Raw genomic sequence first — 57671 nt, 5'->3', positions numbered from 1 at the left:
GCAGTGGACAGTGCCAAACAAATTATTGCGCAGGTAAATCCATTGATGCCCCGTACACATGGTGATGGTATGATACATACCGACCGGTTTACAAAAATGGTTTTTCATAAAGCAGACCTGCCTGAAGAAAGTTATGGCAGTAAGGTGGGCGAAAACGAAATGATCATTGGTAAAAATATCACCAACCTGATTGATGACGGCAGCACTTTGCAAATGGGCATTGGTACAATACCTGATGCTGTGTTACGGTATTTAACCAATCACAAAGACCTTGGCGTGCATACCGAAATGCTGAGCGACGGTATCATTGACCTGGTGGAAAAAGATGTGATCAACAATAAAAAGAAAGCGATTCACCCTAATAAAAGCGTGACTTCGTTTGCGCTGGGCAGCAGAAAATTATACGATTACCTTAACGATAATCCATCATTTGCTTTTTTGGATATTGACTATGTAAATGATCCGCATGTGATACGGCGTAATCCTAAAGTGATTGCCATCAACAGTGCCATTGAAGTGGATCTTACCGGCCAGGTATGTTCCGACAGTATCGGTAAATTACAATTCAGTGGTATCGGGGGGCAAATGGATTTTATGCGTGGGGCTGCATTAAGTAAAGGAGGCAAACCTATCATTGCATTAAACAGCCGAACCAATAAAGGCATTCCACGTATTGTACCTTATTTAAAAGAAGGGGCAGGTGTGGTTACTACAAGAGGCCATGTGCATTACGTGGTTACTGAATATGGCGTGGCCTATTTATTTGGCAAGAATTTACGGCAGCGTGCAAAAGCCTTGATTGATATTGCACATCCTGATGACAGGGAAATGCTCACACAACATTGTTTCGACCGCTTTAAAATATTCCTGAAAGACTAACAAAGAGTGCAGTAGACAGAGCGAAAATTAAAAGTATTTTCGCTCTGTCTTTTAATTTTTTATTCCTGCAATAGTAATTAATACAGATCGAAGAATGCCTTCTTGCTAATCAGCTTCATATAGCCTTTACCTTTTGCCGGATCAGCACAAGCGCAGGAATATTCATAGCCATTGTTACCGTCTGTTTTAGAGATGATCAGTTTTGTGGTACTGTATTTATATTTTCTTGCTGCTTTACTGTTGGTAAGTGTTTGAAAAATCTCATACGTACAATCGCCTGTCCAGGTAATCCTGAATTGGGTTTTAACCTTTGTTACCGTGTTCCTTTCGTACTGGTATTTATTTTTTCGTTGTACGATCACGGTATTGCCCAACGTATCGGTGTAAGAAAAAAATCCCCTGTGATAAATTTTACAACTGCTGCTATCGGCCTGTGCAGAAACCGGGTTACTTAATACCACTATTACCAGGAATAAGACTATTGATTTCATATTTATTAAATGAAGACTCCTTTGATCATTACCTTATCAATTAAATTATTACCAAAAGCATACGGTAAATAAGCCAATGAAGGTATGGGCTTTGTAAAGATCAGATTGGCATTTTTACCAATGGAGATGCTACCCACTTCGTGTTGTAATTCCATAGCATAAGCACCATTGAGGGTAGCTGCATTGATGGCCTCCTCCGGCAACATTTTCATTTGTATACAACTTAAAGCCACTACAAAATTCATATTGCCACTGGGGGATGAACCGGGATTATAATCGGATGCCAAAGCAATCGCACAATTATTGTCAATTAATATTCTTGCAGGTTGATAATTCATACGCAGAAAAAATGCAGCCGTAGGCAACAAAGTCCCGATCATGCCAGGTAACGCACCCTGGCCTGAAGTGCGGGGTGAACCGGCCTGTCTCAACAATGTAATATCGGTTTCTGTCATTGTTTCCAGGTGATCAACAGAAACTGCATTTAGTTTTATTGCCGCTTCCATGCCGCCGGTTGAATTGAGTTGATTGACATGCAGCTTTGGTTTTAAGCCATAGCTCATTCCTGCTTTACAGATCGTTTCTGTTTCTTCAGGCGAAAAGAAACCGGTTTCGCAAAACACATCAATATAATCAGCTAATTTTTCCCGGGCAATTACGGGCAGCATTTCATTAATGATAAGATCAATGTATCCCTGGTGATTTTCTTTATATGCCTGCGGATAGGTATGTGCACCTAAAAATGTTGCTTTAATGGAAAGATCAGATTGCGCTTTCAATTTTTTTATTACCCTCAGCATTTTTAATTCACCATCTACCGTTAAGCCATAACCGCTTTTAATTTCGATAGCCCCGGTACCTAACTGGCTCACTTCTTCCAGTCTTTTCCAGGCATGTAAAAACAAAGCCTCTTCGCCGGCCTCATTTAATTTATTGGCAGAGTTTAAAATGCCGCCGCCTTTGGCAGCAATACCGGCATAGCTCATTCCCTTTATCTTATCAATAAATTCTTCTTCCCTGCTTTTTGCAAAAACCAAATGTGTATGGCTATCGCACCAGCAGGGCAACACCAATTGACCTGCTGCATTAATTATAGCTGCGGGCAATTGCGGTACTTTTAATTCCAGTTCGTACATAGCACCATATTCAGCAATGATGCCATCCTCAATTAAAATAAAAGCATTTTCAATTGAAGGCAGGTTTGCTAATGCTGCACCACGAAGAAGTGTATGCGCTTCTCTTGTGCCAATAAGTTGTTGTATGTTGGTGATAAGCGTTGTCATTGTTTATCGTGCCGTTTACATCATGGTCAGACGGGGGCGTCAGACCATGTTGTAAACTGATTTACTGAATGTTTCTAACGAAGGGTCCCTGGCTCCCATCAATAATAAAACGGCATTGCCTGCTAAATGCGGCCTTACCATTTCTACAAAATTATTTCTGTCTTCTGCAAAAAATGCCTGTTTGCCCAGTGCCTTAATGTCGTTGATAAGATCGTTGGCAGAAATATCTTTTACCGCTGTACCGCCGGCATAAAAAATTTCACTCATCCATATTTCATCCTGTGGCCTTAGTACATGAGCTAATTCCTTTACAAAATCCTGGCGTAAAAATCTTGTGGGGCCATAACCATGCGGTTGAAACCAGGCGACCACTTTATCGGCCAAAGGTTGACAGGAGGCAATAGCTGCAGCGCATTTCACCGGGTTATGTGCATAATCATCAATCACCCATACGCCGTTTTTATTGCCTAGTATCTGGTTGCGGCGATAAATACCTTCATAATTTTTTAAAGCTGCTGCACAGGTTTTTAAAGCAACACCTAATTGATGCGCTACTGCTGTTGCCGCTAAAGCATTTTCCATATTGTGCCGGCCAATGGCGTGAATGGTGAATGGAGCCTGGTCGTGATTAGTGAGACCTTGGGCGTGGGTGGTGTATGCAATTTCAAATCCGGCTTGTTTAAAATCGCTGGCGATATACCCTGCGCCGGATTTTTCATCAGATGAAAAATCATGTTGTATATTCTGTGATAATTGTTTTGCCAATGCATTAGATTGATTGACAATAAAAATATCTTTTGTATTCTTTTTAAATGTGCCGAATATCTGCATCAGTTCATCGATCTCCTGGTGGTCTTTATCAATATTTAATAACAGGCCCACTTCCGGATAATATTGTACAATGCTGCCATCGCTTTCATCAGCTTCAATTACCAGCCACTCTCCTGCACCTACTTTTGCATTACCGATTTTGCCTTCTTTAATAATACTGGTTAACCCGGCGCCACTGATAATGCTGGGTTGCATACCGGCGTGTTGTAAAATATCAAACAGCATGGCGCTGGTAGTGCTCTTACCACTGGTGCCGCCTACTGCAATTGTTTTTTTACTTTTTGCAACCAGGGACAGCACTTCGCTTCTTCTTAAAATAGGAATATTTAATTGTTTTGCTTTTACCACTTCTGCCACGGTATCTTCAATAGCAGTGGATACTACTACCAGGTCTGTTTCGGTAGTGATACCATCCCCGTTTTGTACAAAACATCGTATCCCTTCTGCTTCTAATTTTTCTTTTATTTCGTTATACTCACCGTCTTTAAAATAACGATCGCTGCCACTTACATTTTTTTCTATACCGGCAAGGTATTGCGCAACAGCACTCATACCTACGCCTGCAATGCCAATAAAAAAAACGTTGTTGAAATTTTTTATATCGTTGATCATACTGTTAAACTGTTTTTCCGGGATGTAATGTTTTAAAAGCAATAATAGCGGCGGTTGCCATTAATATAGCACCTAAAAAAAACGGAGCACCGGGCAAATACATGGGCGCCTGGCTGTGTGTAAAATAAAAGAAAATCTGGTTCATCACCAGCGGCCCTGCAATGGCAGCAAGACTCATAATACTGGTAAGTGCGCCCTGCAATTCGCCTTGTTCATTCGGCGGTACTTTACCTGCCATTACAGCCTGTATAGCTGGCTGTGCCACACCACCTAAACAATACGGAACCAGGAACACAAACATCATCCAGCTCTGGTAAGCAATACCAAATAAGACCATACCAATGGCGTACAATGTTAAACCAAGGTAAATACTTTTTTCATTTCCAATCCTGGGATTGATCACACGTGTTAAGCCACCTTGTACCAACCCTACCAATACGCCCACTACGCCCAACGAAATACCTACTGTTTTTTTATCCCAGTTAAAACGGTGAATGGTAAAGTAATTCCAGTTACTCATCACTGCATGCGCAGCAATATAAACGCATAACATGCTCAAAATAAGTCCGCCAATAGCAGGAAACTTTTTAAGCTTCAATAATGAGCTTACAGGGTTGGCTTTCTTCCAGTTAAATTCCCGGCGGTTTTCTGTTTTTAAAGATTCGGGCAACACAAAAAAACCGTATGCGGCATTTACCAATGCTAAAGTGGCGGCGGCATAAAAAGGCATGCGTTCTCCTAGCTGTCCTATAAAACCTCCTAACACAGGGCCTATAATAAACCCAAGCCCGAATGCTGCCCCGATCATACCAAAATTTTTTGCTCTCGTTTCCACAGTACTTATATCTGCTATATAGGCAGCCGCTGTTGTAAAACTTGATCCTGTTATTCCTGCAATGATCCTTCCGATAAACAACCATCCATAAGAAGGTGCCAATGCCAGAAAAATATAATCAATACCAAAACCCAGCAGAGAAAATAACAACACCGGTCTCCTGCCATACTTATCGCTAAGATTTCCCAATACCGGGGCAAACAGAAATTGCGTGACCGCATACGCCACTGTAAGGTAACTGCCGTATTTAGCAGCAGTGCTGATATCCACATGCTTTAAGCCGGCAATCAATCCCGGCATTACGGGAATAATAATACCAAATCCGATCACGTCAATTAAAAGTGTGATAAAAATAAATCCTATTGCAGCGTTCTTGTTACTGGCCATAAAAGATGTCGATCTGGTTATAATTCTTATGCTAATTTATAGCTTAAATGCAATACTATAATTTGTTTATTTCACGCAGGTAATCATATTGCAGGTCTTCATGCAAACCAGCAATTGATTTGGTTATTTTTTTCAGCTGGTTGTTGTAGATGTTTGAAAGCACGGTATTATTACTGATGTAGATATTCGCCCCTTTCATCTTTGTGCAAAAATAAATCAGCAATTCTATTTCAACAGTAGCAAGGCCGCTGTAACGGATGTATTTACTGGTAGTGCGTAATATTTTGCGTAAGGTCTTCTTTACAAAATATACATTGCTCTTATTCATCTCTGCAAACTGAGCATCTATTTCAGCCTTTACACTTTCTATGTAAGCAGTAGTATCATGGGCTTCAAAAAGTAAATACGTCAGCAGTTCTTTATTCTCTTTTTTAAACCGGGCAAGCCTTACACAAAGTTCTATTACTTTGGCAGGTGGCGTTTCCGACAATTCCTGTTTTAGCTCATTGATTGTTGCTGCTTTCATACTGCTAAAATACAGCGTTTAATTTTTTTAGGTTTGGTTTTCCTCAAGTAGGTCAGCGCAATACAATAATGATACCGGCTTATTGCCACAACAATTGCACGAACAGATGAAATTAATGGAATGCAGCAGAGAGAATTTACGAGAGTATTTTATTTACTTTACCAATCAATACCCCATTATGATACACCTGCATGGTGTAATTTCCTTTGAGGTATTTATCTGCTGTTAAAGAAAAATTAAGTTGTTTTGCTTCGCCTTTTGCAGTTTCGCAACGTAGTTTACAGGAGTATATTTTTTTATTGCCTTCTGCCGTTTCAAAACTGCCCGATTCCCATGCAGATTTTTGTAACACCTGCCCGTCAGGCTGTACTACTACTATTACAATATCACATTTACTGCTCATGTTACTTTTAACAGTAAATGAACCTACCAGCTTTTCTGTTTGCCCGGCTTCATTGGTTTCCTGCTGATCATTATTGGCCAATGCCGAAAGGTTAAGGTTGGCCGCACTTAACGACATGGCATTTACTTTTGCTGCAAGCGTTTTATTCTCTTTCTCCATCAGCCTGGAATTATCTTCCATATTCTGTGTTTCTTTCGACATCTGCTCCAGCAATGCTTTTAATTTAGCATTCTCATTTTCAACATCTGTATTCCTGTACCGCAACTGGGTTACTTTTTGCTGCAATTCACCAATTTTTTTCCGGGCCATATCCAGGTCACCGGCATTGGGAGCCTTGGCTTGTAAAAGTGTGGCAATCTCATCCCTCAGCCTGTAAAATTCTTTCAGGTTGATATCCAGGTTTCCCTTTAAAGAATCTGCATAGTACCATGCCGTATCCAGGCGGTTATCTAATCCATTCAATGTTACCTGGTAAATTTTAAGCAGCGAATCCCGTGTGCTGTCGGGTATTGTTGGGGCAGCATTTTTTGCAACCTGTGTTTTAGTATTATCATCCTGTATCTGGTGATAATACTGGTAGCCCCATGTGCACAATAATATAATGGACAAAAGAAACAGAACCGATGATAACAATAAAAGTGATAATGATTTGGTATCTCTCATGAATTCCCGAATGTATTAAGGATGAAGGTTGATAATAACATACTGCGTACAGTGTTGTACAAAAAACAACTACTGTTTACCAATATGCTGATCCACGTATGCAGAAATCCAACCCACCTGGCCGTTTTTTACAAGAAAGAATTGTTTCTTTTCATAAATTCCTTCAAACTGCCTCATGATTTTTAGTAAAAGGCCTGTTCCTGCCATTAAGGATTTTTGATCAAACACCTGGTTTACTCTTTTTACTTCTTTGGCAATGGCCAGCTTATCCAGTGATTTATCAGTAATAGATTTTGTAATGGCCTCATCGGATATCGAGGGATAATTTTTATATAATCGTTCGCTGAATTTAAGTACATCGTCATAAGTAACAGGTACCACCGAATTACTGTTCAACTCCGGGTACAGTAAGGTAGCCACCGACCAGGCAATACCTCCGCTGAAAGCAATATAATCACTCATAGGGTAAGCACCGCTTTCATTAACCATATAAGTGATCTCGGAGTTTTCGGCTCCGGTAAGCACTCTCGTTAATTGTTTATTGAAATTGTCAATGGTCTTATCGTCCTCACATCTTTTTTCAGTTGCATTAGCTGTACTTTTTGTTCCCCAGCTTAATTGAAAAAGCTTAAGCATTTTTGTATCTCCGTTAGGGAAAAAACCACCCTTGGTATTACCACTTCCTATGTCAATTAAAAAAGTAGTGTACCTTCTTGATTCCGGCACAATACCCAGGTGAGATAACTTTGCTTCCTGTAATACATCCACTACTTCTACTTCACGCTGTGGCTCATTTACTTTTTGTTTAAACGAATCAATCAGGTTTTGAATAAAAACATTTTTATTATCTTTTTCAGCCTGGCTTTTTACACCACTGCTTACTACAGTAAAAATGCTTTCGGTAGAAATATTATATTCCTTCTTTGCAATAGCATACAGATTAGACAATGCGTTTAGCGTAGCCTGGAAACTTGAGGGAGAAAAAGTAATAAAATCAGAATTTATTGAAGTGTCTTTAAGCACATTAAATGCCCCTGTTTTTTGTGCATTTTTACCAATTTCCAATACACTCATCTTTACGCCCTTGGCGCCCACTTCAATTCCTGCATAAACAGCAGAATTATCGTATTTAAGTTTGAAACTATTTTGTGCCACTGCAATAGAACCGCCAGCCAATAAAATAAAAGCCGTAAAGGATAAACGTTTAATGTTGATAGGGAACATCTGGGTAAAATATTTTTTTAAAATTACTATAATATGTTAACCTGTTAAAGCTCAAAGCCTTATTGTGAAAAAAATGTGACTAAACTTTTAGGGGGGTGTACAATAAATTTTTAGCTGGATAAAAAGCGGGAATATGCATTTTAAAGCAATTTTTTGCGTTTTTTCTACCCCTTAAATATGGTTGGCTGTAATTAAAGAATTTTTACAAAACTCAATGCCAGCAAGGGTTTAAAGATTTTTTTAACTATTTTGGAGTAATAAAAACTGTGTAAAGTGGATTTAAACGGTCCAAAAACCCGCAGTATGTTTGCATCAGAATTAATCAGTGCTCTTACAAATACCACAGCCACACAAGAATTTTAAAATAAGCTGTAGTCACTGTTTCTTCCTTTATAAAAAGTTGCTTTAAGCACTTTATCCGTTGCCTGCCATATCGAAAAAATCTAACCATTCAGCCTGCTACATGAATAAGAGAGTAAACCCGTTGACTGTATACAGTTAACACCATTATAAAAAAAGAGTAACCTTTAAAAACGGTATTAATTAGTAACCTTTAAATTAAAACAAAATGAAAAATTTGAAAAACATCACCACGGCTTTTATCGCAGTTGTATTATTTGCTACTTCTGCTTCAGCCCAAACTGCTACAGCAAAAACTGCAAAAGCAGACGAACCATTTACCGTAAAATACATTGGTAATGAAGATGACTATCTTTATTTCCAGGTAGAGATCAACACCGGTAACAGCAACTTTTCTTTGCTGAAAATTAACGACAAATCAGAAGGCGAGCTATATTCTCAAAGCTGGAAATCAAACTTAAAATTGCAAACATTTAAGATTGAGAAAAAAGATGGCCAGGAATTAAACTTTAAATTGTTATCAGGCAGCAAAGTGTACAGTAAAACTTTCTCTGCTACAACAAGCCTTAAAGAAACTACTACTGTAAACGAAAATGATATGGTGGTACTGTAAGTTGTAAAGCAATTTACCGATACTGTATTTCCCTGGAAAAGCTAAACTAAAACTAAGCTTGTAAGTACTTTAAATAAAGTATTTGCAAGTTTTTTTATTTATCCCCGGTCGCTGTTCAGCAGGGTAATTACATTAAATAAACAATACTAAACCCGGGCCTTGGGTTACCTTTTCAAAAAAAAGGTATTAATCCATGAAGAAATTAATATCTGAATTATTTTGCAGCTATTACTTACGCTGCCGGACTTTACAATAAGATATTCGCTGAACGAAGCGCCTTCTCTGCATGCTATAATAAAAATTTTATTCTTTTTGTAAGCGTCACTATTGGCGCATACAATCAAATATTTTTAACTAAAAAGAAAACAAATGATCCAGAAAACGTATTTTAAAACCAAGGATTACTGCAAGGTAAAATTTGTGTTTACTGCTGAAAATGCCGAAACAGTAGAAGTACTTGGCTTAAACAGCGATTGGAAAAATTCAGTTATAATGAGTAAGAAGAAAGATGGCAGCTTTACCTGCGATGTTTCTTTACCCAAAAACTCTCAGCACCAGTTTAAATACAGGGTTAACGAAACTACCTGGGTTAACGAACCTGAAGCAGATAGCGAAGTACCTAACGAATTTGGTGGCAGTAACAGCCTGATTAATTTATAATAGTGTTTTTTTATAGTTAGTGATTGTTAATGAACAAGGCCGGTTATTTAAACCGGCCTGTTTTATTTTGTTATTCTCTGAAAGATGATCAGAGTAATATTACCTTTTCCATTACATCACCGCCTCTTATATCATCAATTACATCCACGCCTTCGATTATTTTTCCAAAACAGGTATGCACACCATCAAGATGTTTGGTATTGCTGCGGTTATGGCAAATAAAGAATTGTGAGCCCCCGGTATTCAGTCCCCGGTGTGCCATCGACATCACTCCCCTGTCGTGAATTTGTTTTACACCTTTGGTTTCACATTTTATCGTATAGCCCGGGCCGCCGGCACCAGTGCCATCCGGGCAACCACCCTGTATCATAAAATCAGGGATCACCCTGTGAAAGGTCAGTCCATTATAAAATCCTTCGGTAATTAATTTTTTAAAATTAGCTACGGCAATCGGGGCATCGTCATCGTATAATTCAAATTTTAAAACACCCTTTGCGGTATGTATTTCTCCTTTTGTAAATGCTATTTCGCTCATAGTTTTATTTTTTTGCTGTACGCAGCAATACCGTGCCGTATCCAGCTTAGTTAATACTAAATAAATTTGTGGGAACAGTTAAGCAGGCAGGTGCCCTTAATAACGGTTTCTGTCACGGTTAAAATTACCCCTGTCATTACCACCACTGTTTCCTCCGCCACGGTAACCTCCGCCGCCGCCTCCACCATTATAACCACCACCGCCACCGCGGTTGCCTGAAGGAGGTCCGCTACGCTCTTCAGCTTCTTTAATTACCAATGGTTTTTTTCCCAGTGATATTTCATTAAGACTATCCATCGCATCCTTTGCTTCGGTGCGGTCAGGCATATCAACAAAACCAAAGCCGCGGCTTTTTCCGGTTTCTTTATCAATAGCAACTTTGGCAGATGCTACCTTGCCAAATTTTTCAAATATTTCTTCCAGTTCGGCATCATCCAGATCATACGGTAAGCCAGCAACAAAAAGTTTCATATAGATATTTTTTGTAAAAGTAAGTAACTTATAGCTTCTTTCTTTTAATTACTGTTATTTTAAAAATATTTAAAAATACAGGGCTGTTTCTGAAATTTTGATTTAAATTAAATTCTCAAACAGGTATTCACTCAAACGCTCGTTAATATGAAAAAGAAAAAAAATGCTGCGGCAGAAAACAATTCACGCAGAAGCTTCCTTAAAAACAGTATCGCATTAGCAACCGGTTTTTACATTATTCCCCGGCATGTATTGGGGGGACGTGGATTCATCGCTCCCAGCGACAGGTTGATTGTTGCAGGTATTGGTGCAGGTGGTAAAGGCGAAAGCGATCTGAATGAATTTTTTAAAAGTGGCAAAGCCGATATTGCTTTTTTATGTGATGTTGACGACAGGCAGGCTGCCACCAGCAGAGGCCGTTTTCCTAAAGCAAAATATTATAAAGATTTCAGGGAGATGCTGGATAAAGAAAGTAAAAATTTTGATGCGGTTTCTGTTTCCACTCCTGATCATAATCACGCTATACAAGCCATGGCTGCCATGCAACTGGGTAAGCATGTGTATGTACAAAAACCGCTTACCCATGATATTTATGAAGCCAGGATGCTTACCCAGGCGGCATTAAAATATAAAGTGGTTACACAAATGGGTAACCAGGGCTCATCCGGTGATGGCGTAAGGCAATTGATGGAATGGTACAATGCCGACGTTATAGGGCATGTACACGATGTATATGTATGGACAGACAGGCCGGTGTGGCCGCAAGGCATTGCTTGGCCGGGCAAACCGTCTCCGGTTCCCGATGAATTAGATTGGAACCTTTGGTTAGGCACTGCCCCAAAGAAAGATTACGTAGAAAATATAGCTCCGTTTAACTGGCGTGGCTGGTGGGATTACGGTACCGGCGCATTGGGCGATATGGGCTGTCATTTAATTGAAGCGCCATTCCGGGTATTGGGGCTTGGCTACCCTACCGAAGCTACCTGCAGCGTTAGTTCTTATTACACCGGTCCGTTCAGGCGTGGTTATTTTCCCGAAAGTGCACCGGCTGCATCACATGTTACTTTAAAATTCGAAAACAGGAAAAGCAGGGAACATACCATTTTACATTGGATGGATGGCGGTATACAGCCCGAACGCCCCGATGAATTAGGGGCCAACGAAATAATGGGTGATGGTGGCAACGGTGTGATCTTTGTGGGCACAAAAGGGAAAATGATGTGTGATACTTATGGCGCTAATGCAAGGCTGCTGCCGCTTTCCCGCAATAAAGAAGTAAATACTCCCGTAACCATTGCCAGGGTACCAGGCGGCGCAGGTGGCCACTATAAACAATGGGTGGAAGCATGTATGGCCGGCTACAATAGTAAAGAGGCAAAGAACCTGAGTTCTCCATTCAGTATTGCAGGACCGTTAACCGAAACAGTTTTAATGGGTAATCTTGCTATCAGAAGCTACGATGTAAGAAAAGAAAGAGCTGCCGAACCCGGCAAATTTGATTACCCCGGCCGTGGCATAAAATTATTGTGGGATGGTGATAATATGAAGATCACCAATTTTGAAGAAGCCAATCAATTTGTAAAAAGAAGTTACAGGGAAGGCTGGAGCCTGGGCATATAATTACGCTGCTATTCTCTGCAGGATTACCTTGCAGGGAATAGCAGAAGTTACTTTTACTACATGCGATTTATACAACGGGATACTTAGTGTATCCCCTGTGGTAAGCGAATGTACTTCGTCGCCAATAACAATATCACAAGCTCCTTCAACCACAAGAAATTTTTCAAACTCATCATGATGAATTTCCTGCGGCGCCATTTGTTTTATCCATACAATGGCAGTAGTTATCGTTGGCGTATACCCGATAATCCGGGCATGTAAATCAGGTAAAACTGCAGGTGCCTGCAAATCACCCCGGCTCAGCCATTCATCAAATTCGGCAATTGTGGAATTTTCATTTATTACCGGGGGAAAACATACAGCTTCTCCGTTTTTGATCCTTTCACTATAATCAATGGCTGCTAATAAAAAAGGTTTTACAGTTACTTCCGGTACAATGGCATCAGAAACAGCGTAATCCAGCAGTGCTTTCTCTATGCTTTCAATTTCAGCGGCAATTTCAGGATGCATCACAGCCATACGCTCAATTTCTTTTGCTTCTGCTGTACTGGCATTGCCCAACACATATAATTCCAGAACGCCTGATTCGATAAACTCTTTTATGCCTTGCATTATTATTTGATAATTGCTGGTTAAGCTGCAAAATTATACCCTTTGCGGATAGTTATTTTAAATAGTTTGTAGTTTGATAAAATTCTACAAAAATCAATAAAACTTAGTACAGCAAAGGCTTTGGCTATAAAAAAACGGCAAAAAAATTTGCTAAACCGGAATATAGTTATACTTTTGTACCAACGATTCAATGCCTGTTATCAACCACCTCCCTCAATAGTAAAATCTTTTCAACTTTATTCCGTATTCCGTATCTGCTGAAAACCAGGTTTTTAGGCCTATTTTTTAATCATTAAAACCGTAAGAAATGAAAAAGATTTACGCTCCTGTTGTGGCAGATACATTTGCTGCTATTGGAATTATTGCCGCATTTTATGGATTTTTAGCTTTAGTTGCACTTGTAGCATACTAAACCTGAACTTGCTATTAACTTATCATGGGTTTTGCAATGCAGAACCCTTTTTTATTGCACTTAAAGCCTTTCAATATTCAATATTGTTACGGGGCGGGCAAATGACTGGCCATTGGCAGGCTGGCTTTGTATTTCTCTCACTATCGTCATGCCACTTACAACCCTCCCGAAAGCCGCAAAGCCCAACCCATCCGGATTGGCTGTTGTACTGCTGTCGAAATCCGGATGATCTCCGATACAAATAAAAAATTCGGTGTTGGCAGATCCTGCCACATTTCTTGCCAGCGAAAGTGTGCCTGAAGTATGCGATATACCGGTTTGGCGGGGCGATTCATGAGGAATACCGGGTATACTAACGGCTTTTTTGTTATCGCTTTGCCATATGCCACCCTGAATAAGGCCGGTATTGTTATTTGATGCCATCGATTCTTCTAATAAAACCCTGTAAAAAGAGCTTTTTTTATACAAACCTGCATCAACATAAGATAAAAATGCAGCTACTGTACCGGGTGCTTTATCCGCAAAAAGCTCGGCTTCAATATTGCCATAATTAGTGCTTATTTGTATGTGCGGATTTTTATTACTGTTGCAGGAAAATAACAGTAACAGGCCGGCAATGATAACAAGTTTATTCATACAGGCAAATTACCTATTTATTTGGTTTTATCCTGTACAGGCGCAAATAAAAAAGCCGGTATAAAACCGGCTTTTACAAATTAGTTTTTAGAAACGTACCGCTGATTATTATAAATATCTGCCGTAGCTAACAGGTTCTTGGGAAATACAGCTGCTTTCTTTTTATTGGTAAAAAAATTAAAAGCTTCGTTGTTATCCCTTATTAATGCTTTCATCAGTTCAGGTGTATAAGCTGCTATCTGGCCATCATCGCCTGATTGCAGGTAAAATTTTTCGGTGGTGTTATGGCCATTATAATATTTCAGAGCGAATACATTTAGCTTTCCCTTAGCTACTCTAACAGCAAAACCAGGTAGCGCTTCTACAGCTACATAGCTTGGCTTTGCAGCACTGAATTCCTTCTGAGAAATGGCATAGTGTTCCTTACTCTGGTAGGCTTTAATGTCGTTAGCTGTAATTATTACGCCCCCGTCAGCAACAAGATGAGGCGTTTTAAAAACTCCGGTAACAAGTTTTAAACTGGTATAATTTTTTACACTGCCGTCTTTCATCTGTACAAAACAGGTGCTTTCTTCTTTGGCACTTTCCATTTCGGCTTTGTGCTGGTCGATGGAGTTTTTACTTGATGTACAGGAGTTTAGCAAGACTAAAAGGCATACTGCGCCTTTAAAAAGGGGTACATTTGTTTTCATTTTATCAGGATTTTGCTAATAACGTATCAGCAAAACTATTATTGTGTCAAATGAGGTAAATGATTACCCATATGATACACAACTCCCGGTTTCAGCAGGCTCGTAAAATACAACCATACATAATCCCTTTTCTATTCGCAGCCCTTCTTTTTCCTGGTATCAATAAGGTACTGAACTTTCCACTCCCCATTTATTTTCACTAATTGAAAGGAATCGATACCACAATGACTGAAAACTCCCTTGTAATAAAATTTATAGGGAGCCCATACAATTGCTAACGGGCCATCAATTTTTATTACATCATACACAATTCTTTCATCAGCATCTCCCTTTGGCAGTTTACTTACAGCCATTGCAAAGCCACTTACATTATCATTCTCTATTCTTACTCCGCCATCCTTGTCTCTGCCAACAGTTTGTAAAATAGCATTATCTGCAAAAGCCGTTTTTAATAATGTGGTATCACTGTTCTTCATACCCTCAAATAATTTACTGATCACTGTTTTTACAGAATCCTCTGCCGACTGGGCTTTTGAGGCAACAGACAGTATAATAAAAGTTAAAAAAAGTAAAAACTGTTTCATAAAAAATTCATTTATTCTTTTTTGGTAAAATAATTGCTATGTAAATGTATAACCAAGTTTCATGAAAAAATACAAAATACACCAATGGTTACCGTTACTATTTACTATGGTGATTTTTTCGGCCTGTAATAAAAAAGATTATCCTGAAAACAATGTTGAAAGACAGGATAAATTTGAAAACGTAAAAGCGGCTGATGATAATTATACCCCTCCACCCGTAATTACTATTGCAGATGAGTTGGCCAAAAGCAATAAAGACGGAGAAATGTTTTACGACAATGAATATGGCTACCGCTACTGGAAATTTTGTGATGGCCGGTATTACCTGGATGCCAAATATGAATCAGGGGCAAAGCCGGATAAAAGAATAGCCAAAAGAAATACAAAAAAACACCACAAGCGGCATACGGAAACTGATTATGCCCATGAATGACACATAATAATTTCCCCAACCCTACGTTAAATAAGTAAGCGGACAAAAAAACCGCTTCTGTAAAATAGCCCACCTGCAGGAAATAGTCTTGTGGGCTTATTTTTTTTAATACCCCAGTATCTTCAGCATACTTTGCGCCGTTTGTTCCTTGGCGTATACCCAATCTACCAGTTTCCCGTTTTTATCGTGTCCCACAATAATATGCTTTGGCGATGGAATAAGGCAATGTTTAATACCTCCGTATCCGCTTATCTGGTCCTGGTAGGCACCGGTGTGAAAGAAGCCAACATACAGAGGTTCGCCCTCACCCACTTTTGGCAGAAATACTTCATTAATATGCTCTTCACTATCGTAGTAATCGTGGCTGTCGCAGGTAATGCCACCCAGCACCACACGATGATACTCATTATCCCATTTATTGATGGGCAGCATTAAAAACTTTTCTCCTATGCCCCAGGTATCAGGCAAGGTGGTAATAAAAGAAGAATCGATCATGTACCAGGTTTCCTTATCGTTCTGGTTCTTTTGCCCGATCACGCTGTAAATATGTGCCATGCTCTCACCCACTGTATAGCTGCCAAATTCAGTAAAAATATTAGGCATCGGTACTTTACTCTTCTTACATGCCACTTTAATATTTCGTACAATTTCGTTGATCATGAACTGGTAATCATACTCAAAGCCCAGTGAGTGCTTAATAGGAAAACCGCCACCGATATTTATCGAATCCAGCTCAGGGCAGATCTTTTTTAACTGGCAATAGAGATTGATCACTTTATTCAATTCACTCCAGTAATAAATATCATCTTTAATACCCTTGTTTAAAAAGATATGCAGCATTTTTAACTGAAAGCGGTGTTCGTTGCCTTCAATCTTATCTACATAAAATTCTAAAATATCTTTTGCCCTGATGCCCAAACGGGAAGTGTAAAAAGGAAAATTCGGTTCTTCATCTGCGGCTACACGTATACCCAGGTTAAAAGGAACTTTTACTGATTTTATATAAGCCCGTAATTCTTCTACATTATCCAGTACAGGAATTACATTTTTAAATCCACTGTTTAATAAACCTGCAATACGGCTGGTATAGGGCTTTTGCTTAAAACCATTGCAGATGATGAAAGTATCTTTATTGATCTTCTTTTTGGCGTATAATTTTTTTATGATGTCGATATCATAGGCATAAGAAGTTTCCAGATGAATATCATTCTTCAACGCCTCTTCTACAATAAAAGAAAAATGAGAGCTTTTAGTACAGTAACAATAATTATATTTTCCCTCGTACTTGTGCCGTTTAAATGCATTGGCAAACATGGTTTTCGCCTTGTTGATCTGCTTACCAATTTTTGGCAGGTAGGTCAATTTCAGTGGCGTACCATATTTATCTATCAGTGCTTTTATATCAAGATCGTTGTATTGTAAATACTCATTTTTTACTTTAAAATCTTCCTGGGGAAAGTTAAAGGTTTGATGTACGAGGTCGTTGTACGTATTATCCATTTACTGAACTGCTTAATTGGGTGAGTGAAATTTTTTACAAATGTAATTGATTGAAAAATATTTATCCATAAAAAAACCGTCCCCAACAAGTTGGGGACGGTTTACTACATTATTGCGCCAGTAATTATTTTACTGAATCAACTAATTTTTTGAATGTTTCCGGTTCGTTCATAGCAAGGTCAGCCAGAACTTTACGGTTTAAATCAATATTTTTAGCGGCTAACTTATGGATGAACTCGCTATAAGTAATTCCTTCTGCTCTTACGGCTGCATTAATACGTGCAATCCATAAACCGCGGTATTCTCTTTTCTTAAGTTTACGGCCTACATAGGCGTAGGTTTGTCCTTTTTCTAAAACGTTTTTGGCAACTGTGTATACGTTTTTACGCTTACCGTAAAAACCTTTGGCAGCTTTTAATATTCTTTTGCGGCGTGCCCTGCTGGCTACTGCATTTACTGAACGTGGCATATTCTAATTTTTTTAAAGTTAATAGTTGTTTCTTTCCTTTGAGGGGCTTATTTCATTCCCAATAATCTTTTTACAAAGTGCATGTTGGCATCTGCAACCACACCGTCCATACGCATATTACGTTTGCGTTTGGTAGATTTTTTTGTAAGAATGTGACGTTTGAAAGCTTTCTGGAAAGTGATTTTACCGGAACCGGTAACTTTAAAGCGCTTTTTAGCGCTGCTGTTGGTTTTAACCTTTGGCATTATATAACTTATTTTTGAGTTACTCCCTGCTGGTGCTCCTGTACGTACAGGAAACTTTTTGAACCTTGTGGGAAATGTTTAAAAAAGAGAACTTTTCTTTTTCGGGCGGCAAAGATAGGGATAAATTGTTAAATATTAACTGGTGAAGGAAGTTTTTGTAATATACTGACCAATATATAACAGGATTTAATTTCTACAAATTTCTGTGTAAGCATATTATTCCGGGAATGCCTTTACTTGATTGCCAGGCTAAAAAAAATATTTTATTAATTGATAATCAAATACTTAACAATATGTTTTGTAATTTCATATTTACAATATTATCAAATGCAATTTAAAATAACAGAGGCTGAAATTGTCAAATTTATAAATGACCATTTTAAAGCAGATAGAAAGAAGCTGATACAAAAGATCAATAATTTCCTAAAAGCACCCTTACCTACCAATGAACTGCAGAAAACGTTCACCCAAAAACTAAAAATACCTTTTAAGGGCCAAACATTTTCTTCCGGTAAAATCAGAAACAATAACACAAAAAAATCTGAAGTAGGTGACATCTCAGATATATGGACCTTCTGTTTAAATACGGATATTAAAGTGGATACTAAAAATAAAAAACTTTTCGACTGGGATTTTGAAGACTATTTAAACACAGGTAAAGAAGTACATCTTTGCAGGTTATGGACAAATTGGTTTTTACCAGTGTATTACCTTGAAACGACCTATGAATTTACTGATAGAAAAAAGAAATTTAATCAGTATGGCAGAATACCCCTGGCGGATAAAAAAGAAATTGAGATAGTGAAGAAGATCATCGGCATTTTAGATAACAAAAACTATATAAAGCTTGATACTTTATTTTTAAATAAGAAATTGAAAGGTATAAGTACTGATTGTTCTGAAAGTAAGAATGCAACTATCTTCGAGTGCTTATTTTCTGACCTGTGTATGCCAACTGAACACATAAGAAAAAGTATCAGGAAGAACAGTAAAACAAACACCCAAAAGCCGGAACTCTCTTTTACAGATTATTTAGATGACCAACGCCAGGTAATATTATCGGAAGCCGAAATTTACCATAATTCGCTCAGTCCGATAACAATTAAGTTTGATAAAGAATATAAAATTACAGAGACCGAAAGCAGGGGTAATTTAAATGGAAAGAAATATAGTACTATAAAAATTAAATACGATTAAGCTGCCTGCAAAATAAAAAACAGGACGCTATCGCTAACGCCCTGTAACAAATATGCTGGTTCAATTATTTTTACATACCTAATGAATTCACTTCGGGTAAGGGTACAAAAAGTGAAGCTACGATCCATATCATTATTGCAATCAATGCAATGGTTTCACCTTTGGTAAGCTCGATAGTAAAGTACTTTTTCATAATTAATTTTTTTATCGGTTTAATAATTTTTTTTAGTTGCTTTCTTTGTAATAATAGACTTTACACTATGCCGCAGGTTTAATAATTCTATCTTTTTGTTTGTTAAAATTTTGTTTACGCCATTTACCACTTGTATAATGCAGCGCTTTTTTTACTGCTTAAAATCTTACTTTTATTTTTTGATTGCAATAAAGAAAAACAATGGAACCAATAATTGTACGGAAAGCAACAGCGGATGACATAGACACTTTACTCCTTTTTGAACAGGGTGTAATTGCCGCTGAACGCCCCTTCGATATTACCTTAAAAAACGATCCCATCTGCTATTATGATATTGAGAATATGATAACTGCTGATCATATACAGTTACTTGTTGCAACATTAAATGATACCGTTATCGGCAGCGGTTATGCCCGTATTGAAAATGCAAAACCATTTTTGAGATACAGGCAATATGGCTACCTTGGCTTTATGTACGTAGTACCCGAATACAGGGGCAAAGGTGTAAATAAACTGATCATTGATGCGCTGGCTTCATGGTCGGCATCAAAAAATATAACTGAATTAAGACTGGAAGTTTATCACGATAATGTAGCTGCAATAAAGGCTTATGAGAAAACGGGATTCGCTAAACTTTTGGTAGAGATGCGGATGGAAATAAAAAGTAACTCATAAAAATAATACCGCCATGATAATAAAAAAAAATACAACAAAACTTTTTGCCGTGTTATCAATTACACTGTTGCTAAACATTGCTGCTAATGCGCAGGAAAAGAAAGTAGCGCAAACGCCGCAGGAATTGTATAACGAAATTGCGCATATGGATAGTGTGATATTTGGGTACTTCAATACTCAGCAGTTTGAACCCTTTAAAGCACTGTTTACAAAAGACCTGGAATGGTTCCAGGATAATGATGGCTTAGTACCTTACAACACGGTATTTAAAAACTTCAGGAACAATTTTAACAGACCCTCTAAATTAACCCGGCAATTGGTAGGTGGCAGCCTGGAAGTACATCCCATAAAAAACTACGGTGCAATAGAAATTGGTGTACACCAGTTTAAGCATATTGAAAACGGGAAAGAAGAAACCGGCACTTTTAAATTTGTAATGATCTGGCAGAAAAAAAACGGGCAATGGAAAATATCAAGAGTGGTAAGCTACGATCACTAAGTACCAGTGTATCGAAATGAAATTTCAATATACTATTCATCCATCCCTTCATGGCCATCGGCAGTTTTGCTGCTGTTGGCTACCATGCTATTGATAACAGTAATTTCAGCAGGCGTAAAATAACGCCATTTACCGGTTTGCAAACCAGCTAAAGTAATGTTCATGATCCTTATGCGTACAAGGGCTTCTACGTTATAGCCTAATGCTTCACACATACGGCGTATCTGCCTGTTCAATCCCTGGGTAAGAATGATTTTAAACCGGTTAGGCCCTTCCTGCTTTACAAAACATTTTTGTGTTACCGTGCCTAATATCTTTACGCCATTCCGCATTTTATTGATAAAATCAACCGTGATGGGTTTATCAACTGTAACAATATATTCCTTCTCATGCTTATTGCCGGCACGTAAAATTTTATTTACAATATCGCCGTCATTGGTTAAAAAAATCAACCCTTCACTCCTCTTATCCAAACGACCTATCGGGAAAATGCGGCTTTTAAAATTGATGTACTCAATAATATTCGTTTTATCCTTTAAATCGGTAGTGCAGGTAATACCTTTGGGTTTATTCAATACAATATAAACAGGTCCGGTATTGTTTTTCCCGGTGCTGTTTTTTTTCCTGATCGGTTCTCCGTCAACAAGCACCACATCTTTTTCGCCTACACGGTTGCCCTTGTGTGCTTCTTTTCCATTAATAGTTACCCGGCATTGCTCAATATATTTATCGGCTTCCCTGCGGCTGCAGAAACCGGTTTCACTGATGTATTTGTTTAAACTAATATCCACTTTTCGATTTCAGATTTATGATTTCAGGTTTGGGATTTCCAAAACCTTTTAAGTAACAACATGAGTGGTAAACCCATAATTAAAAATAAAACAGGGAAGCCGGAGCTTCCCTGTACTGCGTTATTTTATTAGCATAGAAATTAAGTTAATTGACCGATACTAGCCTGCATTATCCGGTGCCGGTGTTTCTGCAGCTGGTGCAGGGGCCGTCTTATCTTCTTTGTGCAACTTACCCAATTCTGATCCTGATTTTTTCTTTTGCGCTTTTGGGGCAAACATTACCAGCATCCTTTTGCCTTCCATTTTTGGCAAGCCTTCCAATGCGCCAACATCCTTTAAGCTATCTGCAAATTTCAACAGTAATAACTCACCACGTTCTTTAAACATGATGGCACGGCCTTTAAATTGTACGTGTGCTTTTACTTTATTACCATCAGATAAAAACTTTTCGGCGTGTTTTACCTTGAACTCAAAATCATGATCATCGGTATTAGGCGTAAAGCGAATTTCCTTAACCTCACTGGTTTTGGATTTTGCTTTCATCTCTTTTTTCTTCTTCTTCTCTTCGTACAAAAATTTATTGTAGTCGATGATCTTACAAACCGGCGGATTAGCACCTGGTGAAATTTCAACAAGATCCAATACCTGTTCTCTTGCAATTTTTACAGCTTCTGCCGTAGGATAAATACCAGGTTCAACATTATCCCCAACCAAACGTACCTCCGGTACTTTAATCATGTGATTGGTTCTGTGTTCCTGTTGTTGTTCTTTTTTAAAGCGGGGATTAAACGCTCCCCTGGGCGGCCGTGGAGGAAATGCCATTTACAGTTTTTAATTTACAATGTTGTTTGTTTGTATAACGAAATTATTATTTCGTTTGTTTGGTGAAATTATTAATTCGCTTTTTAGAAGAACGAAATAATAATTTCGATGTACTACATAGAACGCTCTTTTATTTCTGCCGAAATTTCTGTGATAAATTCATCCAGGTCTTTTGCACCTAAATCTCCTTTACCTTGTCTTCTGATTGATGCTTTGCCTTCATTCATTTCCTTTTCACCGATCACCAGCATATAAGGTACTCTTGCTAACTCTGTATCCCTTATTTTCTTACCCACTTTTTCGTTGCGGTCATCAATCTCTGCACGAATATCAGCATTTTTTAGCTTTTGCAAAATAGTATTTGCATAATCCATGAATTTATCGCTGATAGGCAAAATCTTAACCTGCAACGGAGCCAGCCAGGTAGGGAATTTTCCTGCAAAATGTTCCAGTAAAAATCCAATGAAACGTTCATGAGTTCCCAATGGGGCCCTGTGAATGATCAATGGCACTTCGGGCTGGTTATCTTTATTGGTAAAAGACAATTTAAATTTCAGTCCCGAATTAAAATCTACCTGGTTGGTTGCCAATGTAAATTCCTTGCCTATCGCACTCCATATCTGCACATCAATCTTGGGGCCGTAAAAAGCCGCTTCGTCCTGTACCTCCACAAAAGGAGTATTGGTATCTATCAGAACCTTGCGTACCATATCTTCGGTTTCTTTCCAAAGCTCAGGTTCATTTACGTATTTCTGGCCCAGTTTAGCAGGGTCGTGCAAAGAAAGCCTCATTACATATTTATCTACACCAAATATCTTGAAGTACTTGATATACATTTCATTAACTGCCTTGAATTCCTGCGCAAACTGTTCCCTGTTACAATAGATATGAGCATCATTCATGTGCAGGCAACGCACCCTCATTAAACCAAATAATTCACCACTTTGTTCGTACCGGTAGCAGGTGCCGTATTCTGCAATACGATAAGGCAGGTCCTTATAGCTCTTCTGATCGGTATCAAAAATCTTGTGATGATGCGGACAGTTCATAGCCTTGAGGTAATATTTTTCCCCATCCATTTCCATGGGAGGAAACATACTATCTGCGTAATAAGGTAAATGCCCGCTGGTTAAGTACATGCTTTCTTTAGCGATATGCGGTGTAACCACACGTTTGTAACCTGCTGCTGTTTCAGTTTCTTTAGCCAATTTTTCCAACTCTTCAATAATGATGGTTCCGTTTGGTAACCACAATGGCAGACCTGGCCCCACATCATCATCCATGGTAAAAATGCTCAGCTCTTTACCCAGCTTACGATGATCTCTTTTTTTAGCTTCTTCCAGCAAAGCCAGGTACTCATCCAGTTCTTTCTGGTTAGGAAATGTTACGCCATATATCCTTGTCAGTTGTTTGTTCTTTTCATCCCCTTTCCAGTAAGCCCCTGCAATGCTCATCAGCTTAATAGCTTTAATGGCACCGGTAGCAGGGATATGCGGCCCACGGCACAGATCTGTAAAGCTGCCCTGTGTATAGAAAGTAATGCTGCCATCCTGCAGGTTCTGCAGCAGGTCGAGCTTATACTCATCTCCTTTTTCGGTGAAATACGCTACGGCTTCTGCCTTTGATTTTTCAGTGCGCAGGTAGGTATTATTTTGCTTTGCTAATTCCGCCATTTTCTTTTCCAGTTCCAGCAGGTCTTCCTCTGTTAATTTGCGGTCGCCTAAATCAATATCATAGTAAAACCCTTTCTGCAAACCATTATCAATAGGCGGGCCTACCCAAAACTTTGCGCCGGGGAATTTATCTTCTACTGCTTCCGCCATTAAATGTGCGGAAGAGTGCCAGAAAGTTGATTTCGCATCTTTATCATCCCACGTGAGCAATTGTAATGAAGCATCATTATTTATCGGGCGTGTGGCATCCCACACTTCTCCGTTAACACTTGCAGCCAATACTTTTCTTGCTAATCCTTCACTGATGGATTTAGCCACATCCAAAGCTGATGAACCCTGTTCATATTCCCTGACAGCCCCATCCGGTAATGTAATCTTTATCATATCTTTATATGCCTGCCTTAAAGCAATGCAGGCTGCAAATTTAACGAACTATTAGCTAAGGAAAAATTAATCTAAAATATCTTTGTAAATAATGAGGAGAATATTGGTGTTGTTTGTTTTTTTATTGTTTGCAGGAAAAATATTTTCGCAGGATCTGGTTGGAGAATGGAAGGGGTCTTTTACCAATGAGCGTTATGCTTATTACGGAGGTGGAAATACGATTATAAAACTCTATTTTAGTAAAATAAATGACAGCACATTTAAGGCATTTAGTGTGACCTATACAGACGACAAAAAGAACAAGGATTCGGCAATATGTATTTTAACCGGAGGATTTTCAGAAAAAAATATTTTGTATTTAGAAGAAACACAAGCAGTAAAACCTTATTCCGGCGAAGACTCAGTCACTTGTTTCCAGTTGATGAAGCTATCCTATTATAAAAGAAAAAAACAGCTGGTATTAAAAGGTGACTGGGGTTCAAAAATTAATGACTGTGGTTATGGAAGTATTAGTTTAATTAAAAAGTTATAAGTGAAAATGAAAAAATTTATACCCTTATTTTTAGCAGCAATATTTTCTGTTTCTTTTGCATTTGCACAGGAGTTTAAAGGCCAATGGAAAGGGCAATTTACAGATAACAGCTCTACATTTTTAGGCTGGGGTGGCGAACGTTGTGATTATGTGCTGGAACTGGAGACAAATGGTAACGATGTTACCGGTTATTCCTATACCTATTTTAATGATGGTGGCAAAAGATTTTACACCATTTGCAGGCTGAAGGGTAAAATAAATAAAAGAGAAAAGTATATTGAAGTAACGGAGGTAGAGCGTACCAAGACCAATGTACCCAATCACATCCGTAATTGTTTCCAGGTACATAAGCTCACTTATTTTAAAAAGGATGATGTGCAAACACTGGAAGGAAGCTGGTCGCCGGCACCCAACCAGGAAGGTGATTGCGGTTATGGCACTACGGTTTTGTCGAGAAGGGTGTTGAAAAAAGAAACCCCGCTTTTTAATAATGCCACCGCAAGAAATATTAAACCGGAGAAGAAACCCGGCACCAAACCGGCTACCAACTTTGCTGATAAAAATAAACCGGTAACGCCTCCTCTGGTAAACAATATCGCCAAACCTCCGGTTACGCCCCCGGCTCCGCCTGTAGTAAAAACAAATCCGCCGGCAAAACCAGAAATTAAAACACCTGTCGATCCGGTAGCGAAAAATGACCCCGATATCACCAGGCAGCGGCCGGATGCGAATTTTGAAAAACGCAACAGCAATTTCATTAAAACCATTGAACTGGATAATGAAACTTTTAAAGTAGACCTGTACGATAACGGTGATATTGACGGCGATAGTATTTCACTTTTTTTTAATGGAAAATTATTGCTTTCTCATAAGCGCCTTTCTGATAAAGCGATCAGCCTTACCCTGAATACTGAAGATAACAGGGATGTAAATGAGCTGGTAATGTATGCTGAAAATTTAGGTGAGATTCCCCCAAATACGGCCTTAATGGTTGTTACTGACGGTACTCATCGTTACGAGGTACGTATTACATCCGACCTGGAGAAGAGTGGCGCCATTCGTTTTATACATAAACCCAAACCTGCACAATAAAATATCAATAGCGGCGTTAGTACTTAAACCAATATTGTTTAGTGATGAAAAACCTCATTACCACGTCCGTACTTTTTGTGGGTATTGTAAGCAGCTGCTTTATCTCTTCATGCGCCAAAAAAGATACCAGTACCAGTAAACCCAAAGAAGAACAGGTTATAGGCACCTGGTCAATCAACAGGATACAACTGAAGTTGTATTACAGTGGGTCTTTTTACAAAGACACCATTATTCCCCAGAAGGCACTTCCTAAAAACTTTGTTCAATTTGATGCCGGAGCCAGTTTTATGTACTGCTTTAATAGCGCAGCTGTTAACAGTGGAACTTACCAATGGAAAGGTGCCGACTCTTTAATTTCTACTACCCCATCAACTATATACCGCTGGAAAATGTTGACACTTACTGATGTTTTATTCACCGTAATGAATACATCAACCAATGACCCCGCTTTTCCGGGAGCTAAAGTGGAAACCTACCAAACGTTTGTACGTTAATTAAAATAGTTCTTAATCCGAACTCTCACAGTAAACTGCATCCCTACATTGGGATGCTTTTTTTTATGCATCTGACGGCATGGAGCCGTACAGACACCTGCCTAAAATTTAAAGTTCCAGGTTACGGCCGGAATGATCGGGAATAAAGAGACCTGCTTGGCCTGTATAGTAAGGCTGCCATTATAAGCACTGCCGCTTTGGTCAAAATAAATAAAGTAAGGATTTTGCCTGCTGTAGGCGTTATATATACTGAACACCCATTCGCTTTTCCATTTGCGTTGTATATTTTTCTTTGGGGTGAGTATAGCAGAGAGATCGAGACGATGATAGGCAGGTAAACGATATTCATTAATACGGCTATACTCCTGCGTTAGTACGCCTCCCACTATATAAAAACGTTGTGGCAGAGTAGCCGCATTACCGCTTCCGTAAACAAAAGATGCAGACAGTTTCCATTTTTTGCTGAGCTCGTACATGGCTACTATACTCAGATCATTTCGTCTGTCGTATTTGGCAGGATATTTTTCGCCAAAGTTTAAAGCCGCAAATTTTCTCCACGTCCAGCTTAAGGTATAACCCACCCATCCTGTTAACTTTCCTTTGGTTTTATTAATAAACAATTCACTGCCATAGCTCCATCCTTTTCCAAACACAAAAAAATTCTCTGTATCCTCTAATGTATTCGGGGTATACCCTTCTTTATATTCAATCTGGTTCTCCATTTGTTTGTAATACAATTCAACCGAAGTTTCGTACATGTTATCCTTAAAATTTTTAAAGAGTCCGGCTGCGTACAAATAACTGATCTGTGGTTTTACTTTATAGGTACTGGGGACCCAGATATCTGTGGGTAATGTTGTGCCGGCGTTGCTTACCAAATGGATGTATTGCAGGTTTCTTGTTACTGATGCTTTTACAGAGGTTTCATCATTTAATGCATAGCGAATTGTGATCCGGGGCTCCAGGCCGCCGTAGGTTTTTACAGCTTGTCCGCCTTTATATACAGTACTATCCAAACGATTGCCATTATCGTCTGTTTTATAGATTTTATAAGCACCGATCTGTTGAAACATGCTGTATCTTAAGCCTGCATTGATTTTTACTTTATCGCTTATTTCCCAGTCATCCTGAATATAAGCCGCAGCCTCGTTGGCAAATTTTGTTTGTGCGTTATTGGGTTTAAACACTACCGAATCCTGTTTGCCGCTAACAACAGAGGGAGTGAATTTATGATAGGTGAAAATGCCGCCGAATTTTATTTTGTGCCCTGTAAAAGGATACAGGTCAAAATCCTGTTTTAAACTAACATCTCTGATACCCGAAGCCAGTTTTATTTCAAAATTATTTTGCGCAGCTTTAAATGCAAAATTATAATCGTTGTACACAGCTGTGGTATTACCAAAAAGTTTATTGTTGAACACATGGTTCCAGCGCAAGGTACCGGTAGCATTTCCCCAGGGAATATTTACGTTTAAACTTTGCCGGCCATTTACAAAATCAAAAACATCTCTGCCGAAATAGCCACTCAGGTATAACCGGTCTTTTTCGGAAAAGCGATAATTCACTTTTGCATTCAGGTCGTAAAAATAATAACCCGAACCATAGAACTGGCTTGTTTTTGAAATGAATGGTTTTGTTAAAGCATCAATATAGGTTCTTCTTGCAGATACAATAAACGAAGCCTTGTCTTTTTTTATCGGGCCTTGAATAGAAACACGTGAAGCAATTAAACCCAGGCCACCTTCTACCTGGAATTTCTGGTTGTTACCTTCCTTCATGGAAATATCCAGCACGCTGGATAAGCGGCCGCCATATTGTGCAGGCATTCCACCTTTAATGAGCGTAACATTTTTTATAGCATCCGAATTAAAAATAGAGAAGAAACCAAATAAATGCCCGGTATTGTAAACCGGTGCATCATCTAATAAAATTAAATTCTGATCGGGGCCACCGCCACGTACGTATAAGCCGGCACTACCCTCGCCTGCGTTGCGTATACCCGGCAACAACTGAATCGTTTTCAGCAGATCTACTTCGCCTAAAAAAGCAGGAATAGATTTGATCTGTTCAATAGGTAAAGTAAATTTCCCCATCTGGGCATTCTTTACATTTGCATCTCGTTTTTTTGATGATACAACCACTTCCTGCGACAGGGCAATCCTGGGCAGCACATTAAAATTTAATTGTTTATCGCCATCCAGTTTTACAGCAATAATTTTAGGCTGATACCCAATATAGGAGCAGATAAAAAAATACTCCCCGGCTTCTAACGTGATAGAATAAAATCCATACTGGTTACTGCTGATGCCTTTTGTTATTCCCTGTACTGCAATGCTGGCACCAATCAGCGTTTCTCCATTTAATGAATCCCGTACATAACCACTGATAGTGTACCTGGGTATTGCAGGCGACGCTTTTTCCTGTGCCGTAATACATAAAGGAATTAAGAGTACAAGAAGCGTTAAAAACTTTGTTTTCATGTGTATATATCTATGGTCTTTTCGTCACATGGAATTCGCCGGCAATAGTCATTTCTGTTAGTCAGCTTTTGCTTTGGGCTCATTTCATAATATCAATGGAAGCAGAACAATTTTACTTAGCAATGATAGAATCTTTATCTTCTCCGCAATGCAGCATTTCGCTGCCATGTGTGGGATCATTTTTACCCAGGTAAGGATTCGTTCTTGCGTCGCCGGTTTTGGTATCCAGCCAGTAAGCTTCTTTATTTCCGTCAAATGCCATCGGGCAATTTTGCCAGTATATTTTTTCGCCTTTATAATTGATGGCCTTTAGCAGCGAATACATCTGCTGGTTCACCTGGTTAAAATCCAAACGCATTTCCTTAAGTACAGATTGTGAAAGCAAACTCACTGCATTCGATTTCACATCACTTATCAATCCTTCAACTGTACTTACCGGTGCTGTAGTATCTTTTTTCAATTCGTCCAGCTTAATGGCTTCAATTACTTTTACCATTGCGCTGCAGGCCGATTTAACTGTAGCAGTATCAGCTTCCACAAATGCTTCTTTCATGCTGAAGTAAGACGCCAGCATTGCTTTTATCGACGAGTCAAATGCCGGTGTAGCAGATTTTATTTCCAGCTTTTTGGCTTGTTCTCCTTCAAATCCCCCGCCTTTATTAGTGGCAAATTTATACCATACATACCCCGCAATTGCTAAAATAACGATCAGTAAACCCAGGAATATCTTCTTTATCATATCAGAAAAATTTCAACAAATTTACGATATAACATCGTTTACTTTAAAATGTTTGTTGATTAGCGTACTTTTGCAGCCTTTTCGTGAATGGTGAGTTGTCGGTCGTGAGTAATAAAGCGCCTGGCAGTTCTCAGCACTCACGACTGACAACTCACAACTCACTATTATGCTTTTAGGATTACAGAATGTAACATTTGAATTTGGCGCAAGAACTATTGTGGAGGATGCTACCTGGCATATTCAACCTAATGAACGTATAGGTTTGATCGGGTACAACGGTACCGGTAAATCTACTTTGCTTAAAGTACTTACGGGCCAGTACAGCCCGGCTAAGGGAACAGTGGAAAAAGGCAGGGAAACCACCATTGGTTTTTTACACCAGGATCTGCTGGGTTTTGATACCGAAGATTCTATTTTGGAAGTAGCCATGGGCGCTTTTGAAAGAGTAAAACAATTAGAAAAAGAACTGGAATTACTGGGCCTTGAACTGGAGAAGACCGGCGATGAAAGTTTAGCTAATAAATATGCCGACCTGTTGCATGAAATGGATGTATTAGACGGTTACAGTATCCACCACAGAACAGAAGAAATTTTACAAGGCCTTGGCTTTGCCAATGCTGACCTTGGAAAGCAATATAAAAACTTTAGCGGGGGCTGGCGCATGAGGGTATTGCTGGCTAAAATGATCTTAATGAATCCGGATGTATTGCTGATGGATGAACCTACGAATCACCTTGATCTGCCGAGTATTGAATGGCTGGAGAAATACCTGATACATTACCCGGGTGCAGTAGTGATCGTATCGCATGACCGTTTCTTTTTAGACAGGATGGTGAATAAAATTGTAGAGTTATACCAGAGAGAATTACATTTTTATACCGGTAACTACACTTACTACGAGCAGGAGAAAGCCTTGCGTATTGATATGCAGCAAAAGGCTTATGAAAACCAGCAGGATTATATCAGGCAGAATGAAAGATTTGTGGAGCGCTTTAAAGCAAAAGCCAGTAAGGCTGCCGCTGCACAGAGTATTGTAAAAAGACTGGAAAAACTGGAGCGTATTGAAAACGTGGAACTGGAACGCCCTAATATGCGTATTAATTTTGCTATTGATAAAATACCCGGGAAAATTGTTGCTACCTTAAAGCATGTAAGCAAGAGTTTTGGCGATACCAAAATACTGGAAGATACCGGTGCTGAAATTGATCGTGGTGATAAGATTGCATTGATCGGTGCGAATGGTAAAGGAAAATCGACCCTGTTGAGAATTATTGCCGATACTGAACCTTTTACTGGTGAACGTGAATGGGGGCATAATGTGGAAGAATCTTTTTATGCGCAGCACCAGTTAGAAGCGTTGAATCAGAACAACGATATTTTAGAAGAACTAAAAGAAGCCCGTAGCGGTAAAAATGACCTGGAGCTGAGAAGTTTGCTGGGCGCATTTTTATTTAGCGGCGATACAGTGGAAAAGAAGATTAAAGTATTGAGCGGAGGAGAAAAAGCAAGGGTGGCTTTGGCAAAAACCATTGCCAGCAAAGCCAATTTTTTAATGCTGGATGAACCTACGAATCACCTGGATATTCATTCGGTTGATTTATTGGTAGAAGCTTTGAATAAATATGAAGGCACAATAGTGCTTGTAAGTCACGACCGTTATTTTATCAGCCGTATTGCCAATAAAATATGGGACATTGATAATTATAAGATAAGGGAATTTAAAGGCACGTATGCTGAGTGGGAAGACTGGAAAGAAAGAAAAGAAAAAGCGGATGCCGCTGCATTAAAAGCCGAAGGCAATAATAATAAACAACAGGCAGCAGGCACCGGGCAGCAGGCAAAGGAAAAGAAGGCGAGTACCACTAATCAGCCGGCGGCCACTACTCAAAATACTGGTATTGATAAAGAATTAAAAAAGGAATTACAAAAACAAAAGAACCGCTTTCAGCAATTAGAAGAAAAGATTGCGCAACTGAACAAAAAGAAGGCAGAACTGGAAGCGGCACTTGCTACACCGGAAATTTATAATGATAAGAACAAGTTTTCTCAAACGGAAGCAGGTTATAAAAATGCCACTGCTGAATTAAAACAATTGAATGCAGAGTATGAAGTTGTTTTTGAAAAAGTAATGGAGCTGGAGGAGAAAATAGGTTGATCTCCAGAATATTTCTAGAAGATAATTATAACAAAAAACCCTTTGAATTTTCAAAGGGTTTTTTGTTTATTGAAAGAAGTTATCATTAATAATTTCTTGCTTTCATTTCCACTCTCCTGTTTTTTGCACGTCCTGCAGCTGTTTTGTTATCAGCAGTAGGATTATCAGAGCCATGGCCAGTTGATGTCATTTTGCTTTCATCAACACCTTTTGTAACTAAATAAGCTTTAACAGCAGCCGCTCTTGCTTCAGATAAAGTCTGGTTTTTTGCAGCATCACCGGTGTTATCGGTATAACCATCAATATCCAGTTTTAAAGAAGCATCATCAGTCATGATCTTAGCCACTTCGTTTAAAGATTTGAAAGATTTTGGTAATAGTTTAGAACTACCTGTTGCAAAGAAAATATTCTTAGCCGCAAAATTGATCTTGTCAACTACAGCCTGTGCAATTACAGGACATCCGAAGTTTGAAGCAGGACCAGCTTCGGTAGGACATTTATCTTCTTCGTCGTTTACACCATCCTTATCAGTATCAGGTATTGGGCAACCCTGGTAACGGGCAACACCTGGTACAGTAGGGCATTTATCATTTTCGTCGTTTACGCCATCTTTATCAGTATCCGGTACAGGACAACCCTGGTATTTAGCCAAACCTTTTACATCAGGGCATTTATCATCCGCATCAGCGATACCATCTCCGTCTTTATCAGGGCAACCCTGCAAAGCAGCAAGACCTGGCACATCTGGACATTTATCATTAGCGTCGATAACACCATCTCCATCCCTGTCTTTAGGTACTTCCACTACCGGTGGTGGTGGTGGCGGAGGAACTACTGCAGTTTTTTTGCCGATATTTTCAGCAAAACCAAAAGAGTAGAATAAATGATCGTCGAGGATTTTATCAGTTAAAGTAAACCTGTACTGTGCCTGTAAAAACAAGTAGGTAAGGCCGCTGAAGTTGAACTGAAGCCCCACACCAGCAGGAACATAAGCCCCGAATTTGCCGGTATAGTAACCGCCACCAACACCCGCTGTTAAGAATGGAGCCAGTTTTGAATTGTCTTTTATCGGACGAATATTAAGCGTAGGCTCTAATTCCAGGCCAATCTCAGTTTTATCAGATAAACCATATTTTTCCAAACGGTAATTATGGAACATTGCATTTAACCTGGTAGAGAAATCGATCTTGGAAGTAAGTCCTTTCCAATATGAAAAAGATAAGCCTTTGCTCATATTTCTTACTGAACTGTACACTTTACCGGTAAGCGGATCTTTGATACCCGAAGGTGCATTAAAATCTGCCAGGTTGAAGTGGATACCCACCAGGGAGCCTTTTTTTGGAGAGGCCCAGTTTTGTTGTGCCATGGCACTGGTGCAAAACAATGCAGCTGCCAGAAGTAACGTTAGTTTGTGTTTCATGTGTAGTGTAGTTTATTTTAAAAAGTTTGAGCCAGTCCAAACGAATACAACAGATTATCTCCTGCCACTTTTTTAGTTAAAGTAAATCTGTATTGTGCCTGAACAAACAGGTAGGTGGTGCTATTACAGTTTAATTGCAGACCAAGACCTGCAGGAACATAAGCACCAAAATCTCCTGTGTAATATCCGCCACCAACACCGGCAGTAAGGAATGGAGCTAATTTAGCTTTATCAGTAAAAGGCCTGATGTTGATCGTTGGTTCTAATTCCAACCCGATTTCAGTTTTATCTGATTGTCCTGTAGCAGCCAGTTTATAGTTGCTGAATATGGCATTTATTTTAGTAGAAAAATCAATAGTTGAAGTAAGGCCTTTCCAGTAAGTTAAAGACAACCCTTTGCTCATGCTTCTGAAAGAACTGTACCCTTTTGTGGTACCGGGGTCTTTAATAGTGTTAGGACTGTTGTAATCAACAAGAATAAAATTAACTCCGATCAGCTGAGGTTTTTTACCGTCAGCAGATTTTTTGGTTTTTTGCGCAAAAACGCCTGTACATAAAATAATCAGTGAAAGAAAGAGTGTCAGTTTTAGTTTCATAACCTTAGTTTTGGTTTATAGTTTACATTTCTCAATAAGCAAATATAATGTTAAATTCATGTAAAGGCAAAAATAGGCTATAAATTTTATGCCTTTATTTGAACACATAAACTTACACTTTAATGGATTTCCATTTGCCTCTTTTAAAAATTATTATACTCACCGCTGCAAGTATTGATTCTGCTATACCAATGGCCATATATACTCCTTCCTCCCCGAGTTTAAGGTACTTTACAAAAAGATACGCTATGGGTATCTGGATGAGCCAGAATACAAACAAATTTATATAAGTGGGTGTTTTGGTATCACCGGCGCCGTTAAACGATTGGGTTATTATCATTCCATAAGCAAAAAAGATATAGCCAATGGCAAGAATATGCAGGCATAAGGTGCCTGATTTTACTGCCACGCTATCGGTTGTGAAAAAACGCATCAATGTTTCTCCAAAAAAGAAGAATATAAGGGCCACCAATGCAAAAAAGCACAATGCCATAAAGGCTGTTCTCCAAACTGATTTTTCAGCTCTTTCCGGTTGCCCTGCGCCAAGGTTCTGGCCTACCAGTGTTGCGGCCGCATTGGCCAGGCCCCAGGCAGGCAAAATAGTGAATATGCAGATACGTATTGCTGTACCATAACCGGCCGTAACTGCGGTGCCAAAGCCGGCAATAAGTTTGGCCAGGAAGATCCAGCTGCAGCTGCCGATGATAAACTGGAACATTCCTCCCAATGAAGTATCAAGAATTTGTTTCATTAAGGTAACGCTGACAGTGAACTGTTTTTTTACCAGCTTTACCAGTGCCTTACCATTGAAAAGAAAATACAACTGGTACACCACTCCGCAGGCCCTGCCAATAGTGGTGGCCACTGCGGCTCCATGCAGGCCCAGTTTAGGAAAAGGGCCTATCCCCTTTATCAATAAAGGGTCCAGGATGATATTGATGGCATTGGCAATAAGCAATGATTTCATGGCCAGGTTGGCATTACCAATACCCCTGAAAATACCATTGTTTACAAAAAGCAGCATGATAACAATATTGCCGGTGAGCATGATCTGCGTAAATAAAAAGTTTTCCTGTACCACCTCTTTAGACGCTCCCATAAAGCCCAGTATTTCTTTGGGAAAAATAAAACCGGTTATACTGATGATAATGGAAAAAAATACGGCCAGCAGTATTGCCTGTGCAGCAATATCGCCTGCGGCGGTAAAGTTTTTTTCGCCGGCACGCCTTGCTACCATTGCGGTTACACCCATGGCCAGCCCCCAGGCAACAGAGTATAAAATAGTAAGCGAAGCCTCAGTTAAAATAACTGTTGAAACAGCGGCGGTACCTACCTGGTTTACAAAGTAAATGTCTACAATGGCAAACAGCGATTCCAATACCATTTCCAGTATCATTGGTACAGCCAGTAAAAAAATGGCTTTGTTGATACTGCCTGTTGTAAAATCGGTAATATCGCCACGAACGGCTTGCTGAAATAATTTAAATATAGATAGCTTTTTAGCGGGTATAATTGTTTCTGACATGATAATAAAAATTGAAAATAAAAAGATAAGATCCCTTTGTAAATAATAGCTGCAAACCACTTAAGGAAAAGGAAGGGAATAGTAAAACAGGCCATTAAAAATAATGGCGCTTCATCCTTAAGTGTAATTAAAACTTCATAGTTCGCTAAATTGTAGGCTGCAAATATAGAAATTTTTTTCTTTCTGATATTATGCAGTTTTTATTGCTCACTTTTTTTTAATTGCCTTATATTTGCAGCCCAATTGAGGTCCGGTAGCTCAGCTGGATAGAGCATCAGCCTTCTAAGCTGAGGGTCATTGGTTCGAATCCAATCCGGATCACAACACAGTACAGCGAAGTTTTACTTCGCTTTTTTTATGCCGCTTAGGATGCTTGATTAACCGTTGCGGCCGGTTGAAAAAGTAATTTTACCTATGGCAAGGTTGAGGGGAATAACATTAAAGTGATCAATAAATTACTCACTTTTTAACAGCTATTTACTAAACTTTGACTGCGTACAACCAGTTTCCAAAAATCTTCTGGCAAAGCGCCTGCATTTCTGCACCGAATATGGCAAGTACCTTATTTGTATTTCCTTTGGCGTAAATAATATCAGCAACACTGCTGTAATACCATGCCTGTTGTTCTTTGCTGGCATTAAAACGTTGCCATAAGGCTTCACCAATTCTCTCAAAGTCGTAAACTATAGAGCGGAGGTTATCTAATTTATCTGCTGCTGAAACCAACAATTGATCTATAGCCGCTTCATGCTCTAAAAAATGAATGGTATGTTTTTTCCTTTCTGCCCAGCTACTCTCCTTTTCTATCGCTTTCTTTTCCAGCTTGTCTAATTCTGTAGCACCCCTTACAATTTCTGCCACCTGCCTGCCAAATTTCTCTTCAACTTCTTCAATGGTAACATCAGTGTCTTCCACCACATCATGTAATAATGCAGCAGCCAGCACTTCGTCACTGCAATTATTTTCTGCTACCAGCTTGCATACGTTCAGCAAGTGCGTCATGTAAGGAATTTGGGTGCCTTTTCGGTGTTGATGCTGGTGGTGATAGGTGGCAAAAACAAGGGCTTTAGATACTATGCTCATTAAAATAATATTTAAACATTTTCAAAAAACTGGATTGCAAATTTGCAAAAATCAATGATTACGTCTTTGTCCAAATCAAATTCTTTTCTATTGCCAAGGTAGTTGTGTGATGATGGTGTTATTTCCTTTCCTTCCAATAATTCTGTTACAGTAAGACATTTGATATGCTTTTTTGATACCAATACAATAAACGCATTTATATATGGGTAGTTTTCTGGCAAGTCACTTTTCTTAAATTCTCCGTCAGCTCTAAATTTCACTTCTACAAAATGTACATCTTTGGTATTGGGATTTTGCATTACAAAATCAGGCATTCGCTTAATTTCCAAAGCTACATCTGAACGCACTCCCTTTAGCAGTTCCATAATACCAGGAATGGTATTTTCCATACCGTATCTAAACACATTATAGCCAAGACTTAAAAATAATTCCTGTATTAAAGTTTCCGCAATGCGTCCTTTAATCATGTTATACCTGTAGTTTTTATCCTTCAAACTAAGGCCTGATGACTTGTCACTTAAATGCGGATCTTCTTTCTTATTTTTTTCACTATAGCATTTAGTGCAAAGCCCCTTTTCAAACTTTGTAAAAGCACCACATTGAATACATTCTGCCATAGCATTTATTTAATGATTAAATATTAAACTGGTTACTATACAACCTTTTTACTTTTCAGATTATACACTACCCTATCAATCATATTTTCTACCTGCCTGAAAGTATTAATCTGCTTACGGGATTTTGATAAGGAACGCCCCAAAAGAAAGCAAATAAATGCAGGCATTATACTAACCACTAAAAGCAATACATCTATTATTGAAACAATAGTTCCATCCCATTTAGCATCAGCAAATAAATTGTGGACAGTGACATATGCCTGTACAACTCCAATCAGCGAATCTACTTTACTCCAGAAGTAAATTCCTACCCCTATCAAAATAATAGTTAATAAATAAGTAATCAATTCTCCCGTCATGATTACAGGTTTTTTGAAAAACCTGGTAAAAACACCGGTTTCAATTTTCTTCTTTGTTTCTTCCAGCAAAAAGATATTATGAGCTATATCAGGGTTTGCCGGTTCATTACTATCCCCTGTAAAATAAGCAGCGATGTTGTCGATAATTTCCTGCATAAAATGGATTTATATGTAGTGCCTGCAATAATTTTCCAGGAACTGATTTAATTTTTCGCATTCAAGGATGCGATGATCGCTTTAAAACTTTCCAACCCTGCTTCCAGGTTCTCTACAATATCCAAAGCCAAAACATCCGGATCAGGCAGCGACTTATCTTTTAACCAGGTAATATTCAAACCCGTTTTACCCTTGGCAATAATTTTGTCGCAGGTAATTTTCTCCAGCGGCATTCGGCAGTTCAGCGTCTATTTTATTACGGGCAAGTTGTACAGAGTTTTGGTTCAAGAAAAGGATTATTTATGTTGCAATTTAGGGAAATGTATCTATACCATGAATAAGTAATAACCCCTGTTCTATGATAAAGGATTGCGGGGATTATCAAGGTTAAAAATCAGGATTATAATGTTGATGAGCCAAGCCAGTTTATGCAAATATTTTGCCTTCAATATATCATAGATCATCGATCCAGCCTTCAATCATTTCCTCTACACCAAAAGTTAATTTAAACCCAAACAGTCCTAAAACGAGCATTGCAATTACTATGCACGAGATTGTAAAGAAAGCCTGTGTATTTGCAACCAAAAACAATATCGTGCCTAAAGCTGCAAGTAAAACAGCACCAACTAATGCATGTATGGTATACTTTTTTATAGCATAGCCCTGGTATTTCTTTATCCTAAACTCAATTGCTCTTCGTATCGCAAAACCGATATAAGTAAAAGGCAAGGTTATGCCAATTACAACCAATGCTAGTATAATGGAATAAATAGTATTCGTCCCCCATTTTGCAAATGATTGCAGGTATAGCGCCATGAAGTTTGCCATTGAAATTTATTTAGTAAACTGTTTAATAATTTTACTCCTGATGTCAGCAGACCACTTAACCCGATCATTATCCTTTAAGTTTTCTGCGAGAAAATCAAGTACTTTATACGGATCAGCAAGGCTCATATTTCCTTCTGGGTTTTGGGAGATCATTTTTTCAATCCTTTTAACCTTCGACCTGGAAAAAAATCCTTTTTGCCATTTTTGTTTTGCCGGTATGGTGTAATAAAAAATCAGTAAATAGGCATAGTTGCCAAAATTTATCGCGGCATTGGTTCCGAAATCTTTTTTATACCATTGCTCAAATTCATGGCTCCATAGCTGAACTTTTCCAATTAAAATTATAGAGCCATCTTTCATTTTTTTGTAGGGCACATTTGTATTTTTTAATTTGTAATTATTAGATTAACAATCTGAATATTTATGCAACTCATTTATCGGTTGCGTCGGGCAGTTTTACAGAAAAATAGAGCACTTTATCATAGCCATAACGTTTAAAAACAGTCTGCCAAAAAGTATAAAAATCGCCACTGTACCCTGCCTGTCGATTATTAGACGATAAAATTATATTCACTTCAATATTTTTAAATTCTCTAAACGATAAGTTGCTGTCAGTAATCGCAGCTATTGCATCAATTTTGGCTTTGATATTGACAGGTGGTTCAATACATACAGGTACCCTTCCATTTACGGTGCAACATTCGAGCATGTCAGATAAAATAAAAAGTTGTAAATGAGCAGTGTCATGAAAAGAATAATTTCTGAAATACCTTATAGCTCTTTCAATACAGTCGATGATGCAGCTATTAGGCTCACTGCGGTATTTTGCGGCCGCACTCGAAGATGCAATATTCAACAGTTTTTTAAGACTGTCGCTTCTTTCTGTAATGCTGTTCTCAAAGTTAATCTTTTCAGATGGCAGTGGATCGATTGCCATAGGCGTGTTTGTAAACAGGCAGCTGGAATTATTATTTTTACTAATAGTATAGAATTCAATTTTTTTTCTCGCTGCAAAAGTGGTTTGTAAAGAGATTGCATTTTGTTTGATTAATTCAATACTATGAGTAGTATCCACGCTGCTGGTAAAATCACAGAACACAATACTGTAATCTTTGGGATATATTTTGCTGTTATCTTGTGTTGGCTCTGGATCAAAAATGCGACACCCCATCCCCATTAATAAAATGCCAAGCACAATGATAAACTTTAAACTTAGTGTCATAATCCGCTAATTTTTATTATGTGATTATTTGTTTTTCTTGCTAAAGCCCTGTTACGCCAATGATCTGCCAAAAGAAAGAAGTCCAGGCTTCTGTTGCCGAAATCCGGATTGGCAGCACCCAGCTTATATCCATTATCGTAGTATGATAGAAGAATATCTCTGTAGCTATTCAAATATTCTTCCTTATCCCATTTTTCCATTTCACTTTGTATATCTGCCTGCTCCTTTTGGGCAGCAGTATATTCCGTCAGGGATCGAATATATCTTTCTTCTGATTTTGTGCATTTATTTTTAGTTTGAAAAAAGCGAAAGATATTTTCCCAAACAGAAAACCCGGCTGATAAACATACGCCACTAATAATAGGGAAGATGAGTGAAAGGAATACAAAAGTTGCGAGGTAAATACCGTACATAATATTCAAATGTCCATGATTGGCGAATTTTACAGATTCCACACGAAAAATACCCAGAATAACAACCCCAATAATAGTAAATATCATAATACTGTTATGCCAATAGCGTTTCCCTTTCTGCTCAGCTTCATTCTGTTCCTCATTTTCTTCCATCCTGCCTATTGCATTTTCTGCGAGAACAGAATTGAACATCTCTCTGAACTTGGAACGGGTAATTAATGCGTGTCCATATTTAAGGTCAATGTAGTTATCGTAAAATATTTTTATAAAAATTGTACAAAGTGATATACCGATAGCCATCGACAACCCCTGCCCCTGCCTGAAGTTAAATCCTTCTTCAAATAATTTTTTTGACAAAGGGATATCTGCAAATACCAGAAAAATTCCTGTAGCCAAACAAATCAATCCCCAAAAACCGTTAAAGCTTCTGGGATGGTGGTGTTTATAATATTGCAACAGTTCCAAATATCTGTGCTGCTGACTGTCCTCCTGTTCATTTCGATCCCGTAATTTCCTTTTTGCCTCTGCATCAGTCCTAGCTTTTGTATTTAAGCCACTTAGTCCTGTTTTGGCAAGTTTAAACAAGTGTTCGGCTCTGCTTTGTGCAATTACCGTAATTTCTCTATTTCGGGCTCCTTTTATGCCTTCCACTCCATCGCCTATCCCAGACTCAGTCATAAACTTTATGGAAAGCTGAAAATATTTTTCAACATCCGGGTGCAGAAGGCTCTTATTGTAATGTAATAGTTCATTCTCAAGATTACCACTCAATTGTTTTATTGAGTAAGGCACATCATCAATTTTATTTAATTGATCTTTTGGGTCGTCTACATTTTTTCGTTCCCGGCTAAAAGTAGCAACAAAACGTTTCCACCAGTTTGTTATTCTCCCCAAAAAACTTCTTCCAGGTTTATTTTCCTGAGGAGCTGAATTAGCTGTTTCCATTATCTAAAAGTTTAGTGGTTAACGTTTCTTCTTTGTCCTGGTGATTGTTATTTACAGGATCGGGAAAAAGCGGTTTAATATCATTTGTATAGTAATTATCAACCGGCCCAAGTCCATTTACCCTGTACCAGATACCCAGGTTATATCCGTCGAGTATGGCTGTTTCGGCCCTGATAGAAAGTAATTCCATATTTGCATAACGTTTAAGCTTATCCGTTTCCGAATTCTTAGCCCAGCTAAGAATTGTTTCAATATGTTGCAGGAGTTTTTTTATTTCCTGCTCCCGTTTTTCATCACCGGTTACTGTTTCGGCAGCAAGTTTATCCAACTGGTTGCTGATATCTTTAAACTCCTGTTCGTATTCCCGGTATTCAAATGCCAACAATTTTATTTCTTCGTCCAGGTCTGGAAAATATCGTCGTTCCCAATCAGCCAGCCTGGTCAGGTGCTGAATAGGTGAAATTTCCCCGACACTTGTGGCAGAATAACGATCCCTCAGCTTTTTTAAATAGTCCAGAATATTGGTAAAAAGTGCTGATTTTTTTTCTCCTTCAGTCTTTTTAGGGCGCAGGTCTTCCACACTGCTCACGCCACGCAGTAACATCGCTTTATTCTGCACCACGGCTAAAACATCTTCCACGATTTCCTGCATTTTGACGGAATAGTTTACTGTTATTTCAGGAATCTCAGGAGTACTGCACTCTGCAATTGAAATATCTAACCGGTCAATCTCCCGTTGTAAAAAACGATTTACAGCAAGTAGTCCCCTGAACCTGATACCGTATGCGAAAGGAAATGCAGAAAGCATAGCAACCACTATGAATTCCGGAATGGCAACAGCTATCGTTTCCTGCCCGCCCAATGTTCCCCCGTTCAAATTGTACATCACAATACTCAGCGTACATAGAATGAACAACAGTATGCAAGCGGCCAGTTCCCAGTTATATTTTAACCAGTTTATTACGCCCCGCTCCTCCTGGCGTTTTCTCATTAGCCGTGGCTCTACAATTTTCATGATATACAAACACATTACCCCTCCAACACCTAGTGCCACTGCTGTTCCTGCCAATACCCCTTCAATAGAAGAATTCAACCGGCTGGCACCGGAAATACCTGAACTGTTTAATGCCAGCAACAGGATTACTATCCCAATAATTATAACTGCAGGGGCAATCTGCAACCAGAGAGAGAACCAGCTACCGGCTTTCAATTCAGTAGAACTATCGGTGTTGTCACGAAGCATCCTTGCCCTGTATTGTGTACGAAAGACTTCCTCCCTGGAATTTCCTTTTTTATCGAAGAAATATTTTATGAGTTTATAGCAACCCCAGCTAATTACCCCGATCAGCAGCACAAAGCCTACCAGTAAACCGGCCTTGGTTAGCAAACCCGTTTGTGGCGATGCTCCTGTAGTTAGTAGACCATTCAGTAAAAAGAAAAAAGCATCCTGGTTACCAAAGTTGGCGGTTGAAGTAAATATTGAAAAGAAATAACCGGCCGCTGCAGCAACAGAAGTACCAATACCCAGAAGCACATAAGCATTGTTAGGGTTGATACCATCTGCGCCAAGCTGTTTCATTTGCTGGTGTACCTGTTCCTGCCTCTCCTGCAATTTTCCTCTTTTAGCCGTCCAATGAGTGATATGTTTATCCAGTGTTGTTTTTTCATCATCATATCGTTGCTTATTAATAAAGCGGGTCTCTGCATATACTTTTTTCTGCAGTTGCACCGCCTTGTCCATCTGTTTCTCTGCTTCCTCCATCCATTTATTCATCATGTCCTCTTTACCTGTTACCATTCGGCGCCTGACATCGAGTATTCTTTTACGCAATTCCTTCATTTCACCCAGCACAGTTTCCTTTCGAAGCTGCAGTTCTTCTTTTGTTGGGTCTGCACCATTTCCTGCAAGCTTTAATTGTTCCACCTCGTCCCTTAGCCTTGCAATTTTTTCATTGTACCGGTCTTGAATCTGTTGATAGATCGATTTCCAACGTTCCAGTTGATCAGTAAGTTTTTGTTGATACAGAATAACAAGATCAGCAGCTTTAATATCCGGTGTTCCTGCATCCCTGATAGCCTGCTGGAAGCCCCAGCGACGCAGGTCATCCATACCGGTATCCATCGCCATGATGACAGGATCATCACTTAAACGGGTAAGCGAAATTTCTTCTATTCCGGGGCTATCCTTAGCAGTAAAATCAGAGTCTTCTTTTATTTCGTCGTGCATAGTTGCTGAAATTTAAGTTCAGGATTAAAGTCATTAAACAATAAAGGGTACCTGTGCTGCAAATTTTTTGTTTCTCACACCTACGCAATAATATTGAGGTGCCTGGTGAAGTCCGGGCGGTATTCTGTCTTTAATAGCTTTTATAAAGGAGGCATAGTTTTGAGTGAGGTCTTTTTTCTTATATACCCGAATCAATTCATCTGTAAAAAGGCTGAGTTTCCGTCCGCTTCTTGATTCAGCAATAGCAAACTGCTTGTCGCCGCAGCCGGCAAGTAAAATAACGGAAGCCATTAGCCTGATTTTTTTGGGTGAGGGTAAGGATTTTAAATGCCGGTCATAGGTATCCCGATGCCTTTTGTATAGTAATAATGCCTCTGCTTTTAATACTTCGGTTACTGAGTTTTTATCCATCGTATCCAGTTCTCTTTGTGTCCAGTTGGATAAAAGCGGTTTTGCCACAGTTCCGGAATGGCAGCTGTCAGATACAAGTACAATCATTACTCCAGGTCTGAATTTACTCCAGGTATAATACAATTCATCATCAGTAAGCATACGATCGTATAATACCCAGGTTTCATCATAACCATCAGCTTCATCTCCATTGAGGTCGGGAAAGAAACTGCCGTGACCTGAATAAGTAAGTAAGAGCTTATCACCTGCATGAAGAAGCTCTGCTGCCCTGCTAAGCGCCATAAGAACGTTGGTGCTGGTAGCTTTTTTATTAATCAAGATGGCCAGGGTCTCATATTGTTCTTCTTTAGCAATCAGCTGCATGGCTCTTGCATCATTGTCGCAATTGGGTAACCTGCCGTTAGAACCATAATGGCTAACATCAATAAAGTTCAGCCCGATATGAATACTTAATCCCTTTGCCATAAACAGTGATTTGGGTTTTAATCAAAGACTGTACAAAGATTATCATTCACTTTTTTGCCTGCCAGAGGGTAAAGCAGGAATTTTCGGGGGGAGATACACGAGTAAACCGAACGGGTGTTTTTCCGGTATTTGTGGGGTGTCTTCGAGGTATTCTTTTATCGCCCTGCTGTAGAATCAACCTGGCCTGGTAAAAGCGGGGCCCTGGATTTGGAATAGCTGCCTGGTGAAACATATATTGTTGTACAAAATTTTATTAACCAACAAAAATTACATTATGCCAACACAAAACCTTCCGGCTGCTTTTGTAAGCAAGGCCACTGTAAACCAGAGAGTAGGAAATTATCAGAACCACAAACTCCCGACCCTGAGTGCTGCCCTTGGGAGAAGCGATACCAAATCCATTTGGTATACTGTTGAACATCTTGAGCAATTACTTGATGAACTACATTACCAGGAAGCCAGTGGTATGCGTGTATATTTCGGTGCCTATCCTTCCGACCATGATGACTATCCCGGTCAGCTTTGCCTAATGATGGTGCCCACCACATTCAATGGTACAACAAGTAATCATGAGGATATTATTATTGAAGAACAGGATGACTTTACTGACAGATTTGGAGCATTTGACCCTGAAGAGATTGAAAATATATATAAAAGTTTTAATTTCGGTTCACCTTGTCCTCCGGCATGTTTGAACCAGGATCCGGGGTTTCCAATTGATCAATGACCAAATATGCATAAAGCCATTTACTATATTTATATCATACCCCTATTTTTAAGTGCTATTTTCAGCCTGCGGGCTTTCAGGCTGAAATGGCCCTTACCTTACCGGGGGTTTTCTATATTCCTATATGTAACGCTGGCGGTTGAGTGTTTTGCTATACTTTGGAAGGACTACCTGTACCTGCATGAAACAGCGTGGTGGTCTTATTCAAGGAATAATATATGGTTATATAATATCTATTTTATTCCACAATATTTATTTTACTTATTTTTTTACAAAGCTGTGCTCGACAGCCCGTTTCTAAAAAAAATGATTACGGTATTTATTGTTGCCTTTACCATTTTTGCACTCCTTAATATCACCGTTCTTCAGGGATTATACACTCCGAATAATTATACCCTCACTGCCTGCTGCCTGATGATGCTCGGTTTAATAACCGCTTATTTTTATCAGTTGTTACACCAGAAAAAAATAATTCGGCTAACCCGTGAACCGATGGTATGGATATCGTCCGGCGCATTTTTTTTCCATCTCGGCTGCCTGCCTTTTTTTATCTGGTTTAATACCCTTGTTACCAGCAGTATGACCAAAGCCTTCTCCTTCCTGGCCATTGTAGTAGTTCTCAATTCAATCATGTATTCATCCTTTTCAATTGCCTTTTTATGGAACAAAAATTTTCAGAAATAGATACATTCAACCTTTTAATAACCACCATTATCCTGCTTTTTTTCGGCTGTCTGTTGGTCTATTTCCTTTTTCAATACCAGCGAAAGCGATTTCGCCACAGCCAGGAAATGCTGGAGCTAAAGGAAATATTCAATAAGAACCTGCTGCAGTCTAAACTGGAAATTCAGGAACAGACGCTTGGACATATAGCCAGGGAATTGCATGATAACATAAGCCCTCTAATCTCAATTATCCAGATCAACCTGGGTACCCCCAAACTGAAACGGGCACCCGAAATTCAGTCGGAATTATCGGAGCTGAAATCCAATGCCAACCAATTGATGACAGAACTTAAATCACTAAGCCTTACACTGAATACTGATCATATAATGCATTGCGGTTTTGTTGATGCACTATGGCAGGAGCTGGATCGGCTGGAACGCACCAAATTGTATAAAACTAAACGTACTTTAACGGGCGAGAAATTCAGGCTGAGACCGGAACATGAAATCATTCTTTTCCGGATGTGCCAGGAGTTACTCAACAACATCATCAAACATGCAGCCGCAAAAAACATCTTTGTACAGCTTGATTTCAATCCGGGTGCCTATCATCTGACTATTACGGACGACGGTAAGGGTTTTGACATTGATGGTGTTCAACACAACAATCCTGAAAAAAACAGCACCGGCTTACTGAATATCAAAAGCCGTGCTAAGTTAATAAATGCTATAGTAGAAGTTAGCAGCAGCCCGGGTAAGGGAACAACTACGAGTATAACGGTGTCGGATAACCAGTAAAATATTTTATTATGCCGTCTCAAAAAAAACAGATTAAAATAGCACTTGTGGATGACCACAACCTTTTCCGCAAATGCCTGTCTAATTTTATCACTTCTGAAGAGTCCAGTAATTATTTTGTGCTTTTTGATGCGGAGAATGGCAAAGACCTCATTAGTAAGCTGGACAGGAATTGCCTGCCTGATGTCGTAATTATGGATATTGATATGCCGGGAATGGATGGTTTTGAAACGGTACAGTGGTTACAAGACAAGCACCCTTCCATCCAAATCCTGGTAGTTTCCATGATCGAGAAAGAAGAAGCTATTGTAAAAATGATCCGTTTAGGAGTCAAGGGGTATCTCTCCAAAGACATCGATCCGGAAGACCTTTATGAAGCATTGGAAGTAGTCAGCAAGGGAGAATATCATTATACCCGGTTCCTCACGGGAAAACTTATCCATTCGGTATTAAAATCCGCTAATCAGCTAATGGAAAATAATTCTGCTGCCGGCATTGCTACAAAAAAGTGGTTGATGCTAAGCCAAAGAGAAAAGGATTTTGTACAATATGCCTGTACCGAGTCTACCTACACAGAAATTGCCGCTAAGATGTTTGTGGCGCCCAAAACAGTAGATGGATACCGGGAATCTGTGTTCGAAAAATTAGGGCTTAAAAACCGTATCGGGCTTGTTTTATTTGCGATTAAAAATGAGCTGGTGAAGCTTTGATTTTTATTAATTCGGCAGCTAATTAAACCAATCCATCGTAATAATAAACATCAATAATCGGATTATTTCGTTACAGTTTTTGGAAGCTGATTGATTAGCTTGATACTTCACCGCAAGAATAATGACTACAGGTTCAGTTTATTTTTTTTATTTAAAAATCGCAAATAAGGTGATCTAGGTTATAGTACAACTTAAGTTTAATTTCTCACTTTATTGATAAATCTTTATCGCCGGGGTTGGATAAAAGATCACAGCCGAAACAGATGCGGCAGAAAAATATTTTTCCGGAAGCGAGGAATTTTAAGTGGCTATTCGCCATACGCTATCAAAATGCTTTTAATTGAATGATAAAAAAGAAATAGAACAACCTACAACATTGAAATTTAAACTACCTAAGCAAAGTATTATAATCTTAAAGAGAAAATATAGGAAGTTGAAGAAGCTATATACAACGAGGAAACTATTGTATAAATGAAAAATTAAATTTCTCTGAACCGCATTAAATATATTATTTTGCATATTCGACGTTACACCAAAATTACTGCCACCCGAACCTGTACAATAATGAAACTTCAATTACTGGTTTTATTGATACTGATTTGCAATTTTCAACTATCTGCACAGATAATAAACACTTATGCAGGAAACGGAACCTACGGCAACAGTGGTAACGGAGGTCCTGCTACTTCTGCACAGCTTGGAGAACCGCTTGGCATAGTGAGCGACAACGCAGGTAATTTATACATCTGCGATATGGACAACAATGTAATTCGTAAAGTCAGCCCGTCAGGCATCATCACGGTATTTGCAGGAACTGGCGCATTGGGTTATTCCGGTGACGGCGGTCCTGCCATAGCAGCAAAACTTTATCACCCCACTTATATAAATATTGATCATGCAGGAAATCTTTATTTCACTGATCAGAATGCAGATGTAATTCGTCGTATAAGCAATACTGGTATAATAAGCAGTATTACAGGAAATCTTGGTTACGGATATACTGGGGATGGCGGACCAGTAGGCAACGCTAAGTTCGGAAGTATATCGGGCATAGGGTTTGACGTGAGTAATAATATGTATATTTCAGATTACAGTTTTGGCGTGATCCGCAAGGTAAATTCCGCCGGTATTATCAGCACCGTTGCAGGAACAGGCGTGTTAGGATATTCGGGAGATGGTGGACCAGCTACTGCTGCCCTTTTAAATGCGCCATATGGTGTGATCTTCGACGCTTCGGGTGCGATGCTCATCCCTGACGCACGTAACCGGGTGGTCAGGAAAGTCAATCCAGCGGGCATCATTAGTACTTTTGCTGGTAACGGCACAGCAGGTTATACCGGAGATGGCGGAAATGCCAGTGTGGCCAGTATGAATTGGCCTTGGTTTATTGTTCTAGATGCCTCGGAAAATCTTTATATTTCGGATGGGCTTAATGATGTAATCCGTAAAGTAGATAACGGAAATATTATAACAACTTTTGCTGGTAACGGCGTACACGGCTACGCTGGAGATGGCGGACTTGCAACGGCAGCTGAAATGAGGGATGTTTGTGGTATAGCTTGTGATAATACCAACAATATTTATATCGTCAACAGAGACTGGCCTAATGTTATCCGAAAGATCAGCAACTGCCTTACAGCGATTGTAAGTCAGCAGCCGGGTAATGTAGGCTTATGTAATGTTGGCAATGCTGTGTTTTCTGTAACTGAAACAGGTGCCACTAACCTACGCTGGCAACTAAATACCGGAAGTGGTTGGACTGATCTTGTTGATAATACAGTTTATAGCGGCAGTAGTACATCAACTCTTTCCATTACAGGCGCCACCTTCTCCATGAGCGGTTACCTATACAGGTGCCAGTTGACCAATACCTGCGCATCTATTTTTTCACAGGCCGCAACCTTAACAGTTTCAGCTCCTTCAATACCAGCTATTACGATCAGTTCTAGCAATGTCACAGCCTGCAGCGGATATCCTATAACGTTTACTGCTATTCCATCAAACGGCGGCACCACGCCTTTTTTTCAATGGAAAAAGAACGGCCTTATTACGGGTACCAATTCCTCTTCCTATACTGATAATAGCCTTTTGAACGGTGACATCATCAACTGTATCATGACTTCCAGTAACACCTGCGTTACTACGGCCACAGCAAACAGCAATATGTTATCGATACCGATTCTACCTCTCTTACCGGCTACTATTACGATAAGCTCTTCACTAAACAATATATGTAGCGGAACTCCGGTAACTTTCACTGCGCTTGTTGGTAATGCAGGCAGCACGCCATTTTACCAGTGGACAAAAAATGGTATAAACACCGGGACTAACAACATAGCTTATACGGATATAACGCTAGTCAACGGGGATATTATTGATTGCAGGCTTACCTCTTCCTACGCTTGCCCAGCCAATCCAATTGTGCAAAGTAATGTTCTAGCCATGAATGTACTGCCACGTTTAACTCCACAAGTCACAATCAGCAGTACCGCATCCAGCTTTTGTGCAGATAAACCGGCCACCTTCAGTTCCTCAGCCGGCAACGGCGGCACCTCGCCCATTTATCAGTGGACGAAAAATGGTCTTAACATTGGTACCAACAGCCCAGTTTTGACTTACAGCCCAGTTTTTGCAGGCGACATGATCGCTTGTCAACTTACCTCAAATGCCTCTTGCCTGACAGCGCCATCAGCCTCCAGTAATATTGTTATAGCCTCACTGTTCCCAACACCCACTGTTAAACTTGACCATACTGACTTTCTTTGCCAGGACGATATACGAACGCTCGATGCAGGTAGTTTCAGCAGCTACCTATGGAACGATGGCAGCAGAACCAGAAGACTACCGGTTAGCAATACAGGAAAGTACTATGTATCGATTACAGACGCAAATGGTTGTAATGCCAGTGACACCACGGTAATTAGTAAACTCCTACCTAAACCATACGGATTTATTCCAAAGGACGGCAATATTTGTAGTTATGGTGAGCTTGTAATTACCGCCAAACCCGGGTATTCTAAATATCTTTGGGACGATAATTCCACTACGGCTGAGCGCACCTTGAAAAAACCAGGATCATACAGCCTGCAAGTTATTGACGCCAAAGGTTGCAGTAATACAGAAGTCATTACAGTGTCACTCAAACAATGCTTGAAAGGTTTCTACATTCCGAACTCATTTACTCCTAACAATGATGGTATCAATGATGGTTTCAGACCGCTGCTTTTCGGCAATATCCTGTCTTACAATTTTACTATTTTTAACCGGTATGGGCAGATTGTTTTCCAATCAACAGACCCTTCAAAATTCTGGAACGGCAGCTTTTTAGGTAGCCAACAGAATCGATCCGTATTTATATGGACCTGCGGTTATCAACTTGAAGGAGAAGCAGCTGAGCAACGAAAAGGAAATGTACTACTGTTAAGGTAAATGCATCTTAAAATAATATCAGAGAAAACAGGATTGACCATTAAATTACTTCGCATAAATTTCTATCTTATCGACAATGACGCTGATAGCAGCGATTTATTCATGGCATTTTTTCTTTAATAAATTAATCTTATATAACTTAACAAAAATGATATGTTGTTTGATAATATATAACTGCATACAATAAGCCATAATTAAAATTCTAAATCAAAAAATATCAGAATTTAGATTGTTTATCAATTTACTTCATCCGCAAAATAATACCCACCTTTCAATATCCTGCAACTTGCTTTTTCATGTTTGGTTAGTGGCTCCATTGGCTTTATTGAAATAAATTCAACAAAACGAGGGCCGAGAAATCTCTTACGTACAATAAAGCCGCTTATTAATAACAATTCAGTGCCGGTTGGTAAATGGCCGTCATAATAATATTTATGTATCATTTCAAATTCAGGATAGTCCTGGGACCATGCATCTTTATTTCCTGTAACAACATATAAACTTCGGAAAAAACTATAATAATCTTTATATACGCCTTCCTTATTACAATACTTTTATTTATTTGTGGCCTATTTACGGCATATAATGAACGATGATTTGCACAACATTATTTTGAAGTAGAGCGATTGGCATTATATATTTCACCACAGTATAAACAAATGCACGTATAATTGTAATTCATTATTATTATCGAAATTTTATATAACGCTATCTGCCGACATATAACAACTACCACTACCCTATTACATGATTAAATATTAATCATTAAAAAACATTATGTAGTAAGTATTTTATTGATTGTCTATTTCAAATCTATTATAATAATTGTAAATAAAAAAAGCATGTTTTTGAATTAAAATTCAAAATGTTTCATCAACCTATTATTTCGCAAATGAATTATTTGATTTTGATGCAGAAACGAAGGAAGGTCAGGACTCTGCTTATTTTTTTAAATAACTGACTTATCATTTTAAACCTTTTAGACAATCAATTTCGGCTTAAAATTATACATGTATTTAGTATGCCTCAAATACAGTTAAATTAATTGGGAATCCATGACAAATAGTAGTAAAGTTAAATGTAAGATTGTTTGATTTTTAAACACTTAACTTATGTAAGTCTGTGTTCTTTTAATTATTTGCAATTTTTATACTGCTTCAAATTGCCTTGCCTTTTTTCCATAAAGATACCTGAATAGCTTGTGAAGTATTAAAATAGCCAAAGCTATAATAACTATATTTATAATTCGGTTAAAAAATACATTTGCGATAATTGCCGTTATTATTAAAATAAAATACCGGGACTCTTCTTTTAACCATTTTACATATTCCTTAGAAGCTGTTTTAAAGACTCCAGAAATGAGCCCCAGGGCATCCAAAAGTATTTTGGGAATTCCAAGTAATAACGTAATACATACTATATAATAAAATATATTATTGAAGTAACCAGTAAATACAATATCAATTGCAATTAAGAAAAAAATAAAAAACAAAAACAATAGAAAGAATCCCTTAATACTGTTTTTACCTGTTGCAAGGCTATAATAAATATTGAGCAATATAACAGAACCATCTGTTTGGCCATACAAGGTTTCGTGTGTATCATTGTGCCCCCCGCCAAATGCGCCAATAAAAATTATTTTCTGTCGGTTACTGCTACACAAATAGGAAAGATATCCTTCTTCTGCTGCCGTACCAAGCCTTATTTTAGAAGGGAGTTTCCCTTCCCTCATTACTGAATTTTCAAAAGTCACGAGACTATCGATTGATTCATTATCAAATAATATTTCTGGCGTAAATGTATTCCATACTCTTTCAAAATGCCCGTCTGGTTTATTTAATTTAATAAGGCCCATTGGCCCCTCCCGATCACCAATTTTTAAAAGCCGGCCATCGCTCACATAATTACCATTCACTTTTTCATATAAAAGAAGCGGCAGGCTTTTTACAGTATTATTATTACTTGACAGCGTGTATTCAATAAACCCTCCCCCTCTATTTGTATAATGCGTATTACCAGTCAGACCCGGATTTTGATTTATATCTTCAAAAATTGATTTTTCGAAAGCATTCCCCTCAAACTGACCGGCGAAAATTATTTTCGGCTTTTCTTTTCTGAGCAATAGCTTAATATACTTTTGTAAAGTTGAATCTGCGCTGCCAACAATTGATGAATCCGAGAACTTAAGGTCGCACACAGCAATTTTATAAAGACTATCGTTCTCAACCAGCCATTTGAACAGTTCGGCAAGTTTGCCTCTATCTGTTATTGATGTGATACCCGCTGCCCCCTCATCCTTTGCAGGTATTCTGGCAAGACCAGCATCTTCAGTTGTATTAATCAGGATGAAATTTTTACTTATAAAATCTTCATCATAAATGCTTCCTGGAAAAATATGCTCGTTAATAAATTTTTTAACCTCAGTAGATGTTTGAACCACCTTCTCTTCGGGTTTTGTTAACCACGAAAGCCTGAAAGCGTAAAGGGAAAGCCAACATAAAAAAAGGGCAATAAAAAAAATCATCACCCAAAAAGGATATTGCCTGAATGGATTTTTCTTAATCATAATTTACATTTTAGCATCCATAGAGCAAGACTCTCCCTATCAACTTTTTTGTATTTGCCGCATATGGCATTTTCAAGATAAGCAATACCAGTTGAATCCGTAAAAACAGTATCGTCACATTCCTTTAGTTCTCTGGCAATCAAGGCCAGCTCTTCTTTTTCTGATGAGTTCAAAAAAAACAAGTAAAATGTTCCGGGAATCAGTTTTTCTTCGCCATTATCAAGATAAAAAGCATTCAAACCGTATTGGTAGCTTATTGTATCCCCAAATATTTCCTTTTTAACAATTATTAACCCGTTTTTTTTATCATACTTTGGAAAATATTTTTGACCGCCGCCCTGTATTTTAAAGAAAATAGTTTGCGCCCTATTCTTATCGGCAGGTGGCATATTAAATATGTCAAGCTGCAGGCTATCGAAAACAGAAAGACTATCCGCAACTGTTTCTCTTAATTGCAAAAGAGAATTAATTTTATTATCCCCTTTTGAGTTTAATCCATGCATATTATCTTTATCTATTGCAGGGAATAGTTTACCGATTGATGATTTTCTGATCATATCCTTAGTCATACAATCACGGCAAAATAATACATACATATTCCCAGGAGTAAAGCCACACTCCCTTTTCAAGATATGCTCAGCGGAATCTATATTTTTACATTTTGCTATTTTTTCCTTAATAACTTTCTCGCTTTTAACACATGCTTTGCTATCATATTTAATTAATTGAATTGGTCCCTGTGCATGAGCACTAATATAAAAAAATACCAAACTTAAAAAAACAGGAAATTTTCGCATAAATATTAAATAGTCTTTATTTACTATTTAAATATAGGAAATTTTTATATTTTTAAGAGATCTTATATTAAAAATGGAATACTTTAATTTAAAATATTGTATGAATCTTAATAATCTAAGATATAAGTCAATCTGCCTGTTGCCTTATATTTTTTTATTTCAATATCTTAGCTATGGCCAAAATAATATCGGTAAAGTAACTATACCGCTCGGTCACTCAGCTCAAATAACGGCTGTAGACATTTCGGCAGATGGAAAATATATTATTACGGGAAGCTCTGATAAGACAGCCATCGCCTGGGATGCAAGAACAGGAAAGGAAATACGTGTATTATTTATTAACAGTCCGGTACGTGACCTGAAAATATCGCCTGATTCAAGATTACTTCTTATAGCAAGTGGGACTAATCTGTCCACTAATCTAAAATACACTTTATGGAGTATTAGAACAGGTAAACTGGTTAAAGAATTGCCATTTTACGGTAAAAAGGGTTTTGAATTCCTGCCGAGGGATGATATGCTTCTTGTACCAGGTTTTACAACAGTACCTAAAAATGTAAACTTGTTGCCTTTAGCGGAGCCAGAAAAAATATTTGAAACAGAAAAAGTAACTTTATATGATTTGAAAAATGATAAGGTGTTAAGAACCTTTGATATTGGGGAGAATTTTGATAATAGGTCAGGAACCTTTCGTAAAACCAAGATCAACTTTATAAATGTTAATGGTAAACTGTATTTTATTTCTCTTAGGGAGAAAACCTTATCCCGAGAAGATGAGCAGCCTGTTATTGATATTTGGAACGTCTCTGATGACCACAAACCACAATGGAGCATATTGCCAAACGAACGAATCAGGCAAATAACTTCTGCAGCCAGCAGTAGTACTTTTGTAACCTCTTCCAAAAACAAAGTATTCATCTGGAGTATTAGTTCGGCAAACCCGGTTGATAGTTTAATTGCAAAAGCATCAGATTATGTCGACGACGTACAAATTTCAGCTAATGGGAAATTCTTATATTGTCTTAGCTCTAACCGTAAAATAAGAAATGGCATAAATAATCGAGATGCTGAATCTTTTATGCAAATATGGAATTTTACTACGCACGAGGAAGTCTCATCCTTTAAAGTACCAAAGGACTTCAGTTTAAAAAATGTTCATTTTTCCCCACACGGTAATTATTTATTATGTACGAATGAAAATAAGACAACTATTTTTGATAATAAAGGAATAGAAATGTTTTCATTAACAGGACATTTAATGGAAACTAAAAGAATGTTTTTCTCAACGAATGATATTTACCTGGCTTCTTATGCTGAAACTGCAAAAGAATTATCTAAAAGATTAGATGTAATCAATGTTTTGCTTGGTGAGTCTAAAAAATATATGGCACAGGCGGGTGATACTCAATTTAATAAGATGATGAAAACAATGTTTGCAAACCCCATAGATAGTTTAAACAGTAATGCTAAAAAAGATAAGCCTATAGTTGTCTATTTGCCTGCATTCAATTTAGCAACGGCTACTGGCTTCATGGGACAAAGGTGGTTCAGTGACCTGGTAATTAATGGCACCAGAATCCCCATAACAATGGAAACTATTTCCCAAAACAAACAGCTACAGGTTATCAATAATGATTACAGGTCTTCTGGCCTTGAAGATTTTAATATTTTAGCTGCAAATAAGAATACACAAAATGTAACAGGGGGAATCTTAAACATCTCTAGTTCAGCTTTAAGCACAATTGAACCTGACACCAAATTAAAAACAATAGTTAATAACATAACCCATGATTCCCTTAATCTTTTATACCTCGACAGTACCGAATGGATCATCCTTAATAATAAGGGGTATTATAAATGTTCAAAAAATGCTGCCGCTTTATTACACTATGTCAGCAATAACGAAGAGATTATTTCCTTTGAGCAACTTGACCTTAAATATAACAGGCCTGACCTGATTTTAGAAGCACTGGGTAGCAAAGACAAAGCTCTAATAAATGCCTATCACAAGACATATACTAATCGTTTAGCCAGATACAAAATGGATATTAACGCAATTGAAAATAATATTGAAGTACCCGAAGTGGAAATTCTTGAACGAGATCAGATAAGCATTAATCAGCAAAATGAAAGTATGCATCTACATATTAAGGCTGCTTTTAAACAGTCTCCATTAAGTAGGTTTAATGTTTGGGTAAATGAAGTACCACTATTTTCATCAACTGGAATAAGTATAAAAGCTGATGCCAAACATACTTTTGATACCAGCTTCTCCATAAAATTATCAGATGGCAGAAACAAAATTGAAGTCTCAGTTTATAATGCCTCAGGTATTGAAAGTTATCGTTATCCTTTATACCTAAATTACACTTCAACTAAAAAGAAGGAACCCAAAACATGGTTTATTGGCATTGGTGTAAATAAATATGCTGACCCATTGCATAACAATCTTAAATATTCTTTAGAAGATATCCGGTCGCTGGTGACTAGCTTAAGCGCCAAATTGGGTAACCAGTTAATTGTTGATACCTTGTTTAATAACAATTTCACTATTAACAATATATTTTTTTTAAAAGAAAAACTTGCAAATGCAGAAATTAATGACCGGATCATTCTTGTTTACTCCGGACATGGCATTTTAGGAAAAGACGGCAAATATTATTTCCCAACTTCGTCTATGAACGCACGGGATTTTACAAATCCGGAATCAATGGCTATTTCATATGAAGCAATTGAGCAAATATTAGATAATACTTCTGCACGTAATAAATTATTTCTCATTGACGCCTGCCACAGCGGTATTGTTGACCCCAAAGCAGAAACTGTGCTAGATAGTACAACCACTACACAAATCATGGAAGAATTGTTTACGTATGTTGGCAGAGGCAATGGTGCCACTATTCTTGCCTCCTCTTCAGGCGATTCTAAATCGCAGGAGTCGGATAAGTTGAAGCATGGTTTTTTTATTCAAGTAATGCTTAACGCAATTAAGGAATTTAATACAATATCCGTTTCCAGTCTTAAAAATTATTTACTGGACCAAGTGCCACAAATCAGTAACCTCGTTCAACGGCCAACAGTAAGAAGCGAAAACCGTGAGGCAAATTTTAAAGTATGGTAAATGCAATTCAAAAATGGACTTTCGACTATTAATCAAACATAAATTGAATTTATCATGAAAAAAATATTGCTTTCCTTTTTGTTTTTTAACGTCGCATTTTGTTTAGCACAAGATAGCAGTGAAGTTTATTATAGTTCAGGTCTGGCCGCCAAAAACAAGGGAAATTATAAGGAAGCATCAATTTTGTTTACAAAAGTATTACTGAAAGATTCCTCAAATCATAATGCATTTGCAGAAAGAGCGTCCTGCTATAGCTCTCTCAAATTATACCCGAAGGCTATTGGTGATTATACGCAAGCTATAAGGTTGGCGCCTAAAAATGGAAATTACGTTCGGCAAAGGGCAATGGTTTATACCGATACGGATGATTATACAAATGCACTTAATGATTTCAACAAGTGCTACCAGCTATTCCCATTGAGTATTTATCTTAACGATATCGCTGTTTTAAATATGAAGTTTAAAAAATTCGATTTAGCCGCAGCTGCATTTTCGAGATACATACAGAAAAATAATTACGATTATAGGGCTTATTATTCAAGAGGGCTTGCCTATTTCCTGACGGAAAAATATGCTGAGGCTATTACAGATTTTGAAATAGCTCAAAAAATCGGTGGATCAGATTTTAAGCCAGATTTTGACTATAAAAAAGAAGCCGTCGAATTGATGAAGAAATAGTAAACTTTTCTATCGCTTATTTTATCAGTCGATCCAGTTACAAAGATTCCGCCTCTCCTCTATTTCGTATAAAACTTAATTATGTCTAAACTTTTTTTTGTAATCATTTGCCTAACGCCTCTGTTTACTTTTTCACAATTCCCCAATCTCATGCTGCCATATGGGCATACGCAAAAAATAAACAATGCCTGCTTCAGTAAGGATGGAAAGA

At 38.4% G+C, this 57671-nt stretch carries 58 protein-coding genes and 1 tRNA gene (2 of these 59 running past the window's edge); 21 read left to right on the top strand and 38 right to left on the bottom strand.

The genetic code is table 11. The features are described from left to right. Positions 1–879, top strand: partial view of an acetyl-CoA hydrolase/transferase family protein gene (locus ACYVM0_RS02960; RefSeq protein ID WP_460552217.1) — the 3' portion only. Its footprint begins 417 nt before the window's first position; 879 of the gene's 1296 nt are visible here — the last part of the coding sequence; its start codon lies off the left edge, out of view; its stop codon occupies positions 877–879. A gap of 77 nt (positions 880–956) precedes the next feature. On the opposite strand, the gene ACYVM0_RS02955 is transcribed toward ACYVM0_RS02960, so the two are convergent. The 7 genes from ACYVM0_RS02955 to ACYVM0_RS02925 form a co-directional block, all read right to left on the bottom strand. Further along, positions 957–1370 carry a hypothetical protein gene (locus tag ACYVM0_RS02955; protein ID WP_460552214.1) on the bottom strand — a complete coding sequence of 138 codons (414 nt, stop codon included), beginning with the start codon at positions 1368–1370 and terminating at the stop codon, positions 957–959. 5 nt (positions 1371–1375) lie between these two features. After that, a complete protein-coding gene (gene hutI, locus ACYVM0_RS02950; RefSeq protein ID WP_460552211.1) occupies positions 1376–2653 on the bottom strand; it encodes an amidohydrolase family protein in 1278 nt (425 codons plus the stop codon). A gap of 39 nt (positions 2654–2692) precedes the next feature. Next, positions 2693–4096 carry a UDP-N-acetylmuramate--L-alanine ligase gene (locus ACYVM0_RS02945; RefSeq protein WP_460552208.1) on the bottom strand — a complete coding sequence of 468 codons (1404 nt, stop codon included), beginning with the start codon at positions 4094–4096 and terminating at the stop codon, positions 2693–2695. A 4-nt stretch (positions 4097–4100) separates the two neighbouring features. Next, positions 4101–5318: a TCR/Tet family MFS transporter gene (locus tag ACYVM0_RS02940; RefSeq protein ID WP_460552206.1), complete on the bottom strand. Its 1218-nt coding sequence runs from the start codon at positions 5316–5318 to the stop codon at positions 4101–4103. Between the two features lie 55 nt (positions 5319–5373). After that, the gene (locus ACYVM0_RS02935; protein WP_460552204.1) at positions 5374–5844 is read right to left on the bottom strand and encodes a hypothetical protein; all 471 of its coding nucleotides are present in this window, start codon (positions 5842–5844) and stop codon (positions 5374–5376) included. 136 nt (positions 5845–5980) lie between these two features. Next, positions 5981–6910, bottom strand: coding sequence for a hypothetical protein (locus ACYVM0_RS02930; protein ID WP_460552201.1), 930 nt, complete (start codon positions 6908–6910; stop codon positions 5981–5983). A 69-nt stretch (positions 6911–6979) separates the two neighbouring features. Continuing rightward, positions 6980–8134: a hypothetical protein gene (locus ACYVM0_RS02925; protein WP_460552198.1), complete on the bottom strand. Its 1155-nt coding sequence runs from the start codon at positions 8132–8134 to the stop codon at positions 6980–6982. A gap of 568 nt (positions 8135–8702) precedes the next feature. On the opposite strand from ACYVM0_RS02925, the gene ACYVM0_RS02920 reads away from it, so the two are divergent. Further along, positions 8703–9107: a hypothetical protein gene (locus ACYVM0_RS02920; RefSeq protein ID WP_460552195.1), complete on the top strand. Its 405-nt coding sequence runs from the start codon at positions 8703–8705 to the stop codon at positions 9105–9107. A 369-nt stretch (positions 9108–9476) separates the two neighbouring features. Continuing rightward, complete coding sequence (locus ACYVM0_RS02915; RefSeq protein ID WP_430988927.1) at positions 9477–9767, top strand: isoamylase early set domain-containing protein; 291 nt, start codon at positions 9477–9479, stop codon at positions 9765–9767. Between the two features lie 88 nt (positions 9768–9855). Here the strand turns inward: ACYVM0_RS02915 and ACYVM0_RS02910 are convergent, their stop codons facing one another. Together ACYVM0_RS02910 and ACYVM0_RS02905 are read right to left on the bottom strand one after the other, a co-directional pair. After that, positions 9856–10302 (bottom strand): peptidylprolyl isomerase, encoded by a 447-nt coding sequence (locus ACYVM0_RS02910; protein WP_460552192.1) that lies wholly within the window; start codon positions 10300–10302, stop codon positions 9856–9858. 96 nt (positions 10303–10398) lie between these two features. After that, positions 10399–10773, bottom strand: a complete 375-nt coding sequence (locus tag ACYVM0_RS02905) for an RNA recognition motif domain-containing protein (protein WP_460552189.1) — start codon at positions 10771–10773, stop codon at positions 10399–10401. A 147-nt stretch (positions 10774–10920) separates the two neighbouring features. On the opposite strand from ACYVM0_RS02905, the gene ACYVM0_RS02900 reads away from it, so the two are divergent. Continuing rightward, positions 10921–12393 (top strand): Gfo/Idh/MocA family protein, encoded by a 1473-nt coding sequence (locus tag ACYVM0_RS02900; protein WP_460552186.1) that lies wholly within the window; start codon positions 10921–10923, stop codon positions 12391–12393. Here the strand turns inward: ACYVM0_RS02900 and ACYVM0_RS02895 are convergent, their stop codons facing one another. The 4 genes from ACYVM0_RS02895 to ACYVM0_RS02880 all read right to left on the bottom strand — a co-directional run bounded on the left by ACYVM0_RS02895 (position 12394) and on the right by ACYVM0_RS02880 (position 15329). Further along, positions 12394–13005 carry a cupin domain-containing protein gene (locus ACYVM0_RS02895; protein WP_460552183.1) on the bottom strand — a complete coding sequence of 204 codons (612 nt, stop codon included), beginning with the start codon at positions 13003–13005 and terminating at the stop codon, positions 12394–12396. Between the two features lie 472 nt (positions 13006–13477). Further along, positions 13478–14053: a peptidylprolyl isomerase gene (locus ACYVM0_RS02890; protein ID WP_460552180.1), complete on the bottom strand. Its 576-nt coding sequence runs from the start codon at positions 14051–14053 to the stop codon at positions 13478–13480. An 80-nt stretch (positions 14054–14133) separates the two neighbouring features. Further along, positions 14134–14745 carry a hypothetical protein gene (locus ACYVM0_RS02885; protein ID WP_460552177.1) on the bottom strand — a complete coding sequence of 204 codons (612 nt, stop codon included), beginning with the start codon at positions 14743–14745 and terminating at the stop codon, positions 14134–14136. Positions 14746–14876: 131 nt separating this feature from the next. Beyond that, positions 14877–15329 (bottom strand): nuclear transport factor 2 family protein, encoded by a 453-nt coding sequence (locus ACYVM0_RS02880; RefSeq protein ID WP_460552175.1) that lies wholly within the window; start codon positions 15327–15329, stop codon positions 14877–14879. A 61-nt stretch (positions 15330–15390) separates the two neighbouring features. Between ACYVM0_RS02880 and ACYVM0_RS02875 the strand changes: the two genes are divergently transcribed. Further along, entirely contained in the window at positions 15391–15762 is a 372-nt protein-coding gene (locus ACYVM0_RS02875) for a hypothetical protein (RefSeq protein WP_460552172.1), read from the top strand. A 105-nt stretch (positions 15763–15867) separates the two neighbouring features. On the opposite strand, the gene ACYVM0_RS02870 is transcribed toward ACYVM0_RS02875, so the two are convergent. The 3 genes from ACYVM0_RS02870 to rpmI form a co-directional block, all read right to left on the bottom strand. After that, on the bottom strand, positions 15868–17262 hold the full coding sequence (locus ACYVM0_RS02870) for a type III PLP-dependent enzyme domain-containing protein (protein ID WP_460552169.1): 1395 nt from the start codon (positions 17260–17262) through the stop codon (positions 15868–15870). A gap of 124 nt (positions 17263–17386) precedes the next feature. After that, on the bottom strand, positions 17387–17731 hold the full coding sequence (rplT, locus tag ACYVM0_RS02865; RefSeq protein WP_430988941.1) for a 50S ribosomal protein L20: 345 nt from the start codon (positions 17729–17731) through the stop codon (positions 17387–17389). A gap of 47 nt (positions 17732–17778) precedes the next feature. Further along, positions 17779–17976 (bottom strand): 50S ribosomal protein L35, encoded by a 198-nt coding sequence (rpmI, locus tag ACYVM0_RS02860; RefSeq protein WP_430988942.1) that lies wholly within the window; start codon positions 17974–17976, stop codon positions 17779–17781. A gap of 327 nt (positions 17977–18303) precedes the next feature. Here rpmI and ACYVM0_RS02855 point away from each other — a divergent pair, with 327 nt between their 5' ends. Further along, complete coding sequence (locus tag ACYVM0_RS02855; RefSeq protein ID WP_460552165.1) at positions 18304–19173, top strand: hypothetical protein; 870 nt, start codon at positions 18304–18306, stop codon at positions 19171–19173. A gap of 70 nt (positions 19174–19243) precedes the next feature. On the opposite strand, the gene ACYVM0_RS02850 is transcribed toward ACYVM0_RS02855, so the two are convergent. Beyond that, positions 19244–19366: a hypothetical protein gene (locus tag ACYVM0_RS02850; RefSeq protein WP_460552162.1), complete on the bottom strand. Its 123-nt coding sequence runs from the start codon at positions 19364–19366 to the stop codon at positions 19244–19246. 201 nt (positions 19367–19567) lie between these two features. Here ACYVM0_RS02850 and ACYVM0_RS02845 point away from each other — a divergent pair, with 201 nt between their 5' ends. Further along, positions 19568–20041, top strand: coding sequence for a GNAT family N-acetyltransferase (locus tag ACYVM0_RS02845; protein ID WP_460552159.1), 474 nt, complete (start codon positions 19568–19570; stop codon positions 20039–20041). A gap of 13 nt (positions 20042–20054) precedes the next feature. Continuing rightward, positions 20055–20540 (top strand): nuclear transport factor 2 family protein, encoded by a 486-nt coding sequence (locus ACYVM0_RS02840; protein WP_460552156.1) that lies wholly within the window; start codon positions 20055–20057, stop codon positions 20538–20540. 32 nt (positions 20541–20572) lie between these two features. Here ACYVM0_RS02840 and rluF read toward each other — a convergent pair whose 3' ends face one another. The 3 genes from rluF to thrS form a co-directional block, all read right to left on the bottom strand. Then, positions 20573–21331 (bottom strand): pseudouridine synthase, encoded by a 759-nt coding sequence (gene rluF, locus ACYVM0_RS02835; RefSeq protein WP_460552154.1) that lies wholly within the window; start codon positions 21329–21331, stop codon positions 20573–20575. Positions 21332–21490: 159 nt separating this feature from the next. Next, positions 21491–22153 carry a translation initiation factor IF-3 gene (infC, locus tag ACYVM0_RS02830; protein WP_460552151.1) on the bottom strand — a complete coding sequence of 221 codons (663 nt, stop codon included), beginning with the start codon at positions 22151–22153 and terminating at the stop codon, positions 21491–21493. Between the two features lie 113 nt (positions 22154–22266). Then, a complete protein-coding gene (thrS, locus tag ACYVM0_RS02825) occupies positions 22267–24210 on the bottom strand; it encodes a threonine--tRNA ligase (RefSeq protein ID WP_460552148.1) in 1944 nt (647 codons plus the stop codon). 91 nt (positions 24211–24301) lie between these two features. Here thrS and ACYVM0_RS02820 point away from each other — a divergent pair, with 91 nt between their 5' ends. The 3 genes from ACYVM0_RS02820 to ACYVM0_RS02810 are packed head-to-tail and all read left to right on the top strand — an operon-like array spanning position 24302 to position 26328. Beyond that, a complete protein-coding gene (locus ACYVM0_RS02820) occupies positions 24302–24742 on the top strand; it encodes a hypothetical protein (protein WP_460552146.1) in 441 nt (146 codons plus the stop codon). A 6-nt stretch (positions 24743–24748) separates the two neighbouring features. After that, positions 24749–25834 (top strand): hypothetical protein, encoded by a 1086-nt coding sequence (locus ACYVM0_RS02815; RefSeq protein ID WP_460552143.1) that lies wholly within the window; start codon positions 24749–24751, stop codon positions 25832–25834. Positions 25835–25878: 44 nt separating this feature from the next. After that, complete coding sequence (locus ACYVM0_RS02810) at positions 25879–26328, top strand: hypothetical protein (RefSeq protein WP_460552139.1); 450 nt, start codon at positions 25879–25881, stop codon at positions 26326–26328. Positions 26329–26429: 101 nt separating this feature from the next. Here the strand turns inward: ACYVM0_RS02810 and ACYVM0_RS02805 are convergent, their stop codons facing one another. Both ACYVM0_RS02805 and ACYVM0_RS02800 read right to left on the bottom strand, forming a co-directional pair. Next, on the bottom strand, positions 26430–28808 hold the full coding sequence (locus ACYVM0_RS02805) for a TonB-dependent receptor (RefSeq protein ID WP_460552136.1): 2379 nt from the start codon (positions 28806–28808) through the stop codon (positions 26430–26432). A gap of 112 nt (positions 28809–28920) precedes the next feature. Continuing rightward, entirely contained in the window at positions 28921–29547 is a 627-nt protein-coding gene (locus ACYVM0_RS02800; protein WP_460552134.1) for a DUF3347 domain-containing protein, read from the bottom strand. 166 nt (positions 29548–29713) lie between these two features. On the opposite strand from ACYVM0_RS02800, the gene ACYVM0_RS02795 reads away from it, so the two are divergent. Then, a complete protein-coding gene (locus ACYVM0_RS02795; RefSeq protein WP_460552131.1) occupies positions 29714–31702 on the top strand; it encodes an ABC-F family ATP-binding cassette domain-containing protein in 1989 nt (662 codons plus the stop codon). Positions 31703–31787: 85 nt separating this feature from the next. On the opposite strand, the gene ACYVM0_RS02790 is transcribed toward ACYVM0_RS02795, so the two are convergent. From ACYVM0_RS02790 to ACYVM0_RS02780, 3 genes are all read right to left on the bottom strand, one after another. Continuing rightward, positions 31788–33122, bottom strand: coding sequence for an OmpA family protein (locus ACYVM0_RS02790; RefSeq protein WP_460552128.1), 1335 nt, complete (start codon positions 33120–33122; stop codon positions 31788–31790). A gap of 17 nt (positions 33123–33139) precedes the next feature. Continuing rightward, positions 33140–33718 (bottom strand): hypothetical protein, encoded by a 579-nt coding sequence (locus ACYVM0_RS02785; RefSeq protein ID WP_460552126.1) that lies wholly within the window; start codon positions 33716–33718, stop codon positions 33140–33142. A 112-nt stretch (positions 33719–33830) separates the two neighbouring features. Continuing rightward, complete coding sequence (locus tag ACYVM0_RS02780; RefSeq protein WP_460552123.1) at positions 33831–35243, bottom strand: MATE family efflux transporter; 1413 nt, start codon at positions 35241–35243, stop codon at positions 33831–33833. A gap of 247 nt (positions 35244–35490) precedes the next feature. Here ACYVM0_RS02780 and ACYVM0_RS02775 point away from each other — a divergent pair. Then, positions 35491–35564: transfer RNA gene (locus tag ACYVM0_RS02775), tRNA-Arg, on the top strand. Between the two features lie 159 nt (positions 35565–35723). Here the strand turns inward: ACYVM0_RS02775 and ACYVM0_RS02770 are convergent. From ACYVM0_RS02770 to ACYVM0_RS02725, 10 genes are all read right to left on the bottom strand, one after another. Then, positions 35724–36326, bottom strand: coding sequence for an HD domain-containing protein (locus ACYVM0_RS02770; RefSeq protein ID WP_460552120.1), 603 nt, complete (start codon positions 36324–36326; stop codon positions 35724–35726). Positions 36327–36337: 11 nt separating this feature from the next. Beyond that, on the bottom strand, positions 36338–36943 hold the full coding sequence (locus ACYVM0_RS02765; RefSeq protein ID WP_460552117.1) for a hypothetical protein: 606 nt from the start codon (positions 36941–36943) through the stop codon (positions 36338–36340). Between the two features lie 35 nt (positions 36944–36978). After that, positions 36979–37458, bottom strand: a complete 480-nt coding sequence (locus tag ACYVM0_RS02760) for a hypothetical protein (protein ID WP_460552116.1) — start codon at positions 37456–37458, stop codon at positions 36979–36981. Between the two features lie 47 nt (positions 37459–37505). Next, positions 37506–37691, bottom strand: coding sequence for a hypothetical protein (locus ACYVM0_RS02755; RefSeq protein ID WP_460552115.1), 186 nt, complete (start codon positions 37689–37691; stop codon positions 37506–37508). A 220-nt stretch (positions 37692–37911) separates the two neighbouring features. Continuing rightward, positions 37912–38286, bottom strand: coding sequence for a hypothetical protein (locus tag ACYVM0_RS02750; protein ID WP_460552112.1), 375 nt, complete (start codon positions 38284–38286; stop codon positions 37912–37914). Positions 38287–38292: 6 nt separating this feature from the next. Continuing rightward, entirely contained in the window at positions 38293–38661 is a 369-nt protein-coding gene (locus ACYVM0_RS02745) for a hypothetical protein (RefSeq protein ID WP_460552109.1), read from the bottom strand. Positions 38662–38716: 55 nt separating this feature from the next. Further along, positions 38717–39508, bottom strand: a complete 792-nt coding sequence (locus tag ACYVM0_RS02740; RefSeq protein WP_460552106.1) for a hypothetical protein — start codon at positions 39506–39508, stop codon at positions 38717–38719. Continuing rightward, the gene (locus ACYVM0_RS02735) at positions 39505–40866 is read right to left on the bottom strand and encodes a hypothetical protein (protein ID WP_460552103.1); all 1362 of its coding nucleotides are present in this window, start codon (positions 40864–40866) and stop codon (positions 39505–39507) included. Before ACYVM0_RS02735 ends, ACYVM0_RS02740 begins: the two co-directional genes overlap by 4 nt. Continuing rightward, complete coding sequence (locus tag ACYVM0_RS02730; protein WP_460552100.1) at positions 40853–43093, bottom strand: SPX domain-containing protein; 2241 nt, start codon at positions 43091–43093, stop codon at positions 40853–40855. The genes ACYVM0_RS02735 and ACYVM0_RS02730 overlap by 14 nt, the downstream gene beginning before the upstream one ends. Before the next feature lie 33 nt (positions 43094–43126). Next, complete coding sequence (locus ACYVM0_RS02725; protein WP_460552096.1) at positions 43127–43969, bottom strand: caspase family protein; 843 nt, start codon at positions 43967–43969, stop codon at positions 43127–43129. A gap of 274 nt (positions 43970–44243) precedes the next feature. On the opposite strand from ACYVM0_RS02725, the gene ACYVM0_RS02720 reads away from it, so the two are divergent. The 5 genes from ACYVM0_RS02720 (at position 44244) to ACYVM0_RS02700 (ending at position 50298) form a co-directional block, all read left to right on the top strand. After that, complete coding sequence (locus ACYVM0_RS02720; protein ID WP_460552093.1) at positions 44244–44696, top strand: hypothetical protein; 453 nt, start codon at positions 44244–44246, stop codon at positions 44694–44696. A 306-nt stretch (positions 44697–45002) separates the two neighbouring features. Beyond that, positions 45003–45380, top strand: a complete 378-nt coding sequence (locus ACYVM0_RS02715) for a hypothetical protein (protein WP_460552090.1) — start codon at positions 45003–45005, stop codon at positions 45378–45380. Next, entirely contained in the window at positions 45356–46159 is an 804-nt protein-coding gene (locus tag ACYVM0_RS02710) for a sensor histidine kinase (RefSeq protein WP_460552087.1), read from the top strand. Before ACYVM0_RS02715 ends, ACYVM0_RS02710 begins: the two co-directional genes overlap by 25 nt. Positions 46160–46170: 11 nt before the next feature. Next, positions 46171–46869, top strand: coding sequence for a response regulator (locus ACYVM0_RS02705; protein ID WP_460552085.1), 699 nt, complete (start codon positions 46171–46173; stop codon positions 46867–46869). Between the two features lie 564 nt (positions 46870–47433). Continuing rightward, the gene (locus ACYVM0_RS02700) at positions 47434–50298 is read left to right on the top strand and encodes an NHL domain-containing protein (RefSeq protein WP_460552082.1); all 2865 of its coding nucleotides are present in this window, start codon (positions 47434–47436) and stop codon (positions 50296–50298) included. 236 nt (positions 50299–50534) lie between these two features. Here ACYVM0_RS02700 and ACYVM0_RS02695 read toward each other — a convergent pair whose 3' ends face one another. The 3 genes from ACYVM0_RS02695 to ACYVM0_RS02685 all read right to left on the bottom strand — a co-directional run bounded on the left by ACYVM0_RS02695 (position 50535) and on the right by ACYVM0_RS02685 (position 53661). Beyond that, the gene (locus ACYVM0_RS02695) at positions 50535–50741 is read right to left on the bottom strand and encodes a hypothetical protein (protein ID WP_460552079.1); all 207 of its coding nucleotides are present in this window, start codon (positions 50739–50741) and stop codon (positions 50535–50537) included. A gap of 704 nt (positions 50742–51445) precedes the next feature. Further along, positions 51446–52864: a hypothetical protein gene (locus tag ACYVM0_RS02690; protein ID WP_460552076.1), complete on the bottom strand. Its 1419-nt coding sequence runs from the start codon at positions 52862–52864 to the stop codon at positions 51446–51448. Further along, the gene (locus ACYVM0_RS02685) at positions 52861–53661 is read right to left on the bottom strand and encodes a hypothetical protein (protein ID WP_460552074.1); all 801 of its coding nucleotides are present in this window, start codon (positions 53659–53661) and stop codon (positions 52861–52863) included. Before ACYVM0_RS02685 ends, ACYVM0_RS02690 begins: the two co-directional genes overlap by 4 nt. 100 nt (positions 53662–53761) lie before the next feature. Here ACYVM0_RS02685 and ACYVM0_RS02680 point away from each other — a divergent pair, with 100 nt between their 5' ends. From ACYVM0_RS02680 to ACYVM0_RS02670, 3 genes are all read left to right on the top strand, one after another. After that, entirely contained in the window at positions 53762–56782 is a 3021-nt protein-coding gene (locus ACYVM0_RS02680) for a caspase family protein (RefSeq protein WP_460552071.1), read from the top strand. A gap of 54 nt (positions 56783–56836) precedes the next feature. Then, a complete protein-coding gene (locus ACYVM0_RS02675; RefSeq protein ID WP_460552068.1) occupies positions 56837–57460 on the top strand; it encodes a tetratricopeptide repeat protein in 624 nt (207 codons plus the stop codon). An 81-nt stretch (positions 57461–57541) separates the two neighbouring features. Continuing rightward, a protein-coding gene (locus ACYVM0_RS02670) for a caspase family protein (RefSeq protein WP_460552065.1) crosses the window boundary here: on the top strand, positions 57542–57671 show its 5' end (the start). 3263 nt of this gene lie beyond the right edge of the window; the window shows 130 of its 3393 coding nt (coding positions 1–130); its start codon is at positions 57542–57544; its stop codon lies off the right edge, out of view.

The organism is Ferruginibacter profundus (assembly GCF_054783275.1).
This window is presented reverse-complemented; position numbering and strand designations above follow the sequence as displayed.

What these genes read in the sequence shown, in the direction of transcription:
- ACYVM0_RS02780 (WP_460552123.1), bottom strand. Translation starts at nt 35,243, where the DNA reads ATGTCAGAAACAATTATACCCGCTAAAAAGCTATCTATATTTAAATTA.
- ACYVM0_RS02710 (WP_460552087.1), top strand. Translation starts at nt 45,356, where the DNA reads ATGGAACAAAAATTTTCAGAAATAGATACATTCAACCTTTTAATAACC.
- ACYVM0_RS02930 (WP_460552201.1), bottom strand. Translation starts at nt 6,910, where the DNA reads ATGAGAGATACCAAATCATTATCACTTTTATTGTTATCATCGGTTCTG.
- ACYVM0_RS02695 (WP_460552079.1), bottom strand. Translation starts at nt 50,741, where the DNA reads ATGATACATAAATATTATTATGACGGCCATTTACCAACCGGCACTGAA.
- ACYVM0_RS02905 (WP_460552189.1), bottom strand. Translation starts at nt 10,773, where the DNA reads ATGAAACTTTTTGTTGCTGGCTTACCGTATGATCTGGATGATGCCGAA.
- ACYVM0_RS02895 (WP_460552183.1), bottom strand. Translation starts at nt 13,005, where the DNA reads ATGCAAGGCATAAAAGAGTTTATCGAATCAGGCGTTCTGGAATTATAT.
- infC (WP_460552151.1), bottom strand. Translation starts at nt 22,153, where the DNA reads ATGGCATTTCCTCCACGGCCGCCCAGGGGAGCGTTTAATCCCCGCTTT.
- ACYVM0_RS02880 (WP_460552175.1), bottom strand. Translation starts at nt 15,329, where the DNA reads ATGAAACAGTTTTTACTTTTTTTAACTTTTATTATACTGTCTGTTGCC.
- rplT (WP_430988941.1), bottom strand. Translation starts at nt 17,731, where the DNA reads ATGCCACGTTCAGTAAATGCAGTAGCCAGCAGGGCACGCCGCAAAAGA.
- ACYVM0_RS02810 (WP_460552139.1), top strand. Translation starts at nt 25,879, where the DNA reads ATGAAAAACCTCATTACCACGTCCGTACTTTTTGTGGGTATTGTAAGC.
- ACYVM0_RS02840 (WP_460552156.1), top strand. Translation starts at nt 20,055, where the DNA reads ATGATAATAAAAAAAAATACAACAAAACTTTTTGCCGTGTTATCAATT.
- ACYVM0_RS02705 (WP_460552085.1), top strand. Translation starts at nt 46,171, where the DNA reads ATGCCGTCTCAAAAAAAACAGATTAAAATAGCACTTGTGGATGACCAC.
- ACYVM0_RS02855 (WP_460552165.1), top strand. Translation starts at nt 18,304, where the DNA reads ATGCAATTTAAAATAACAGAGGCTGAAATTGTCAAATTTATAAATGAC.
- ACYVM0_RS02820 (WP_460552146.1), top strand. Translation starts at nt 24,302, where the DNA reads ATGAGGAGAATATTGGTGTTGTTTGTTTTTTTATTGTTTGCAGGAAAA.
- ACYVM0_RS02720 (WP_460552093.1), top strand. Translation starts at nt 44,244, where the DNA reads ATGCCAACACAAAACCTTCCGGCTGCTTTTGTAAGCAAGGCCACTGTA.
- ACYVM0_RS02875 (WP_460552172.1), top strand. Translation starts at nt 15,391, where the DNA reads ATGAAAAAATACAAAATACACCAATGGTTACCGTTACTATTTACTATG.
- ACYVM0_RS02690 (WP_460552076.1), bottom strand. Translation starts at nt 52,864, where the DNA reads ATGATTAAGAAAAATCCATTCAGGCAATATCCTTTTTGGGTGATGATT.
- hutI (WP_460552211.1), bottom strand. Translation starts at nt 2,653, where the DNA reads ATGACAACGCTTATCACCAACATACAACAACTTATTGGCACAAGAGAA.
- ACYVM0_RS02925 (WP_460552198.1), bottom strand. Translation starts at nt 8,134, where the DNA reads ATGTTCCCTATCAACATTAAACGTTTATCCTTTACGGCTTTTATTTTA.
- ACYVM0_RS02915 (WP_430988927.1), top strand. Translation starts at nt 9,477, where the DNA reads ATGATCCAGAAAACGTATTTTAAAACCAAGGATTACTGCAAGGTAAAA.
- ACYVM0_RS02935 (WP_460552204.1), bottom strand. Translation starts at nt 5,844, where the DNA reads ATGAAAGCAGCAACAATCAATGAGCTAAAACAGGAATTGTCGGAAACG.
- ACYVM0_RS02730 (WP_460552100.1), bottom strand. Translation starts at nt 43,093, where the DNA reads ATGCACGACGAAATAAAAGAAGACTCTGATTTTACTGCTAAGGATAGC.
- ACYVM0_RS02845 (WP_460552159.1), top strand. Translation starts at nt 19,568, where the DNA reads ATGGAACCAATAATTGTACGGAAAGCAACAGCGGATGACATAGACACT.
- ACYVM0_RS02940 (WP_460552206.1), bottom strand. Translation starts at nt 5,318, where the DNA reads ATGGCCAGTAACAAGAACGCTGCAATAGGATTTATTTTTATCACACTT.
- ACYVM0_RS02870 (WP_460552169.1), bottom strand. Translation starts at nt 17,262, where the DNA reads ATGGATAATACGTACAACGACCTCGTACATCAAACCTTTAACTTTCCC.
- ACYVM0_RS02890 (WP_460552180.1), bottom strand. Translation starts at nt 14,053, where the DNA reads ATGAATAAACTTGTTATCATTGCCGGCCTGTTACTGTTATTTTCCTGC.
- ACYVM0_RS02945 (WP_460552208.1), bottom strand. Translation starts at nt 4,096, where the DNA reads ATGATCAACGATATAAAAAATTTCAACAACGTTTTTTTTATTGGCATT.
- ACYVM0_RS02750 (WP_460552112.1), bottom strand. Translation starts at nt 38,286, where the DNA reads ATGGCAAACTTCATGGCGCTATACCTGCAATCATTTGCAAAATGGGGG.
- ACYVM0_RS02685 (WP_460552074.1), bottom strand. Translation starts at nt 53,661, where the DNA reads ATGCGAAAATTTCCTGTTTTTTTAAGTTTGGTATTTTTTTATATTAGT.
- ACYVM0_RS02740 (WP_460552106.1), bottom strand. Translation starts at nt 39,508, where the DNA reads ATGACACTAAGTTTAAAGTTTATCATTGTGCTTGGCATTTTATTAATG.
- ACYVM0_RS02785 (WP_460552126.1), bottom strand. Translation starts at nt 33,718, where the DNA reads ATGAAACTAAAACTGACACTCTTTCTTTCACTGATTATTTTATGTACA.
- ACYVM0_RS02900 (WP_460552186.1), top strand. Translation starts at nt 10,921, where the DNA reads ATGAAAAAGAAAAAAAATGCTGCGGCAGAAAACAATTCACGCAGAAGC.
- ACYVM0_RS02910 (WP_460552192.1), bottom strand. Translation starts at nt 10,302, where the DNA reads ATGAGCGAAATAGCATTTACAAAAGGAGAAATACATACCGCAAAGGGT.
- ACYVM0_RS02765 (WP_460552117.1), bottom strand. Translation starts at nt 36,943, where the DNA reads ATGGCAGAATGTATTCAATGTGGTGCTTTTACAAAGTTTGAAAAGGGG.
- ACYVM0_RS02725 (WP_460552096.1), bottom strand. Translation starts at nt 43,969, where the DNA reads ATGGCAAAGGGATTAAGTATTCATATCGGGCTGAACTTTATTGATGTT.
- rpmI (WP_430988942.1), bottom strand. Translation starts at nt 17,976, where the DNA reads ATGCCAAAGGTTAAAACCAACAGCAGCGCTAAAAAGCGCTTTAAAGTT.
- ACYVM0_RS02795 (WP_460552131.1), top strand. Translation starts at nt 29,714, where the DNA reads ATGCTTTTAGGATTACAGAATGTAACATTTGAATTTGGCGCAAGAACT.
- ACYVM0_RS02790 (WP_460552128.1), bottom strand. Translation starts at nt 33,122, where the DNA reads ATGAAACACAAACTAACGTTACTTCTGGCAGCTGCATTGTTTTGCACC.
- ACYVM0_RS02770 (WP_460552120.1), bottom strand. Translation starts at nt 36,326, where the DNA reads ATGAGCATAGTATCTAAAGCCCTTGTTTTTGCCACCTATCACCACCAG.
- ACYVM0_RS02735 (WP_460552103.1), bottom strand. Translation starts at nt 40,866, where the DNA reads ATGGAAACAGCTAATTCAGCTCCTCAGGAAAATAAACCTGGAAGAAGT.
- ACYVM0_RS02680 (WP_460552071.1), top strand. Translation starts at nt 53,762, where the DNA reads ATGAATCTTAATAATCTAAGATATAAGTCAATCTGCCTGTTGCCTTAT.
- ACYVM0_RS02815 (WP_460552143.1), top strand. Translation starts at nt 24,749, where the DNA reads ATGAAAAAATTTATACCCTTATTTTTAGCAGCAATATTTTCTGTTTCT.
- ACYVM0_RS02675 (WP_460552068.1), top strand. Translation starts at nt 56,837, where the DNA reads ATGAAAAAAATATTGCTTTCCTTTTTGTTTTTTAACGTCGCATTTTGT.
- ACYVM0_RS02805 (WP_460552136.1), bottom strand. Translation starts at nt 28,808, where the DNA reads ATGAAAACAAAGTTTTTAACGCTTCTTGTACTCTTAATTCCTTTATGT.
- ACYVM0_RS02715 (WP_460552090.1), top strand. Translation starts at nt 45,003, where the DNA reads ATGATTACGGTATTTATTGTTGCCTTTACCATTTTTGCACTCCTTAAT.
- ACYVM0_RS02800 (WP_460552134.1), bottom strand. Translation starts at nt 29,547, where the DNA reads ATGATAAAGAAGATATTCCTGGGTTTACTGATCGTTATTTTAGCAATT.
- ACYVM0_RS02920 (WP_460552195.1), top strand. Translation starts at nt 8,703, where the DNA reads ATGAAAAATTTGAAAAACATCACCACGGCTTTTATCGCAGTTGTATTA.
- thrS (WP_460552148.1), bottom strand. Translation starts at nt 24,210, where the DNA reads ATGATAAAGATTACATTACCGGATGGGGCTGTCAGGGAATATGAACAG.
- ACYVM0_RS02955 (WP_460552214.1), bottom strand. Translation starts at nt 1,370, where the DNA reads ATGAAATCAATAGTCTTATTCCTGGTAATAGTGGTATTAAGTAACCCG.
- ACYVM0_RS02760 (WP_460552116.1), bottom strand. Translation starts at nt 37,458, where the DNA reads ATGCAGGAAATTATCGACAACATCGCTGCTTATTTTACAGGGGATAGT.
- ACYVM0_RS02850 (WP_460552162.1), bottom strand. Translation starts at nt 19,366, where the DNA reads ATGAAAAAGTACTTTACTATCGAGCTTACCAAAGGTGAAACCATTGCA.
- ACYVM0_RS02755 (WP_460552115.1), bottom strand. Translation starts at nt 37,691, where the DNA reads ATGCCGCTGGAGAAAATTACCTGCGACAAAATTATTGCCAAGGGTAAA.
- ACYVM0_RS02700 (WP_460552082.1), top strand. Translation starts at nt 47,434, where the DNA reads ATGAAACTTCAATTACTGGTTTTATTGATACTGATTTGCAATTTTCAA.
- ACYVM0_RS02885 (WP_460552177.1), bottom strand. Translation starts at nt 14,745, where the DNA reads ATGAAAACAAATGTACCCCTTTTTAAAGGCGCAGTATGCCTTTTAGTC.